Genomic DNA, 57353 nt, shown 5'->3' on the forward strand with positions numbered 1-57353 from the left:
GCTTCAACCCACGCAACAGCTTGTGAACTGCGGCGATGATGATGCACCTCGCCACCGGCGGACGATCGACCGTTACCTTCGGTGACCGTTGCGTATATTGAAGCAGAGCAAAGGGAGCAGAGGGGTAGGGTGAGTTGCCGGGCAGGGATTCACCTTGAGTAACGTAGGTTGGTCAGCCGTGGTCGGCGACCAGGACCCGGTTGCCGTCCGGGTCGCGGACGATCGCCATCCGCTCACCCCACGGCTGCGTCTGCGGCTCGGCGAGCACCTCCACGCCCGCCCCGACCAGCCGGGCCAGCGCCGCGGCGCAGTCCGCGACGTACACCCAGAGGGTTACCGGGCCGGCGGGCTGCTCACCGGCCTCCTGCCGCCCGATGCCCAGCTGGCCGTCGCCGAAGCGCAGCGAGACGTACGCGGCCTCCCCGGTCTCCGGGAAGCGGTACTCGACCCGGCCGCCCAGCAGCCCCTCGTAGAAGCGCAGTGCGGCGTCGAGGTCGGCGGCCGTGATGATCGGAAACAGCTCGCTGGCCAGTGCCGTCGGCTCAGCCATCGCCGCCCCGCAGGCCCTCCAGCACCTCTTCCAACTCGTCCGGCTTGACCAGCACGTCACGTGCCTTGGAGCCCTCCGACGGGCCGACCACGCCCCGGGTCTCCATCAGGTCCATCAGCCGGCCCGCCTTGGCGAAGCCGACCCGCAACTTGCGTTGCAGCATCGAGGTCGAGCCGAACTGCGAGGTGACCACCAGTTCGACCGCCTGCACCAGCAGGTCCAGGTCGTCGCCGATGTCCTCGTCGATCTTCTTCTTGCTGTCCTGCGCGGGGGTCAGCACGTCCGGGCGGAACTCCGGCTCCCGCTGGTCCTTGCAGAACTTGACCACATCGTTGATCTCGCGCTCGGTGACCCAGGCACCCTGGATCCGCACCGGCTTCGAGGCGCCCATCGGCAGGAACAGCCCGTCACCCCGGCCGAGCAGCTTCTCCGCGCCCGGCTGGTCGAGGATGACCCGGGAATCGGCCAGCGACGACGTGGCGAACGCCAGCCGGGACGGCACGTTGGCCTTGATCAGGCCGGTCACCACGTCGACCGAGGGCCGTTGGGTGGCGAGCACCAGGTGGATGCCAGCGGCCCGGGCGAGCTGGGTGATCCGCACGATCGAATCCTCGACGTCGCGGGGGGCGACCATCATCAGGTCGGCCAACTCGTCCACGATCACCAGCAGGTACGGGTACGGGCGCATCTCGCGCTCACTGCCCGGCGGCGCCTTGATCTCGCCGTTGCGGACCTTCCGGTTGAAGTCGTCGATGTGCCGGACCCCGTTCGCGGCGAGGTCGTCGTAGCGCATGTCCATCTCACGGACGACCCACTCCAGCGAGTCGGCCGCCTTCTTGGCGTTGGTCACGATCGGGGTGACCAGGTGCGGGATGCCCTCGTAGCCGGTCATCTCGACCCGCTTCGGGTCGATCAGCAGCAGCCGCACCTCGTCCGGCGTCGCCCGGGTCAGGATGGACATGAGCAGGCTGTTCAGGCAGCTCGACTTACCCGCGCCGGTGGCTCCCGCGATCAGGATGTGCGGCATCTTCGCCAGGTTGGCCACCACGTAGCCGCCCTCGATGTCCTTGCCGAGGGCGACCACCATCGGATGGTGGTCACTGGTGGCGGCGCGCGACCGCAGCACGTCACCCAGCGCCACGTTCTCCGGGTCGGTGTTCGGGATCTCCACACCCACCGCGCTCTTGCCCGGGATCGGGCTCAGGATGCGTACGTCGGGCGACTTCACCGCGTACGCGATGTTGCGGGAGAGCTGGGTGATCCGCTCGACCTTCACCCCGTGGCCCAGCTCGACCTCGTAGCGGGTCACCGTCGGCCCCCGGGTGAAGCCGGTGACCGCCGCGTCGACGTCGAACTGGTCGAAGACGCCGGTGAGCGCCGCGATCACCTCGTCGTTGGCCTGGCTGCGGGTCTTCGGGGCGGCCCCGCTGCCGAGCATGTTGGACGGGGGCAGCGTGTAGTCGCCGGCCAGACCGGTCAGCGCGAGCTGCTCGGCCCGGGTCGGCGCGGGCGAGTGCTCCGGCGGCTCGGCGGGCTTGCGACTGGCCGGCACCCGCGACGGCGCCTTGCGCGGCAGGACCATGGTCTCCTGCAGGTCCGCGCCGTCCAGGTCGTCGAACTCGTCCGAGTCGACCGGCGGGGGCACCCGCTTGGTGGGTCGCCGCCGGGTCGGCGTCGCGGACGCCTCCGCCGGCTCCGCCTCGTCCTGCCCGATCACCCCGCCGGCCAGCAGACCGAGCCGCTCGGGAATCTTGTTGATCGGGGTCGCGGTCACCACCAGCAGCCCGAACACCAGCAACAGGACCAGCAGCGGCACCGCCACCCAGGCGGTCACCGCGCGCTCCAGCACGCTGCCCACGCCCGCGCCGATCAGCCCACCGGCGAAATCCCGCTCACCCGGGCCGGCCGGCTGCTGGCCGATGTGCAGCAGCGCCGCGGTGGAGACCAGCATGGAACCCCAGCCGACCAGTCCGCGCCCCCGGTGCTCGGGATCGCCGGGCTGCCGCATCAGCCGCCACGCACCGATGCCCAGCAGGACCGGCACCACGATGGAGATCGCGCCGAGGAAGAGCCGCACGGTGTCGGCCAGTCGGGCACCGACCGGACCGGCCGCGGAGAACCAGATGGCACCCGCACCGAGCAGGGCGAGGCCGATGAGCAGCAGGCCCGCGCCGTCGCGGCGGTGTTCCGGGTCGAGGTCGCGGGCCGAGGCGGCCTGCCGGCCAGCCGCGCGGACCACCCAGCCGACCCCGTGGGCCAGGCCCATCCACAATGCCTGGACGGCCCGACCGACGTACGCGGCGAGGCCCGGCCCTCTCGTCGAGGTGCGCCGCCGCGCCGGCGTACGGGTGGTCTTCTTGGCCGGCTGACGGGCACGGCTGTTCGTGCCGCCACGCGGCGACGCGCCGCGCCGCCGACTCGCCTGAGGGGTACGGCCCGCCATAGCATCACCGTAACGGCGGGCCGGGTGATTGGCCGGTCATCCTGGTCGCTCCGCGTGTCGCAGCGCGGTCACCGCCGCCTGCCGTGATATTCGCCTCGCGAGGGAGTGTCCGATGGGGTCGCCGGAATTCGAGGACCGTGCCGACGACCCGTTGGCGGGTCATCCGTCGACGCTCCGGCCGTTGACGCGGGATCTCGTCGCCGCCGTGCTGACCCATCGCGGTCACACCGTGGCCGCCGATGCCGACGGGGCGCTCGTGGGCAGGTGGGCACAGGGGCACATCTGGTTCCTCCGCGCCGGAGACGCCGGGGAACTGCTCCAGGTACGCACGGTCGCCGCCCACGCCTTCCCCGTGGAGGACGTGCCGTGGCTGCACGACTTCTGCAACACCTGGAACCGCGACCGGTTCTGGCCGAAGGCGTTCGTGCACGTCGACGACGCCGGTCAGGCCCGGGTCTGCGGTGAGGCCATCACGGACCTGGAACGCGGCGTCACTCCGCACCAGCTGGACCGGCTGCTCGACCGGGGCATCTCGGCCGGCTGCCGGCTGGCCGCCGAGGTCGGCCGGCTGGCGGGGACGGAGCACCCGTGACGGGGCCGCTCCCCGGCGCCCGCCGCAGCCGCAGCCGGGTGCGAGGCACCGCCGGTCCGGCCGACGGCGTACGCGCCGAGCAGCGAAACGCCGACGCCCTCGCCGACGCCCGGGACATGCCCGACGGCGAGCTGCGCGTCGGCGAGTTGGAACGGGTTGCCGCCCTCGCCGAGGCGGACGGTGATCGACACAGGGCGCTGGACGCCTGGTGCGAGCTGGTCGAGACGCACCTGCGCGGCGGCGAGCGGTGGCGGCTGTTCGAGCCCGTGCAACGGTGCCTGCGCGCGGCGGAGACGGACGACGACACGCTGCGCCGCTACCGGCGGTACGCCGTCGAGGCGCTGCTCGGCACCCCTCGCATCGGCCTGGACCAGGCGCACGGCCTGCTGGACGGGCTCGTCGGCGCGGGGGGCGAGACGAACACGGCGCTGGTGGCGCAGCTGCGGTGCCGGATCGCCGACCACGTGGGCGACGAGCCCGCCGCCCGACGCTGGCTGGCCCGGTGGCGGGTCGCGGCACCCGACCCGGCCGCCGGGTGCCCCGACTGCCTGCCGGTACGGCAGGCGCGGCTACTGGCCGGCTGGGGCGACTGGACCGCGGCGCTCGACGTGCTCGATCCGCTGCTCGACGCGCCGGCCGGCTGCACCGCCCAGCCCGAGGCGGCCCTGACCGCGGCGCTGCTGCCCTGGTTGCGGGCCGGCCGGCCGGAGCAGGCGGGCCACGCGCACATGCGGGCGTACCGGCGACATCGGACGGAGCCCGACGGGTTCGGCCACCTCGCCAATCACCTGCGCTTCTGTGCACTCGGTGGGCACCTCGACCGCGGTTTGGAGATCGTCGTCGAGCAGCTGCCCCGACTGGACGCCCCACACGAGGACCTGTCCGTGATGGAGTTCGCCGCGGCGGGTGCGTTGGTCTGCGGCCTGGCGGGCGAGGCGGACGCCGGCCGGATGGTACGCCGGCCGGCGTACCGTGGGCGACCGGCCGCCGAGGTCACGGCGACTCAGCTCGGTGCCGAACTGCTCGCCGTCGCGACCACGCTGGCCGGCAGCTTCGACGCCCGCAACGGCACCGGGCACCAGTCCGGTCGGATGGCGGCCTGGCTGGCCGAGCGTCCACTCGCCCCGGCGGTGCCGCTGCCCGCCGACGAGGAGTTCGGGTCCGACGACGAGTTCGGGCCGGACGGGGAACCCGACGGCCCCGCTGGCCGGTCGACGTCGCTCGGTGGTACCTCCGGGATGGCCGTGGACGAGATCGGCGCGTTGACCGTGTCAATGATCACCGAGGCGCTGGACCGGCGCGGGGACGACTACACCGTCGACCCCGCCGGCACGGTGCTCGGACGCTGGGATGACGCGGTGATCCAGTTCCGGCGGGCTGGGGCGCACCAGGACATCCTGCACGCCCGGGTGGTGGCCGGGCGTCGGCTGGCGGCGACCCGGCGCACGGAGGCGTACGCCTTCTGCAACGCCTGGAACCGGGACCGGCTGCTGCCCAAGGCGTACGCGCACGATCCGGGCGACGGTGAGCTGGTGCTGGCCGGCGAGGTGACCACCGACCTGGCATACGGGGTCGCCCCGGATCAGGTCGCGGTGCTCGTCGACGCGGCGATCCGCACCGGCGTCGCGTACGCGGCGGCGGTCACCGCCCTGCCCTGATCCTGACCCGGTCGGGCGCGGAACAGCACCCGACCGGGATCGACGGATCAGCGCCGGCTGCTCAGGGCGCGGAAGTTCTGCGTGGTGAGCAGGGTCAGGTTGTTGCGCTGGAGGATCTCGTTGACCGGCTGGTAAAAGGTGGTGCCGCCGCGGACGCAGTCGCCGGAGCCACCGGAGGTCACGCCCTGCGCCTGGTTGCCCGAGATCCAGGAGCCGCCGGAGTCACCGGGCTCGGCGCAGACGTTGGTCCGTACCAGGCCGCCCACCAGCCCTTCCGGGTAACGGACGGTGGCGTTGCGGGCCTGCACCGTGCCGCACCGCACCCCCGTGGTGGAACCGGAGCGGCAGATCGACGAGCCCACCGGCACCTCCTGTGAACCGGCCACCCGGGCCACCCCGCCGCGGAAGTCGGTCACCTCCGGCAGCACCCTGGTGTTGTTGTTGACCTGCACGAAGGCCCAGTCGTCACCGGGGAAGGACGAGGCCCGGAAGACGCCCTGCGGTGCCCGGTCGGCACCGGTGGTGCGGGCACCGACCCGCCCGCAGTGACCAGCGGTGACGAAGCCGCCGACCACCGCGAAGCCGACCGAGCAACGGCCGCTACCGATGAAGTAGGGCTCACCGCCGCGTACGTCGGCGAAGAGCCGGGGCTGCTCCTCGGTGGCCATCCGCACCGCGGTTCGCGGCACGCCGGCGCGGGCCACGAAACGCCAACCGGCCGCCTCGGCGCCCGGCTCGGCGAGCACCACCACGCTGTTCGAGGCGACGTCGACGTACCAGCCGGAGACCTGCTGGGCCCGGGCGGCGGTACGGTCCATCCGGCTCTTGAGGGTGTCGAGCTGGCCGACCCCACGCTCGACCACCTTCGGCACCGCACCGGCGGCCCGGACCCGCCGCGCCTGGGCCGCGTCGGCGACCGCCACGTTGAGTTCGCTGCCGTCGGCGCTGAGCCAGCTGCCGCCGTAGGCCGCGCCAAGGTCCGTCCGGAGCTGGTCGACCACTCCGGAGGCCCAGCGTTCGGTCTTCAGTCGGGCGGCCACCTGCGAGTCGTTCAGCCGCAGGTCCCGACGCATCGCCTCGACCACGTCCGGGTCGGCGCCCTCGACCACCCCGCTGGCCGGTGCGCCGGCCGGCGCGCCACCGTCACCGGCGAACGACGGCAGGGCGACGGCCGCCGCCGCGCCCACGGCCGCCACCACGACACCGATGGCTGTCAATCGTCTGCGGTCCATCCGCCACGCTCCTCCCGGCCGGCGCGGTCACGCCTGCCGGCTCGGAGTACGGGCAAACCGCTCGAACGGTTGAACTCGCACGTTATAAATCGATCTACTGACGCCGATGGGCCACCACCCGCCGGGGTGTGGTGGCCCACCGGAGTCGGTCCGGTACGTCCGGTGTTCAGACCTCGACCACGGTAGGAACGATCATCGGACGACGACGGTAGGCGTCGTTGACCCAGCGACCCACGGTGCGCCGGACGATCTGCTGAAGCTGGTGCGGGTCGGTGATCCCGTCCGCGGCGGCCCGGTTGAGCGCCTCGGTCACCAGCGGGATCACCGCGTTGAACGCCGCCTGATCCTCCGAGAAGCCCTTGGCCGAGACGGTCGGGCCGGCGACCACCTTGCCGGTGACCGAGTCCACCACCACGGTGGCGGCGATGAAGCCACCGTCACCGAGGATGCGCCGCTCGGTCAGCAGTGACTCACTCACGTCACCGACGGCCAGGCCGTCGACGTAGACGTACCGGCTCTTGACGCGGCCCACCAGGCTGGCCCGCCCCTCCACCAGGTCGACCACGTCGCCGTCCTCGCAGAGCACCACCCGGTCCGCCGCCACGCCGGTCTCGATGCCCAGCCGGGCGTGGGCCCGCAGGTGCCGCCACTCGCCGTGCACCGGCATCAGGTTGCTGGGCCGGACCACGTTGAGCAGGTAGAGCAGTTCCCCGGCCGGGGCGTGCCCGGAGACGTGCACCTTCGCCACGTCCTTGTGCACGACCACCGCACCGGCCCGGGCCAGTCGGTTGATCACCCGGTAGACGGAGGTCTCGTTCCCCGGCACCAGCGACGAGGCGAGCACCACGGTGTCACCGGGCGCGATGGTGATGTGCCGGTGGTCGCCACTGGCCATCCGGCCCAGCGCGCTCATCGGCTCGCCCTGCGAACCGGTGGACATCAGCACGATCCGCTCGGGCGGCATCGAGGTCGCCTCGTCCAGCCCGACGACCAGGCCGGGTGGAATGTTCAGCAGGCCGAGATCCCGGGCGATGCCCATGTTGCGGACCATCGACCGGCCGATCAGGGCGACCTTGCGGCCGTGCTCGGCGGCCGAGTCGAAGACCTGCTGCACCCGGTGCACGTGGGAGGCGAACGAGGCCACGATGATCCGGCCCCGGGCCTTGGCGAAGATCGAGTCGAGGACCGGGCCGATCTCCCGCTCGGGCGTGACGAAGCCCGGGATCTCCGCGTTCGTGGAGTCCGACAACAGCAGGTCCACGCCCTCGGCGCCGAGCCGGGCGAAGCCGGCCAGGTCGGTGATGCGACCGTCCAGCGGCAGCTGGTCCATCTTGAAGTCGCCGGTGTGCAGCACCAGCCCGGCCGGGGTCCGGATGGCCACCGCGAGCGCGTCGGGAATCGAGTGGTTCACGGCGAAGAACTCGCACTCGAACGGACCCAGTCGCTCCCGACCGCCCTCCCGCACCGTGAGCGTGTACGGCTGGATGCGCCGCTCGGCCAGCTTCGCCTCCACCAGCGCGAGGGTGAACTGCGAGCCGACCAGCGGGATGTCGGGCTTGTGGGCGAGCAGGTAGGGCACCGCGCCGATGTGATCCTCGTGACCGTGTGTCAGCACGATCGCCTGGATGTCGCCGAGCCGATCGAGGATCGGTCCGAAGTCCGGCAGGATCAGGTCGACACCGGGCTGTTCCACGTCCGGGAAGAGCACGCCGCAGTCGACGACCAGCAGCTTGCCGTCGTACTCGAAGACGGTCATGTTCCGGCCGATGGCGCCGAGCCCGCCGAGCGGTATGATCCGCAGTCCGCCCTCCGGCAGCGGCGGTGGAAGTTGGGCCTCCTCGTTGTGCGCCTCGGTCACGCGTTCACCTCATTCTGCGACGCCGTCACCCGGCGTCCGTCGTGTCGTTTGATCATTCAGGGAGCGGCAGGCCCGCCGCCGCGCAGTCAGCGCGCAGCTGGGCGATCTCGCCGTCGGTGGCGTCCACCAACGGCGGTCGGACCGGCCCGCCAGGCAGGCCCTGCACCGTCAGGCCGGCCTTGACCAGGATCACGCCCTGGGTACGGAAAATCCCCGTGAACAGCGGTAGCAGGCGGCGGTGCAGCGCCAGTGCGGTGGCCGTGTCCCCCGTGTCGAACGCCTCGATCATCCGCTTGGTCTCGGCGCCCGTGAAGTGCGTGGAGGTGCCCACCACGCCGACGCAGCCGACGGCCAGGGCGGGCAGGGTGAGCGAGTCCTCGCCGCTGTAGTACGCCAGCTCGGCCCGGCTGGTCACCCAGCTCGTCGCCGTCAGGTCGCCCTTGGCGTCCTTGACCGCGACGATCCGACCGTGCTCGGCGAGCTGGACCAGGGTCTCGGTCTCGATCGCCACACCGGAGCGGTGCGGGATGTCGTAGAGCATCACCGGCAGCCCGGTGGCGTCGGCCACCGCGGTGAAGTGGTGCAGCAGACCGGTCTGCGGCGGCTTGTTGTAGTACGGCGTGACCACCAGCAGCCCGTGGGCGCCGGCCTTCTCCGCCGAGGTCGCCAGCTCGATGGTGTGTCGGGTGTCGTTGGTGCCGACCCCGGCCACCACCCGGGCCCGGTCGCCGACGGCCTCCACCACGGCCCGGATCAGGCGTTCCTTCTCGGCGTCCGTGGTGGTCGGTGACTCGCCGGTGGTGCCGTTGACCACCAACGCGTCGTTGCCCTGCTCGGTGACCAGATGATCCGCCAGCCGCGCCGCTCCGTCGAGGTCGAGCGCCCCGTCGGCGGTGAACGGGGTCACCATGGCCGTGAGCACCCGGCCGAACGGACGGGAGGCCGTTCGGACCGGAGCGTCGAGGTGGTCGTGCGTCATGGTGACAACCTATCGGACGGCCGACGGCCGGCCACCGGGGAAGGGCTCACCACCCCCGGGCGGGCGGTCCGCAACCGGTCAGGACGCCTCGGCGTGCGGGCTCTGCGCCACCTCCGTGCCGTCGGGCAGCGTCGTGATGGTGAAGTCCGCGAAGACGTTCGGCGCGACCCGCTGCAACTGCCGCAGGCACTCCACCGCCAGCTCACGGATCTCCACGTCGGCGTGCTCGGTGGCGCGCATGCCGACAAAGTGCCGCCAGGCCCGGTAGTTGCCGGTCACCACGATGCGGGTCTCGGTGGCGTTCGGGAGCACCGCCCGGGCCGCCTGGCGGGCCTGCTTGCGCCGCAGGGTCGGGTTCGTCACGTCGGCGAAGCGACGTTCCAGCCCCTCCAGCAGATCGTTGTAGGCCCGTACGCTCGCCTCGGCGGCCTCGACGAACCGCTTGTGCAGCTCCGGGTCCTCGGCGATGACCGTCGGCTCCACCATCGCGGCGTCCCGCTCCGGCACGTACCGCTGTGACAGCTGCGAGTACGAGAAGTGCCGGTGCCGGATCAGCTCATGGGTGAACGAGCGGGACACGCCGCTGAAGTAGAAGCTCACCGAGCCGTGCTCCAGCACCGAGAGGTGCCCGACCTCCAGAATGTGCGCCAGGTAGCCGGCGTTGGTGGCCGTCGCCGGATTCGGCTTCTTCCAGCTCTGGTAGCAGGCCCGCCCGGCGAACTCCGCGAGCGCCTGCCCCCCGTCGGCGTCGGTCGACCACGGCACGTCCTCCGGTGGATCGAAGTGTGTCCACGCGATCAGCTTGACCTGGGGCTGCACCATCTCCGGCATTCCTGGGACTGTAGCCGAGACCCACCGACGAGCAGAAAACGCCGGTCCGGGCCGCTACACGTAGAGGGCGGTGAAGGGTGGCCACGGCAGGTTGCGGACCACCGAGAAGGCGAGCCAGGCGGCGAGGAAGCCGCCGACCAGCTTCGGACCGATGCGCAGCTCGGGCAGCCGCCAACCGAACGCCTGCCGACCGGCCCAGGCGACGAAGAGGTACGCCAGGAAGGGCAGCGCGAAGACGAAGAGGAAGTGGTGGCGGGCGGCGGCCGGCAGGTCGGCGTGCAGCACGTACCAGAGGGCACGGGTGCCGCCGCACCCCGGGCAGTCCAGCCCGGTGGTCAGCTTGAGCAGGCAGGTCGGCAGGGCGTCGGGCGCGGAGCGGGTGGGATCGCTGAGCAGCGTGTACCCGATGCCGGCGGCGACACAGCCGACCGCGGCCAACGGCACCACCCAGCGCGGCGTGCGGGCGTGCGCCCGTTGCACGAACCGGGTGAGACGGTCGGACTCGGCCACCGGATAGCCGGCCGGGTAACCAGCCGGCCAGTCGCCCTGCGGCGCCGCACCCGCCGGCCAACCGGACGGGTGACCGTCCGGGCCACCATTGGGGTGCTCGCCGTGCAGGTCGGGCCGCGGCTGGGCGTCCGGTCGGTCAACGCTCGTCACGAGCCTCACCGTACACCCGCAACGCCCACCAACGCGGCGGCCAGCGGCGCCGCGAGGTCACCGGCGGCCGGCGGGGCCACCGCGTCCAGGCCGAGCCAGCCGGCCAGGCGGTACAGCTCGGCGGCGAGGGCGAGCGCCGTCTCTCCCGGGTCGGCACCCGGCTCCACCCAGGCGGCCGGCACCAGCAGCACTCCGGACTTGCGGTCCGCCTTCAGGTCGACCCGGGCGGTAAAGCGGTCCCCCTGGCGGAACGGCAGCACGTAGTAGCCGTGCACACGCTGCGGCGCGGGCACGTAGATCTCGATGCGGTAGCTGAAGTTGAACAGTCGTTCGGTGCGGGCGCGTTCCCAGACCAGCGGGTCGAAGGGGCTCACCAGGCCGTTGCCGCGTACCCAGCGGGGTAGCCGGGCCTCGGCGTGCAACCAGGCCGGCTGCCGCCACCCCTGCACCGTGACCGGTCGCAGCTCCCCCGCCTCGACCAGGTCGGCGATGGCCTGCCGCGCGCCGGCCACCGGCAGCCGGAAATAGTCGCGCAGCTCCGGCTCCGCGGCCACCCCGAGCGACCGGGCCGCGATCGCCACCAGGGTGCGGTACGCCTGTGCGTCGGACGGCGTCGGTGCGTCCAGCACCTCCGCCGGCAGCACCCGTTCCGGCAGGTCGTAGCGGCGGGCGAAGGAACCGGTGCGTTGTGCCGCGCACACCTCGCCGGCCCAGAAGAGATATTCCAGGGCCTGCTTGACCGCCGACCAGTTCCACCCCCAGTTCCCGGTCTGGCGGGGCGCGTCGTGCTCGATCTCGGCCACGGTCAGCGGCCCCCGGGCGGCCACCTCGTCGCGCACCCAGGCGACCAGGGCGGGCTGCTCGGCGGCGATGCGGCGCATCCCACCCCAGGCGTCGGTGTGCGCCCTCGCCATCCGCCAGCGCAGCGCCGGATGCAGGACGACCGGCACCAACGACGCCTCGTGGCCCCAGTACTCGAACAACTCGCGGGGGCGGCGGTAGGCGGCGGAGTCGAGCAGGGTGGTGGGATAGGGCCCGAGCCGGCTGTAGAGCGGCAGGTAGTGCGCCCGTTGCAGGACGTTCACCGAATCCATCTGGATCAACCCGATCCGGTCGAGCACCCGACGCAGGTGCCGGCGGGTGGGCGCCCCGGTGGGCGCCGGATCGGCGAAGCCCTGTGCGGCCAGCGCGACGCGGCGGGCCTGGGCGAGCGAGAGCGATTCCGGTGCGGCCATCGCAGGCAGGCTACGGCAGACGTACGACATCGGTGCGGACACTGGACCTGCCCGCCCCGGCGGCCTAGAACTACGTACATGCCCTGCATTCGCCGTGAGCAGCCCGACGACGCCGAGGCGGTGGCCCGGGTGCACGTGCGCGGCTGGCAGGCCGGCTACGCCGGAATCATGCCGGACGAGGTGCTCGACCGGCTCAACCCGGTCGCCTGGGCGCAGCGCCGGCGGGCCCTCGGCACCGCCGACCCGGACCACCCGTTCACCACCCTGCTGGCCGAGGAGCACGGCACGCTCGTCGGGTTCGCCACCTTCGGGCCGTACCGCAACGACCAGGATCGCGGCGACCTCGACCCGGCGTACGGCGAGGTGGTCAGCCTCTACGTCACGCCTGAGCACTGGGGTGACGGCACCGCTCGGACCCTGTTCGCGGCGGCCCGGTCGGGCCTGCGTGAGTCCGGCTGGGCGCAGTACCGGCTCTGGGTGCTGGCGGCCAACGACCGGGCCCGCCGGTTCTACGCGCGGGCCGGGTTGTCACCGGACGGTGAGCGGTCGACCTATCCGGTGCCGTTGTCCGGCGGCCGACCGGCGATCGAGCTTGTCGAACTGCGGTACAGCGGCCGGCTCGACGGTGGCTGAGGCCGACGGCGACCGGGGCACGACCCGGTGTACCGGCAGGAAGACCAGCAGCGCCAGACTGATCCAGACGTAGGTGTTGCCGAACAGGAAACCGTCGAGGCCGGTGAAGTCCTCCTCCCACGCCCAGACGATCCGGCTGGTCAGGAACGCGTACCCGACGGCCGCGCAGGCCAGCAGGACGCGGCGCCGGCCGCCCGGCGGGGCGGCCATGCCGCGGTCCACCAGCAGCAGCAGGCCCGGCAACAGCCAGACCAGGTGATGCACCCAGGTGACCGGACTGACCAGGCACATCACCGCGCCGGTCAGGGCCAGCCCGGTGGCCTCGTCGCCGACGGACGCCGCGACGCGGGACCGCCACGCCCAGAGCACCAGCGTCCCGGCGACCAGCAGCAGCCAGGCCAGCGTGCTGGGACTCTCCGGGTCGAGCCGGGCCACCACGCCGCGCAGCGACTGGTTGGAGACGAAGGCCAGCTCACCGACGCGCCCGGTGTTCCACAGAGCGCTGGTCCAGAACTCCCGGGAGGCGTCCGGAAACAGCGCGGCGGCCAGCACGGTCGCGGCGGTCGCGGTGCCCGACGCGGTCACCGCGGCGCGCCATCGTCGGGTCACCAGCAGGTAGACGATGAAGATGCCCGGCGTGAGTTTGATCGCGGTGGCCAGGCCGATGCCGATCCCGGCCCATCTGTTGCCGCCCGGCAGCAGCCGGAGCAGATCCACCGCCACCAGGAAGAGCAGCAGCGTGTTGACCTGGCCGAAGTTGATCGTCTCGCGCATCGGTTCGAAGGCGGCGACCAGGCACAGCGCCACCGCGAAGGCGAACCAGCGGGTCCAACCGACGCGCCGGGACACCGGATCCAGCAGCCACCAGACCAGCACCGCGCTGGTCAGCACGCCGGCGGCCACGCTCACCACGATCGCGGCGTGCCAGGACAGGTACGCCATCGGCAGCATCACCAGGGCGGCGAAGGGTGGGTACGTGAAGCCGTACTGGGTGCCCGGCTTGAGGTAGTCGTAGATCTCCCCGCCGTCGTGCACCCACCAGACCAGGGCACCCCGGTAGACCTGCAGGTCGAAGAATCCGTGCCGGACGGCCGCCACGGACAGGAACCCGGCCACCGCAACGGCGAGGACCACGACCGCGGCGACCTGTCCCACCGTCCGCCTGGCACCCTGCGCCACCGTCGCCTCCCTCGCCCTGCGTAGGCTGTCGTGCCATGAGTCTCGGGTACGTCCGCCCGGCGCGTCCGGAGGACGCCGCCGAGATCGCCCGCATCCAGCTCGCCACCTGGCGGGTCGCCTACCGGCGACTGCTGCCCCGGGACGTGCTGGACGACCTCGACGAGGCGTCGCTGGCCGAGCGCTGGGACGCCGCGGTGCGCCAGCCGCCCGGCGACACCCACCGGGTGCTTGTCGCCGTCGAACAGGCCGAGCAATCGTATCTGGTGGGTTTCGCCGCCTCCGGCCCGGCCGATGCCGAGGCGCTGGCCCCGAACGAACCGGCCGACGCGCTCGGCGCGGACGTGGTGGCGGTGACCGACCTGCTGGTCGAGCCGCGCTGGGGCCGGCGCGGACACGGCTCCCGGCTGCTCGCCGCCAGCGTCGACCTGTGGCGGGAGTCAGACTTCGACCGGGCGGTGGCGTGGGTGTTCGAGGGTGACCAGGCGTCCCGGAAGTTCCTCACCACCGCCGGCTGGGCCCCCGACGGCGCGGGACGCGCGCTGGACGTCGACGACATGCTGGTCCCCCAGCTACGCCTGCACGTCGCCGTCCCCACGGAACCGCCGCCGGCCGGCTGACCGATCCGTCCGGCCCGCCTCGGCCGCGCTCAGTCGAGCAGGGCGTCCAGGCCGAGGGTCAGGCCCGGACGGTTGCGCACCGCGCGTACCGCGAGCAGCACGCCCGGCATGAACGAGACCCGGTCGTACGAGTCGTGCCGGATGGTCAGGGTCTCGCCGGTGGCGCCGAAGAGCACCTCCTGGTGGGCGACCAGCCCGGTGGCCCGCACGGCGTGCACCCGTACCCCGTCGACCTCGGCACCCCGGGCACCGGCGATCTCGTCCTTGGTGGCATCCGGTGCCGGACCGAGGCCGGCCTCGGCGCGGGCCGCCGCGACCAGGCGCGCGGTGTGCATGGCGGTGCCGCTGGGCGCGTCGAGCTTGCGCGGATGGTGCTGCTCGATGATCTCGACCGACTCGAAGTAGCGGGCGGCACGCGCGGCGAACTGCATCATCAGCACCGCGCCGAGACCGAAGTTGGGGGCGATCACCACCCCCACGTCGGGCCGGCCGGCCAGCCAGCCGCGTACCTGTTCGATCCGCTGTTCGGTGAAGCCGCTGGTGCCGACCACCGCGTGGATCCCCTGGTCGATGCACCAGTGCAGGTTGTCCAGCACGACGTCGGGAGTGGTGAAGTCGACGAGCACCTCCGCGCCGGCCTCGGCGGCGTTCGCCAACCAGTCGTCCTGGTCGACCGTCGCGACCAGTTTCATGTCGGCGGCCGCCTCGACGGCCCGGCACACCTCGGCACCCATCCGACCACTGGCGCCCAGCACGCCGACCCTGATCGACTCGGTGGCGCTCTTCTCCTGCTCGTCAGTCACGCGGCACAACCTATCCCAATCGGGACGCGGACACCCCGAGGGTGGTGCCCACCCGCTCGACCGGAAGAGTCAGGCGCTGAAGTCCCGACCGGCGAACGGGCCGACGACGGCGAGGGACATCGGCCGGTCCAGCAGTTCGGCGGCGAGGGCGTTGACGTCGTCGAGGGTGACCGCGTCGACCCGGTCGAGCAGCTCGTTGACCGGCACCAGGTCCCCGTAGAGCAGCTCGCCCTTGGCCAGCCGGCTCATCCGGGAACCGGTGTCCTCCAGGCCGAGCACGAACGAACCCTTGCTCATCCCCTTGCCCCGGGCCAGTTCCGCCTCGGTGACGCCGTGCGCGGCGGTACGCGCCAACTCGGCCCGGGTCAGCTCCAGCACCTCGTCGACCCGACCCGGGGCGCAGCCGGCGTAGACGCCGAACAGGCCGCTGTCGGCGTACTGGCTGGCGTAGGAGTAGACGGAGTAGGCGAGGCCGCGGCGCTCCCGGATCTCCTGGAACAGCCGGCTGGACATGCCGCCGCCGAGCACGTTGTTCAGCACCCCGAGAGCGAAGCGGCGTTCGTCGAGCCGGTCGATGCCCGGGCAACCCAGCACGATGTGCGCCTGCTCGGTCTCCTTCGCCTCCACCACCGTGGCGGCGGCCCGGGTGCGTACGGCGGGGGTGGCCGGTCGCTGCGGCGCGGGCGCCGCCGGGTCGGTGTCCAGCGGGGTGCCCCGCAGCGCCTGGCGGACCAGCCGCACCACGGCGGTGTGGTCGAGGTTGCCGGCGGCGGCGATGACGATCTGCGGCGCGACGTAGCGCCGCCGGTAGAAGCTCTGGATCTGCCGGCGGGTCATCGGGGTGACGGTCTCCGCGGTGCCGGAGATCAGCCGGCCCAGCGGGTGGTCACCGTAGACGGCCTGGGCGAACAGGTCGTGCACCTCGTCGCCGGGTTCGTCGTCGTGCATGGCGATCTCCTCGAGGATCACGCCGCGTTCGGTCTCCACGTCGGCCGGCTCCAGCAGCGAGTCGGCGACCAGGTCGCACATGACGTCGATGGCCAGGGGCAGGTCCTCGTCCAGCACCCGGGCGTAGTAGCAGGTGTACTCCTTCGTGGTGAAGGCGTTGGTCTCGCCGCCCACCGCCTCGATGGCCGAGGAGATCTCCAGCGCGTTCCGCTTGCGGGTGCCCTTGAACAGCAGGTGTTCCAGGAAGTGGGCGGCACCGGCCTGCGGGCCGGTCTCGTCCCGCGAGCCGACAGCCACCCAGATGCCGAACGAGACGCTGCGCATGGCCGGGATCGCCTCGGTCAACACCCGCAGCCCGTTGGGCAGCACCGTGCGGCGCACCGTGCCGCCCAGCGGATCGTCGCTCAGGGTCCGGGTCACCGCCCGGGTCGACCCACCGGCGGCCCGAGCGGTAGGGGTGGCCTGCCGCCCGGCGCGCGGCGTCGACCCCGGTCGGGTGCCGAGGAAAGACGAATGCCGGGTCCGGCTCACGGCCACCTGCTTCCAGTACGACGAGGGGATGGATGAGTTGACGAACGAACCGGCCGGGCGACGGTGTCGCCCGGCCGGTCAGCGGTTCACGTGTCAGCTGTGCCGGGTACGGCGTCGCGGACGGTTGTCGCCGCCGCCCTCGCCACCGTCGCCACGCTCGGGGCCACGAGCGCCCCGGTCGCCACCGCGCTCGCGGTCACCCCGGTCACGCGGACCCCGGTCACCACCCCGGTCGCGGCCCGCGGGCCGCTCCTCACCGGTTGCGGCGGCCGGCGCCTCGGCACCCTCCGGGCGGACCTTGTCCAGGTAGATCTTGCCGCGCTGGTCGATGTCGGCGATCTCCACCTCGACCCGGTCGCCGACGTTGAGGAAGTCCTCGACCTTCTCGACCCGCTTGCCGTCGCCCACCTTGGAGATGTGCAGCAGGCCGTCGCGGCCCGGCAGCAGCGAGACGAACGCACCGAACGGAGCGGTCTTCACCACCGTGCCGAGGAACCGGTCACCCATCTTGGGCAGGGTCGGGTTGGCGATCGCGTTGATCCGCTCGACGGCGGCCTGCGCCGACGGACCGTTCGTCGCGCCGACGTAGATGGTGCCGTCGTCCTCGATGGAGATCTCGGCGCCGGTCTCGTCCTGGATGGCGTTGATGGTCTGACCCTTCGGGCCGATCACCATGCCGATCTTGTCAACCGGGATCTTGACCGTGGTCACCCGGGGCGCGTAGTCGGACATCTCGGCCGGTGCCTCGATCGCCCGCTGCATCACGTCGAGGATGGTCTGCCGCGCCTCGTGGGCCTGCTCGAGGGCGGCGGCCAGCACGTCGGACGGGATGCCGTCGAGCTTGGTGTCGAGCTGCAACGCGGTGACGAAGTCGCGGGTACCGGCGACCTTGAAGTCCATGTCGCCGAAGGCGTCCTCGGCACCGAGGATGTCGGTGAGCGTGACGTACTGGGTCTTGCCGTCGACCTCGTCGGAGATGAGGCCCATCGCGATGCCCGCGACCGGCGCCTTCAGCGGCACACCGGCGCTGAGCAGGCCCAGCGTCGAGGCGCAGACCGAACCCATCGAGGTGGAGCCGTTGGAGCCGAGCGCCTCGGAGACCTGCCGGATCGCGTACGGGAACTCCTCCCGCGAGGGCAGCACCGGGATCAGCGCCCGCTCCGCCAGAGCGCCGTGCCCGATCTCGCGGCGCTTCGGCGAGCCGACCCGACCGGTCTCACCGGTGGAGTACGGCGGGAAGTTGTAGTTGTGCATGTAGCGCTTGGACTTCTCCGGAGAGAGGGTGTCCAGCGCCTGCTCCATGCGCAGCATGTTGAGCGTGGTGACGCCGAGGATCTGGGTCTCGCCGCGCTCGAACAGCGCCGAGCCGTGCACCCGGGGCAGCACGCCCACCTCGGCGCTCAGCGGGCGGATGTCACGCGGACCCCGGCCGTCGATGCGGACCTGCTCGCGCAGCACCCGGCTGCGCACCTCGGACTTGGTCAGCGACCGGAACGCGGCGGAGAGTTCCTTCTCGCGGCCCTCGAAGCGGGCGCCGAGTTCCTCGTGCACCCGCAGCTTGATCGCGTCCAGGGCCCCCTCGCGGTCGGCCTTGCCGGCGATCTGCAGGGCCTCGGCGACGTCGGCGCGGGCCAGGTCGGCGACCGCGTCGTACGCGTCGTCCTGGTAATCCAGGAAGACCGGGTACTCGGCGACCGGCTTGGCGGCGACCTCGGCCAGCTCGCTCTGCGCCCGGCACAGCTCGCGGATGGCGGGCTTGGCGGCCTCCAGACCGCTGGCCACGACCTCCTCGGTCGGGGCGGGCGCCCCGCCGGCGACCAGCTTCACGGTGTGCTCGGTGGCCTCCGCCTCGACCATCATGATCGCGACGTCGCCGTCGGGCAGGGCCCGGCCGGCAACCACCATGTCGAAGGTGGCCCGGGCCAGCTCCTCGTGGGTCGGGAAGGCGACCCACTGGCCGTCCACGTGGGCCATCCGGGTGGCCCCGATCGGGCCGGAGAACGGCAGGCCGGACAGCTTGGTCGACATCGACGCGGCGTTGATCGCGACCACGTCGTACGGGTGCTGCGGGTCGAGCGCGAGGATCGTCTCGACGACCTGGACCTCGTTGCGCAGGCCCTTGACGAACGACGGGCGCAGCGGCCGGTCGATCAGGCGGCAGGTGAGGATGGCGTCCTCGCTGGGCCGGCCCTCACGACGGAAGAACGAGCCGGGGATGCGGCCCGCGGCGTACATCCGCTCCTCGACGTCGACGGTCAGCGGGAAGAAGTCGAACTGCTCCTTCGGCTGCTTACCGGCGGTGGTGGCGGACAGCACGACGGTCTCGCCGAGCTGGGCGGTGACGGACCCGGCGGCCTGTCGGGCCAGCCGTCCGGTGGAGAAGGTGATCTCACGGGTGCCGAACGACCCGTTGTCGATCACGGCGGTGCGGGTTTCGGTGCCGAGTTTGGTCTCGGTCATGCTGTTTCAATGCTCCTTCGCATCGGGGGCCACGACGCGGGAGCTGTGCGGACGGCCGGTCTTCGATCGAAGCGCCCGGGACCGCCGGCGGGATGCCGGGGTGCCCGGAGGCCACTACCGGAGACCGGTACGCCGACGCTCCCTTGTCTGGGTGGTCGTGGCCCGTTTCTCGGTTGGGACGCCGACGGGGGAGTGACCTGGTGGGCCACTCCCCCGTCACGTCACCGGCGCAGGCCGAGCCGCTCGATGAGCGACCGGTAGCGGTTGATGTCCTTCTTCTGAACGTAGTTGAGCAACCGACGGCGACGGCCGACCAGCAGCAGCAGCCCACGGCGGCTGTGGTGGTCGTGCTTGTGCACCTTCAGGTGCTCGGTGAGGTCGGCGATCCGCTTGGTGAGGACCGCGACCTGCACCTCGGGCGACCCGGTGTCACCCTCGGCGGTCGCGTACTCCTCGCGGATCTTGGCCTTTGCCTGCTGGTCGAGCGCCATGTTCTCCCTGTTCTGGTGGGTTGTCTCAATGCGGTCCGTCGGGCCGGGCTACGGCACCGGTGACGGACGGTCCTCGCACCCGCGGCGTCGAGCAGGCAGGCGAGGCCCCACGTCGGTCAGCCGACGTCCCAGCCAGCCTACCAGCACCCGCCCGACCCGGCCGGTCAAGGGCCACGGGCGGGTCGGTGACCGGTCAGTTCAGCGCCCGGCGGGTCCGCTCGACGTCCTGGGCGATCTGGGCGATCAACGGCTCGATCGAATCGAAGCGGGTCTGGCCGCGCAGATGCGCCACGAAGTCCAGCGCCAGCCGCTCGCCGTAGAGGTCGCCGTCGAAGTCCAGCGCGTACGCCTCGACCCGCCGCTCCCGGCCGGAGAACGTCGGGTTGGTGCCGATCGACACGGCGGCGGCGAGCGGCTGCCGCTGCCCTCGACGGATCATCCGGGCGGCGTAGACGCCGTCGGCCGGGACCGCCGCGTTTCGGTGGCAGAGCAGGTTCGCGGTCGGGAAGCCGAGTTCCCGCCCACGCTGGTCACCGCGGACGACCACCCCCTCCAACCGGTGCGGGCGACCCAGCGCCGCCGCCGCGGCGGCCACGTCACCCGCGTCGACGCAGGAGCGGATGTAGGTCGAGGAGAAGACCGTGCCCGACCCGGCCACCAGCGGCGGCGCCTCGACGGCGAACCCGAAGGTGCGGCCGAGCCGCTCCAGCAGCGCCACGTCACCGGCGGCCCGGTGGCCGAACCGGAAGTTGTCGCCCACCACCACGAGAGCGGCGTGCAGGTTCTCGACAAGCACGTCGTGCACGAACGCCTCGGCCGACAACCGGGACACCTCGGGCGTGAACGGCATCACACAGAGCACATCGGCCCCGAGGGTCTCGATCAGCTCCGCCTTGCGGTGCGGCTCGGTCAGCACCGCCGGATGGGAGCCGGGGCGCACGACCTCGGCCGGATGCGGGTCGAAGGTGAGCACCACCGACTTGACGCCGAGTTCACGGGCGCGGGCCACGGCGTGCCCGATCGTCGCCTGGTGCCCCTTGTGCACGCCGTCGAAGACGCCGATGGTGACGACCGACCGTCCCCAGCCACCGGGCGCCGCGTCGTACCCCCGCCACCGCTGCATGCTGCTCCTCCGCTGTCGTTCACCGCCGAACGCCGACGGTCGGCCGTCCGGTACCCGGCGTCAGGCCGGGGCGAGCACGATCTCCGCGCGGGCCCGGCCGGCCCGCTCGCTGACGATAGCGATCAGCCCACCGGCCGGATCGAAGACCGCGTACGGCCCGGTGCGGCCGACCGGATCGAGCGGACCGCCGTGCGACAGCACCTTCGCCTCCTCCTCGGTGGCGTCCCGGCGCGGGAAGAACCGCTCGGCGGCGGCCGCGAGCGGCAGGTCCACCACGTCCGGCGCACGGTGCTCCAGCTCGTCGAGAGTGGCCGCCTCCGCCACGGTGAACCCCCCCACGGCGGTGCGGCGCAGGGCGGTCAGGTGGCCACCGACGGCGAGGGCCAGACCCGCGTCGCGGGCGATCGCCCGGATGTACGTCCCGGTCGAGCAGGCCACGTCGATGTCGACGTCGACCACGTCGGGCGAGGTCCGGCGGATCGCCAGCACGTCGAGCCGGGACACGGTGACCCGCCGGGCCGGCAGGTCGACGCTCTCCCCCGCACGGACCCGCTTGTACGCGCGCTGGCCGTTGATCTTGATGGCGCTCACCGCGCTCGGCACCTGGTCGATCTCCCCGGTCAACCCGGCCAGGGCGGCCCGGACCGCCTCGTCGGTGAGCGTCCCGGCGGGAGTGGTGGCGATCACGTCGCCCTCCGCGTCATCGGTGACGGTGGCCTGGCCCAGCCGGATGGTCGCCGCGTAGCTCTTGTCCGCACCGATCACGTACGTCAGCAGTCGGGTGGCCCGGCCGATCCCGATCACCAGGACCCCGGTGGCCATCGGATCGAGCGTGCCGCCGTGACCGACCCGCCGGGTCCGCGCCAACCGACGCAACCGGGCGACCACGTCGTGCGAGGTCATACCGCCGGGCTTGTCCACCACGATCAGGCCGTCTGTGCTCACGACGTGCAAGCCTGCCAGACCCGCGCGCCCGCCCGAGCACCGGACAGGGCGCTGAAAACGGGATGTTCGCGCTGGGACCGCCCTGCCACGATGGGCTCATCGGCGACGGTGAGTGCCGCGCCGGCAGACACGGGGAGAACGAGATGAGCACGGACCGTGGTCCCGATCGCGCGCGTCGGCCCGACGATTCGGTCGGCCTGCATACGCCCGATCAGCCCAGCGCGCTGCCGGACTGGATGCTGAATCCACCACCGGCGAGGCGCACGCTGGGGGTCCGACTCGCCGAGGGCGTGGCCGCGCTGCCCGGTGCCGGGGCCCTGCGGCGCCGCTGGTGGGCCTGGCAGCGACGGCAGCCCCTGCGTCAGCGCTACCCCACCACCGTGAAGATCCTCGCCCTGCTCGTCTCCTTCGTGGCGAGCCTGGCCCTGGTACTCGTCATCTACGCGCTCTACGGCCAGGTCTTGTCAGGCGGGTAGGCGCTCCGCGCCGATGACCGCCCAGCCACCGCTGCGCAGCCGCAGCAGCAGCCCGACCAGGCGGATCACGGTGAACAGCATCAGCCCGGCCCAGATGCCACCGAGCCCGAGATCGAGGGCGTACGCCAGCCAGATCGCCGGCAGGAAGCCGCCGAGCGCGCCGACGACGGTGAGGTTGCGCAGATAGCGGATGTCGCCCGCGCCGATCAGCACACCGTCGAGGGCGAACACCACCCCGGCCAGTGGCAGCATCGCGGCGAACCAGGGCCACGCCACCAGCGCCTGCTCGTGGACCGCGCGATCGGAGGTGAACCAGGTGGGCACCACGGTGGCACCGGCCGCGGCGAGCACGGCGAACGCCGTACCGCAGATCGCGCCCAGCCGGCCGATCCGGCGGGCCAGCGCCCGGGCCGTCGCGTCGTCACCACCGCCGAGCGCCGCACCGACGAGCGCCTGCGCGGCGATCGCCAGCGCGTCGAGCACCAGCGCCGCGAAGAACCAGAGCTGCACGGCGATCTGGTGGGCGCCCACCGTGGCGGCACCGAACCGGGCGGCCACCGCCGTGGCGGACAGGAAACTGGCCTGGAAGGCCACCCCACGGATCAGCAGGTCCCGGCTGAGCACCAGCTGCTGGCCGATGACCCGGGGACGCGGGCGCAGTGCCACCCGCTCGGCCACCAGGGCGGCGGCGAAGAGGGCCCCGGAGAGGGTCTGCGCGATCACGTTCGCCACCGCCGAGCCGATCAGCCCCATGCCCACCGGATAGACCAGCACCGGGCAGAGCACCGCGGAGAGCAGGTTGGGGCCGACCACGAAGAGCAGCGGCCGACGGGTGTCCTGCACACCCCGCAGCCAACCGTTGCCGGCGGCGGCGAGCAGCAGCCCGGGAGCACCGAACGCGGCGATGCGCAGCCACTCGGCGGCGGCGAGCGCCACCTCACCACCGCCGGCCAGGGCACCCGCCAGGGCACCGCCGCCGATCTGCATGCCGACGACGACCACCAGCCCGACACCAAGGGCCGACCAGGACGCCTGGACCCCCTCGGCCACCGCCGCGGCGCGGTCGCCGGCACCGTACCGGCGGGCCGCACGGCCGGTCGTGCCGTACGCGACCACGGTCCCCAGCCAGGCGGTGAGGGTCATCACGGTGCCACCGACGGCCACCGCCGCGAGCGGCACCCGGCCCAGGTGGCCGACGACCGCCGTGTCGACGAGCACGTAGAGCGGCTCGGCGGCGAGTACCACGAGGGCGGGCAGGGCTAGCGCGGCGATTCGGCGCGGCGAGGCGACCCGATCGGCGGCAAGGGTGGACTGGCTCATCGGCGCCGATGGTGGCACGCGGAATGTAAGGGGATCAAACTGGGATGCTACTTACCGGGGTGAACGTTGTCCCGGGTCAGTGCGGTGGCGCCGCCCCTCAGTACGGCGGCGCGCAGGAATCGTTCGGACCGGTGGTGACGTCGCACGCTTCGGCGGCCGGACGTCACCACCGGCCGGACACCGTCACTGACGGGTGTCCATGGAGGTCTGCAGGGCGCGACGGGCCTGCTCGCGGGCCTCGTCAGTGGTCTCGGGCTGAGGCTTGGCGGCCATCGTGGGCTCCCTTCCGGGGCACGCGTCACCGAGCGCGGCGGCGCGTCACGGGCGGTGCGGGGACTGGTCGCCCGAGACCGGTTCCGGGATCGCCGGAACGGCGGAGGGCGGCCTGTTGGCCCGGGTCGGTCAACCCTGGAGCGCGAGCGGCACCGGGTATGGCTCCGCCCCTGACCTGCGCCGAAGGCGACGCCGGCCGTTTCCCAAGTTATCGTTCAGGTCCACATGGTGCGTACTGTTCCCGCGATCTGGACAGGTTGCCGCGCCATCAACGGGCCAGGAAGTGCCAGCCGATCCACCACCAGAACCCGAACAGACCGATCCGGCCCACCGGCACCGGCCCCACCTCGTACCGCATCACGTACCCGCAGAGTTCGCCGAGCGTCGGGATCTTCGAGCCCTCCCGTCGGGCCAGCCACTCGACCAGCCCGAACAGTGCCAGCCCGACCAGGAACCCGCCGATCGCCAGTGCCCGCATCATCGCCGCACCAGCCCCCAGAACGCCGACAGCCAGACCAACCAGGCCGCGGACCGGACCAGGCGGTCCTCCAGCAGCGGGTCGGCCAGCAGCGAGAAGGTGGGAAAGTCGTCACCGGCCGCCGCGATGAAGGTGACCCCCTCGAAGATCCCGAACACCACCACCGGCAGCGTCCACCAGACCGCACCGGGCCGCAACCGCTCCGGCGCCGGACGAGCCTGCACCCGCTTGGTCAGGCCGAGCCAGATCAGCACCCCGCCAGCACCGAACACATAGACGTTGGCCTCGGTCGAGAACGACGGGAAGCGGCCACCCACCAGGGAGAGGGCGACAAGCACCGGTACGCAGACGACCGGCCGCTCCCAGGTGCGAGGGGTGTCGACGGTGAGGTCGTGGGGCTGCTCCATCATCCGATTCTCCCCGCCCTGTCCAGGTGCCGAAGTCTCGACGCCCCGGAGCTGACCCTGAAATCACCCCTGCTGGTCGGCGTCGCTCTCCGGGTCGTACGCCCGCAACTGGGCCCGGATCCGCTCGACGACCTCGTCCACCGTGCCACGGCCGGTGAAACCGGCGGCCAACCGGTGCCCGCCGCCGCCCAGCGCGACCGCCACCCGACTCACGTCGGTCGCGCCCTTGCTGCGCAGGGAGACCGCCCACACGGCCGGCGCGGTCTGCTTGACCACACAACTGACGTCGGCCTCGGCGGTGCAACGCACCGGATCGATGAGCGCCTCCAGCACGTACGGCCGCTGCTCGTGGCGGGCCAGGTCGTCCAGGGTCGCGTAGGTCCAGACCAGGCCCTGCCCGCCGGCCTCCTCCGGCTCCAGCCGGGCCCGCCCGAGCACCTCACCGAACAGCCGCACCGCGCCGAACGGCCGGCTGTCGAACACCCGTCGCGAGATGTCACCCGGCCGGATCCCGGTGGCCAGCAGCCGGGCCGCCATCTCGTGCACCGCCGGGGTGGTCGCGTCGAACCGGAACGACCCGGTGTCGGTGCTCAACGCCACGTACAGGCACTCGGCGATGCCGGCGTCCAGCGGCACGCCGAGCCGCTCCAGCAGCTGCTCGGCGAGCACGGAGGTCGCCGCCGCCGCCGGGTCCACCAGGTTCACGTCGCCGAAGCCGCGGTTCGAGGCGTGATGGTCGAGCACCAGGGCGGTGCCCTTCCCGGTCAACCGGCCGGCCAGCTCACCGAGCCGCGACTCGCTCGCCGCGTCGAAGCAGATGACCAGGTCCGGCTCGGGTTCCGCCTCCCCCTCCGATACCAGCAGGTCCAGACCGGGCAGGCCGCGCAACGGCTCGGGCACCTCCGGCGGACCGGGGAAGGTGGCCTGCACCCGGTGGATTCCGAGCCGCCGCAGCCCGAGCGCGAAGCCGAGCATGCTGCCCAGCGCGTCCCCGTCCGGGTTGACGTGACAGATCAGCAGCACCCGGCCGTCGGCGGGCAGTTGGCGGACCGCCGCCACCGCGGCGGCCCAGTCGGCCTCGGTCGGCCCGGATGCCGGCGCGGACGGACTCGACCCGGCCGAGTCGACCGGGCCGGCGGTCGCGGCCCGAGCCGACGTGCCGCCGCCAGCCGAACCCACCCGGCCGGGGCCGGGCTGTCGCCGCACGGCGGGATCCGGCTCGGTCACGGCACCACCGGAGGGAGCGGTCACCGACGGTCCCCGCCCCGGGCCTCGTCGGCGGTTCCGTCTGGTTCGTCCTCGTCCTCGTCCTCGGTGCCGCTGTCGTCCTCGTCGAGGCGGTACGGCTGCGCCTCACCGGCGTACTCGGCCCGTGCCGCCAGGCGCTGCACCTCGGCGTCGGCGTTGCGGGCCGCGGCGAGCAGATCGTCGATGTGCTTGACCTGATCCTGGACGTCGTCCAGGACGAAGGTCAGCGTCGGCGAGTGCCGCAACCCGAGTGCCTTGCCGACCGTGCTGCGCAGCATGCCCTTGGCGCTGTCCAGCGCGGCGGCGGTGCCCGCCTGGGCCGCCGCGTCGCCGAGCACGGTGTAGAAGACCGTCGCGTCCCGCAGGTCGGCGGTGATCCGGGCGTCGGTAATGGTGATCATCCCGAGTCGGGGGTCCTTGATCTGACTCCGCACCACCGACGCGACCAGCTCGCGCACCCGCTCCGCGTGCCGGCGTACCTTGGCCGCATCCGTCATCTCCGCCACCTCCACGGCGTCCCGCCACCGGCCGGGTTTCGGTGACGCCGGCGTCACCGGAGCCCGCACCGACCCCAACACTCGAACCCTACCCGCGCCCCTTGCCCTGTCGTGCGGGGCGGAGGGCAACCGGGCTCAGTCGTCGTCGCCGTGCAACCGACGACGCACCGACAGCAGTTCGACCTCCGGACGGCCCGCCACCAGACGCTCGCACGAGTCGAGCACCTCGCGGGCGTGTGCCGCCTCGGCGGCCACCACCGCCACCCCTATCTCCGCTCGTCCGTGCAGGTCGAGCGCCCCCACCTCGGCGGCCGACACGTCGAACCGGCGCAGCGCCGCGACGATCGGCCGCACGTACGACCTCTTGGCCTTCAGCGACCGGGAGTCCCCCGGCAGCAGCAGGTCGAAAACTACGGTTGCGGTGTACATCGCTGCGGACACTACCCGCACCCCACCCCACATGATCAAGGGGTTTACGCCAAACGGCGTAAACCCCTTGACCAGTGCGTCACCGCAGGATCAGGCGCGAACCTTCTCCCGCATTTCGAAGGTCTCGATCACGTCGCCGACCTGGACGTTGTTGTAACCACCCAGGGTCAGACCGCACTCGAAGCCCTCCCGGACCTCCGTCGCGTCGTCCTTGAACCGCTTGAGCGAGCTGATCGTGAGGTTGTCCGCCACGACCGTGCCGTCGCGCAGCAGGCGCGCCTTCGCGTTCCGTCGGATGACACCCGACCGGACGATGCAACCGGAGATGTTGCCGATCTTGGACGAGCGGAACACGTCGCGGATCTCCGCGCTGCCGAGCTCGACCTCCTCGTACTCCGGCTTGAGCAGACCCTTGAGCGCCGCCTCGATCTCCTCGATGGCCTGGTAGATGACGGTGTAGTACCGGATCTCCACGCCCTCGCGGTCGGCCATCTCGCGGACCTTGTTCGAGGCCCGCACGTTGAAGCCGATGATCGTGACCGGCTCGGACGAGGCGCTCGCGAGCATGATGTTGCTCTCGGTGATCGAGCCGACGCCCCGGTCGAGGACCTTGAGCTGGACCTCCTCGGGAATGTCGAGGTTGAACAGCGCGTCCTCCAGGGCCTCCACCGAACCGGAGACGTCACCCTTGAGGATGAGGTTGAGCGACGTCTTCTCGCCCTCCTTGAGCTGCTCCATGAGCGTCTCGAGGGTGGCCCGGCCACGGGAGTTGGCGAACGCCGCCGCCCGCCGGCGGGCCTGCCGCTGCTCGGCGATCTGCCGCACCGTGCGGTCGTCCGCCGCGGCGAGGAAGGTGTCGCCCGCGCCCGGCACCGCGGTCAGACCGAGGACCATGACCGGACGCGCCGGCCCCGCCTCGGTGACCTGGTTGCCGTTCTCGTCGAGCATCGCCCGGACCCGGCCGTGCGCCCCACCGGCGACGATCGAGTCGCCCGCCCGCAGGGTGCCCTTCTGCACCAGCACCGTCGCGACCGCACCACGGCCCTTGTCCAGGTGCGCCTCGATGGCCACACCCTGCGCCGGCCCGTCGGTCGGAGCGGTCAGCTCCAACGACGCGTCGGCGGTGAGCAGCACCGCTTCGAGCAGTTCCTCGATGCCGATGCCGGGCTTCGCGGCCACGTTGACGAACATGGTCTCGCCGCCGTACTCCTCGGCGACCAGGCCGTACTCGGTCAGCTGCTGGCGGACCTTGTCCGGGTTCGCCTCCGGCTTGTCGACCTTGTTGACCGCGACCACGATCGGCACCTCGGCCGCCTTGGCGTGGTTCAACGCCTCGATGGTCTGTGGCATGACACCGTCGTCGGCCGCGACCACCAGGATCACGATGTCCGTGACCTGGGCACCACGGGCACGCATGGCGGTGAACGCCTCGTGGCCCGGGGTGTCGATGAACGTCACCGCGCGGTCCTCGCCCTCGTGCGGGACGTGGACCTGGTAGGCACCGATGTGCTGGGTGATGCCTCCGGCCTCGCCGGCGACGACGTTCGCCTTGCGGATCGCGTCGAGCAGCTTGGTCTTACCGTGGTCGACGTGACCCATGACGGTCACCACCGGTGCCCGGCTGACCAGGCGGTCCTCCGCGACCTCGGCGTCGAGGTCGATGTTGAACTGCGCGAGCAGCTCGCGGTCCTCATCCTCCGGGCTGACGATCTGCACGTTGAAGCCGAGGTGTTCCCCCAGCAGCAGCAGCGTGTCGTCGGAGCACGACTGGGTCGCGGTGACCATCTCGCCCAGGTTGAACATCTCCTGGACCAGCGAACCCGGGTTGGCGTTGATCTTGTCAGCGAAGTCCGACAGCGAGGCGCCACGGGAGAGGCGTACCGTCTGCCCCTGGCCCCGGGGGGCACCCGAGCTCATGGTCGGAGCCGACAGGTTGTCGAACTCCTGTCTGCGCTGCTTCTTGGACTTGCGACCACGGGTCGGCTTGCCGCCCGGACGCCCGAAGGCACCGGCGGCACCACCGCCACGGCCACGACCACCGCCGCCGGGGCGACCGCCGCCACCGGCCGGCGCACCCGGGCGGAATCCACCGCCAGCGCCGCCGCCACCGGGACCGCCACGGTAGCCACCGCCACCGCCGCCACCGCCACCGGGACCGCCACGGTAACCACCGCCACCGCCGCCGCCACCGGGGCCGCCACGGTAGCCACCGCCACCGCCGCCACCGGGACGACCGGCGCCGCCACCGGCACGACCGGCACCCGGGCCACCGGGGCGACCCGGCCGCTGGCTCGGCATCGAGGCCGGGCTGGGCCGCGGCGGCATCGAGGCCGGGCTGGGCCGCGGCGGCATCGACGCCGGGCTGGGCCGGGAACCACCGGCACCGGCGGCCGGCGGCCGCTGCTGCTGGCTGCCCTGGATACCGAAGGGGTTGTTACCGGCGCCGCGCGCCGGCGGGCGACCCTGCCGGCCACCCGGACCCGGGTTGGTGGGACCGGGACGACCCGCGGCCGGGGAACCCGGGCGGGGCGGCATCGCGCCGGGACCGGGTCGGGGACCCGGACGGGCGCCACCGTCGGCCGGGGGCTCCCGGCGGACGTTGTCCCGCTGCTGCTGGCGGGCGGCCTGGGCGGCCTTGACCGCGGCCTCCTGCTCAGCCTTCAGGGCGGCGGCACGCGCCTCCGCGGCGGCCACCTCGATGTCGTGAGCGCTCGCCGGCTTGGCGACCGGGGCCGCCGGCGGCGGCGGACCGGGCACCGGACCCTTCGGCTTCGGCCCGGGCACCGCCGGACGCCGTGGCGGCGTCGGCTTGGCGGTGACCCGAGGCTCGCCGAGGGTCGGCGACGGGGTCGGTGCCGCCGTCGGAGCCGGTGCGGCCGGCGGCGCGGCCGCCGGGGCTCCGGAGCCGCCCGAGGCGACGAAGGCGTTGCGCAGCCGTCGGGCGACAGGCGCCTCGACGGTGCTCGACGCGGACTTGACGAACTCGCCCATCTCCTTGAGCTTGGCGAGTACGGTCTTGCTTTCGACCCCGAGCTCTTTTGCAAGCTCGTGTACGCGGGCCTTACCTGCCACTGCACTCCTCACTCCGAGGTCGTGCGGGCAGCACCCGCAGCGACCTCACTCGTGCACTTGAAGCCTGATCATTTCTGGGACTTCATCGTGTGCTCATGTCGGTCGTCCTACCTTGCTAGCGGCCCTCGTCCGGTCGGGTGACCGGACGTGGTGGTTGACGCGTCAGGTACTCCGCGAGGGCCCCGTCATCCGGAACCCCGGCGACACGCAGCGCGCGCCCGAAGGCACGACGCCGCACTGCCTGCGCGAAGCAGGCCGGATCCGGGTGCATGTTCGCTCCCCGACCCGGCAGCGTGCGGGCCGGATCGGGTCGGAGGCTGACATCAGCCTCGTCGCCAATCGCGACAATCCGCAGCAGTTCACTGGCCGGTGCGCGCCGTCGACAACCCACACAGGTGCGCTCCGGCAGCGCGCGTCGTGCCACTGGTGGAAGTCTACCCCTAGCTACCCGACACCGCTCCGCCCGGTTCCCGGACGTGATCAGCTTCAGCTTGCCCGGCGGGGGCGGCCGGCTCGGCGTCGGAACGGATGTCGATCCGCCAACCGGTCAACCGGGCAGCAAGTCGGGCATTCTGCCCCTCCCGCCCGATCGCGAGCGACAGCTGGAAATCCGGAACCGTCACCCGCGCGGCCCGATTGGCCAGGTCGACCACCTCGACGCGCAGCGCCTTGGCCGGGGAGAGCGCGTTACCGACGAAGGTCGCCGGGTCGTCCGACCAGTCGATGATGTCGATCTTCTCGCCGTGCAGTTCGCTCATCACCGCCCGGACCCGCTGGCCCATCGGGCCGATGCAGGCGCCCTTGGCGTTGACCCCGGCCGCGGTGGAACGCACCGCGATCTTCGTACGGTGACCCGCCTCACGGGCGATCGCGCCGATCTCGACCGTGCCGTCGGCGATCTCCGGCACCTCCAGGGCGAACAGCTTCTTCACCAGATTCGGGTGCGTCCGGGACAGCGTGATCTGCGGGCCACGCATTCCCTTGGCCACGTGCACCACCACGCAGCGGATCCGCTCGCCGTGGGTGTACCGCTCGCCGGGCACCTGCTCCGACTGTGGCAGCACACCCTCGAGCTTGCCCAGGTCGACGGTGACGATGCCCTTCTCGGCCCGCGCCTCGTGCGCCTGCACCACCCCGGTGACCAGGTCGCCGTCGCGGCCGACGTACTCACCGAAGTGCACCTCGTCGGTGGCCTCCCGCAGCCGCTGGAGGATCACCTGCTTGGCGGTCATGGCAGCGATCCGACCGAAGTCGTGCGGGGTGTCGTCCCACTCCCGCTCCACGGTGCCCTCGGCGCCCAACTCCTGGGCGTAGACAAGTGCCGCGCCGGTCTTCCGGTCGATCTCCACCCGGGCGTGCGACTGCGCCCCCTCGGTGTGCCGGTACGCGGTCAGCAGCGCGGTCTCGATCGCCGCGAGGATCGTGTCGAACGGGATCTCCCGCTCGCGCTCCAGTGCGCGCAGCGCCGCGAGGTCGATGTTCACCTCTCCTCGTCCTCCACATCGTCATCGTCGTCGACGTCTTCTGATTCGGCCAACTCGTCCAGGCGGGTGAACTCGACCTGTACCCGGCCCGGGCCGAGGTCGGCGTAGGCCCACTGGGTACGGTCCGCGTCGGTCTCCAGCACCACGCGTTCGGCGTCGGCGTCGACCACCCGGCCGGTGACCTGCCGGTCGCCCCCGGACGGCGGGTTACCGCGTACGGTCACCCGAACCAGCCGCCCGACGTTGCGGCGCCAGTGCCGGGGCAGCGTCAACGGACGGTCCACCCCCGGCGAGCTGACCTCGAGCTGATATTCCCCCGCGACGATGTCGCCGCCGCTCTCCTCCGCCGCGTCCAGCGCGGTGGAGACGGCGCGCGACACGTCGGCCACCGCGTCCAGGTTGATCCCGCCGTCGGCGTCGACGATCACCCGCACCACGTGCCGGCGGCCGGCTCGGGAGACGGTGAGATCCTCCAGGTCGTAGCCGGCGGCCTGCACCACGGGCGCGATCACCGAGCGCAGCCGCTCGCGGCGGGCGGCGAGGTCGCCACGGGAGGTCTGACCCGCGCGTGCAGCCTGGCCACCGCGGGGTCGACCCGTCGTCCTGGTGGCACGGCCACGCTGCGTCATCCGAAGAACCCTTCCGCTGCTCGCCGACGCCATGCCGGCACGCCACCGGTGCGGACGCGCCGGTGGCTGCGCAGAGCGTAACGCGCCGCCGGGACGAGGGCCCGGGCGGCGCACCGACGCCACCGCCGGACACACCGCGCGGCGATGGTGTTGACTTGTCCGGTGGCGATGGGCAGAACGACGCGGCAGGACGACGCCTCCGAGCTTTCCCGACGCGGCCTGCTGCGGGCCGGTGCGCTGCTGGCGCTCGGTGGGGCCGCCGCTCCGCTGACCGGTTGCGGCCTGCTCGACCGCGACGAACCACCGCCGCTGCCCGACCCGCTCGCGCCGCTGCTGGACGAGTCCCGACAGCTCGCGGCCGGTCTGCGCGCCGCCGCCACCGCCCACCCCGACCTGGCCGCCCGGCTGCTCCCGCTCGCCGAGTCGCACGAGGCGCACGCCACGGAAATCGCCCGGCTGACCGGTGCGGCGACCGCCACCGCCCCGCCCACCGCCACGGCCGCCCCGTCGGGCACGCCGCCGACGGATCGCTCGGCGACGCTTGCCGCACTGCGCAGGTCCGAGCGCGCCGGCCGGGAGGCGGCGATCCGGGCCTGCGCCACGGCGCCCGCCGAGCGCGTAGCGCTGCTCGGGTCGGTCGCCGCCGCTCGCGCCACCCACCTGGAGGCGCTGCGATGAGCGAATCCGCCGAGGCGCTCGCCGCCGCCCTCACCGCCGAGTACGCCGCGATCTGGGCCTACGGCCCCGTCGGGGTCCGACTCAGCGGGGCCGAGCGCAAAGCCGCGGCCGAGGCCGAGGCCGCCCACCGGGCTCGCCGGGACGCGCTCGTGGTGCAGTTGAGTACTGGTGGCGGCAGCGTTCCGCCGGATCGGGCCGGGTACGCGTTGCCCTTCCCGGTGACCGACCGGGCCAGCGCACTGCGGCTCGCCGTGCAGGTGGAGGAACGTACCGCGGCCTTCTGGCGGGCGGCGCTGCCGGTCAGCACCGGCGCCGATCGGGATCGGGCCCTGGCCGCCCTGGTGGAGTACGCGGTCCGGGCGACCCGCTGGCGGCGCAGCGCCGGAATCGCCCCGCTGACCGTGCCGTTCCCGGGCCGGCCGAGCTGAACCGGCCCGGCGGACCCACCCGGGCGTAGTCGAATTCACGTCCGCGCCGGTTGCGGTCCGCATACCAGGTATGCATACTCCGGTCCATGTCCATCCGCCACGGCCTGCTCGCGCTGCTCGAACGCGGGCAGATGTACGGCTACCAGCTCCGGGCCGCCTTCGAGGAGTCGACCGGCGCCACCTGGCCGCTGAACATCGGGCAGGTCTACACGACCCTGTCCCGGCTGGAGCGGGACGGGTTGGTCAGGTCGCTGCCGGAGAGCGAAGCCGGCCAACGGCCGTACGAGATCACCGACGCCGGGCGGGCGGACCTGGCCCTGTGGTTCGCCACCCCGATCAGCCGCAGCGACCGCCCGCGCGACGAGTTGGCGATCAAGCTGGCACTGGCGTTGACCACCCCCGGGGTGGACGTCCGCGCGGTGGTCCAGACCCAGCGGACCGCCACCATGCGCACGTTGCAGGAGTTGACCAGGCTGAAGTACGCCAGCGACCGGCCGGAGGACCTGCCGTGGCGGCTGGTGCTGGACGCCATGGTGTTCCAGGCCGAGGCCGAGGTGCGCTGGCTCGACCACTGTGAGAGCAGTCTGGTACGGCACCGCCCCCCGGCCGCCGGCCCAGCGCCCCTCTCCGAGGCGGTGGGCCAAAGTGGTGAGGAGGCACGACGGTGACCACCGGCGGCGGACGGATGCCGGCCGCACCCGACCCACGAGCCGCGTCCGACGCCGCCGCGACCGCCGACCCGGCCGTCCCCGCTCCGGCCGGCGACACCGTACTCGACCTGCGTGACGTGCATCGCACGCACGGCAGCGGCCCGGCGGCGGTACACGCCCTGCGCGGGGTGAGCCTGGCCGTGCGCCCCGGCGAACTGGTCGCCGTGATGGGCCCCTCCGGCTCCGGCAAGTCCACCCTGCTCACCCTGGCCGGCGGGCTGGACAGCCCGACCGCGGGTGAGGTGCACGTCGAGGGGCAGCCGCTGCACGCCCTCGACCGGCGCGGGCTGGCCCGGCTGCGCCGCCGGCGCATCGGATACATCTTCCAGAACCTGAACCTGATCGGCAGCCTGACCGCCGTGGAGAACGTCGCCCTCCCCCTCGAACTGGACGGCACCGGGGTACGAGCGGCCCGCCGGCTGGCCCTCGACGCACTGACCGAGGTGGGGCTGTCGGAGCTGGGTGACCGGTTCCCGGACCAGCTCTCCGGTGGCCAGCAGCAACGCGTCGCCATCGCCCGGGCGTTGGTCGGGCAGCGGCGACTGGTGCTGGCCGACGAGCCGACCGGGGCGTTGGACTCGCAGACCGGGGAGGCGGTGCTGCGGCTGCTGCGCCGCCGGGTCGACGCCGGGGCCGCCGGAGTGCTGGTCACCCACGAGGCGCGCCATGCCGCCTGGGCCGACCGGGTGGTCTTCCTGCGCGACGGCGTGACGGTCGACTCGACCGCCCCGCTGGCCGGCGTGGAGGCCCTGCTCAGCGGCAGCGGTCGGTGAGCGGTCGACCGTCCGGACCGACCGGCGGCGGGCGGCTGGCCGAGGCGCTCGGCTCGTGGCGGGCCGCGCTGCGGATCGCCCGACGGGAGGCGAGGCGGGCGCGCGGGCGCACCACCCTGGTACTGGCGATGATCGTCCTGCCGGTGCTGGCGTTGAGCTTCGTCGCGGTCAGCGTCGACATGGCTCGGCTGACCCCGAGCGAGGAACTGGAACGTCGGCTCGGCAACGCCGACGCGGAACTCCGGGTGGTGGGACGCGGCCCGGTCGAGCAGAACTCCGACGGCAGCGGCTGGACCTCCGGAGACGCGGACAAGCCCCCCACCGCACCGGTCACCGCAGCATTTTTCGCCGCGCTGCTGCCCGAGGGCAGCCGGGTGCTGCCGGTGCGTCGCTGGGTGCCGTTCAGTGCCTGGCGGGGCGACCGGATCCGGGACGACGTCGCCGCCACCGTGATCGACCTGACCGACCCTCTCGGGCGCGGCCTGGCCCGGGTCCACCGAGGCCGGGTACCGGCCGCCGCCGACGAGATCGCGGTGAACCTGGCAGCCCGACGCAGCCTCGGCGTCGACGTCGGGGACCGGGTCGTGGCCGCGGACGGCAGCCGCACCTGGACGGTCGTCGGCGTGGCCGAACTCCCCGAGCAACTGACCCCGATGGTCCTCCTGCACCCCGCCGGGGCGCCGGTGGAGACCGACCCCGACGAGGTCTTCCTGGCCGACCTGTCCGGCCCGCTCACCGACGACGTCTTCCGGCACCTCAACCGCAACGGTGTCGTGGTGGCCGCCCGGGTACCCGCGCCGCCCGGGAAGCTGCCCCAGCACGTCGACTCGCCCACGGGCCGGATGAGCCTGGAGGAGGTCAGTACCGGCGTGCTGATCGGCGGGCTCGGTCTGCTCGAGGTGGTGCTCCTGGTCGGGCCCGCGTTCGCCGTCGGGGTGCGCCGTCGGCGACGGGAACTGGCTCTGGTGGCGGTGGCCGGTGGCGACGCGGTGCAGCTGCGCCGGGTGGTGCTCGCCGACGGCGTGGTGCTGGGCGGAGTCGGCGCCGTGACCGGGATCGCGCTCGGCGTGGCCGCCGCCTTCGCCGGCCGACCCCTGGTCGAGCAGTTCATCTTCTCGCAGCGGTTCGGCGGCTACCGTGTCTGGCCCGCCGCCCTGGTCGTGATCGCCCTGGTCGCGGTGCTGGCCGGGGTGCTGGCCGCGCTGGCACCGGCGTGGACGGCCGCCCGGCAGGACGTGGTGGCCGGGCTCGCCGGCCGGCGCACCGCGCCCGTGCACCGACGTCGGTGGCTGGCCATCGGCATCGCGCTGGCCGCCGGCGGGACCGTCGTGGCCGCGATCGGCGCTGTGGTCACCTCGCAGCCGGTCATCCTCGCCGGGCTGGTGCTGGGCGAACTGGGGCTGGTGTTCGCCACCCCGACGCTCGTCGGACTGCTGGCCCGGCTCGGTCGGTTCCTCCCGCTGGCACCCCGGATCGCGGTACGCGACGCGAGCCGCAACCGTGCGTCGGCCGCGCCGGCCATCTCCGCCGTGATGGCCGCGGTCGCCGGCAGTGTCGCCCTCGGTCTCTTCCTGGCCAGCGACGATGCGCGCAACGAGCAGCAGAACCGGGCGTTGCTGCCGGAGCACACCGTGCTGGTCACCACCGGCGGCGATCCCGCGACGGACCGCCCGCCCACCCGCGACGAGATCAGCGGCCCGGCGCGGCGGCTGCTCGGTGCCGACACGATCGCTCCGCTGGTGGCGGCCGGCTGCTCGCCGGACTTCTACGCCTGCACCATCACCGCGACCATGCCTCCCGAGCGGGTCTGCCCCTGGCAGCCGTACGAGCCGCTCAGCGCGGCCGACCAGCTGCTGGCCCGCGCCGACCCACGCTGCCAGCACGACGACGAACCGCACGGCCCGTACCTGCGGGTCGCCGTGGACGACGGCACCACGCTGCGGCTGCTGACCGGGGTCGCACCGGCCGACGTCGCGGCCGCCACCGCCACGCTGCGCGCGGGCGGCGCGGTGATCACCGACGCCCGCTTCCTCCACGACGACCGTCTGGATCTCCGGGTCGAACACGGGGACGAGACCCGGCCCGCGGACACCGCCACCGTGCCCGGACACGCGCTGCACACCGGGCTCGGTGAGCACTGGCTGCTGCTCTCGCCCGCCGCCGCCGACCGGCTCGGGCTGGCGACCTGGCAGGTCGGCTGGGCGTTGGACGCCCGGCGGCCACCGGACCAGCAGCGACAGGACGACCTCGCCGCCGCACTTCGCCCGCTCGGTGCCGCCGGGGTCGCGGTGGAGCGGAACCGGGACTACGACGACACGCGCCCGCTGCTGCTGTTGCTGGCGGCGGTCTCCGCGGTGGTCACCGTCGGCGCCGCCGGCATCGCCACCGGTCTGGCCGCCGCCGAGGGACGGGCCGACCTGTCCACCCTCGCCGCGGTGGGTGCGGGGCCGGGCGTACGCCGCCTGCTCTCGCTCTGCCAGGCCGGCGTGATCGCGGTGCTCGGCTCGGCGCTGGGCATCGTCGCCGGACTCGCCTCAGCCCTGATCGTGCTGGCCTTCACCAACCAGCGGTACGCCGACAGATGGCCGATCGAACCGCCCTATCCACTGGTGATGCCCTGGTTGACCCTGGGCGTGCTGGTGGTGGTGCCACTGGTGGCGATGCTCGGCGCGGCGCTGCTCACCCGGTCCCGGCTACCGGTGGAACGCCGTCTGGACTGACCCGTACCTGACACCGCAGACTGTGCGGATGTCCGTGCTGGGAAGCCTCACCCGCCGGGTCGGTCGGTACCGCTGGTTCGGTGCCACCGTCCGGCTGCTGGTGCCCGTCGACCGGGCCGTCGGGCGACTGACCCGGGGCCGGGTGGTCGCCCTCGGGCTCGTACCGTCGTTGGTGATCACCACGACCGGTCGCCGGTCTGGTCGGCCACGCAGCAACCCGCTGCTCTACGTGCCCGACGGCGACGCCTACGTGGTGGTCGGATCGAACTGGGGCCAGACCCACCAGCCGGCGTGGTCGCTGAACCTGCTCGCCGAACCGAGGGCCGAGGTGGACGTCAAGGGTCGCCGGATCCCGGTACGCGCCGAGGTGGCCACCGGCGCCGAACGCGACCGGCTGTGGCGGCTGCTGGTCGACCAGTGGCCGGCGTACGAGACGTACGTGGCGCGGGCCGGTGGCCGCCAGATCCGGATCTTCCGGCTGGTGCCCGACGACCGCCTCACCTGATCCCGGTCGCGGCTCGACCGGGGGCACCGACACAGGCGTTAGGGTGTGCGGTGACCGACAGGTCGCTGTGGGTGGCGCGAACGCGGGGTGGTCGGCGTGGACGGTGTCCAGGAACACCGGGACGATCCCCGGTGGGACGTGGCCGAGCGGGTCGCCGCGGCCGTCCGGCGGCGTTTCCCGGCCGATGTGCTCGCGGTCGCGGTCCACGGTCCGCTGGCGCACGGCGACGACGACGGCGGTGGCGACGGTGAGGTGGGGCTGCTGGTGGCCACCTACCGGCCCGGCACCGGGCCGCCGCCGGCGACCCGCCGGGTGGACGGCGTGCTCGTCGACCTGACCGTCGTCGCCGCCGAGGAGCGGCTGCGCCAGGCCCGACAGCTGACCAGCCGGTGGCCACTGACCGCCGACCGGTACGTGACCACCCGGGCCCTGCACGACCCGACCGGATGGCTGGCCACGCTGCGCGACGAGCACCTCGGCCGGCTGGCCCGGGCCCGCCCGGCCGAGTTCACCTCGGCCGCCCGCCGTGCCTGGTACCGGGGCAGCGCCGCGCATGCCCGGGCGGCCCGGCTGGCCGAGTGGTACGAGACCGACCAGGCCCTGCTGATGCTCGGCGAGGCCCGGCTCGGTGCCGCCACGGTCAGCGGGCTGCTCAGCCGCACCTACTTCCGGGATGCGGGCGACGCGATACGGCGAACCGGGCTGGCCGGGGCGGACATGACCGAGGTGGGTGCCGTGCTGGCCCGCCAGTCGGCGGAGCTCACCGCCCGCGGCCGTCCGGTCGACGGCACCATCGACGACCTGCTCGACGGCTGACTCAGCCGAGCCCGCCCTGGACCCCGATCAGCGCACCGATCAGGTACGTTGCCACCGCGGCGGCGGCGCCGAGCAGCAGTTGGCGCAGCCCGCCGGACCACCACCGGCGGTTGGTGAACCGGGAGACGATCGCACCGGCGACGAAGAGCCCGAGCCCGCCGACCGCCAGGGCGAGCGCCAGGCTGGTCGCGCCGAACAGGTACGGCAGCAGTGGCACCAGGGCGCCGACGGAGAAGCAGAGGAACGACGAGAGCGCCGCCGCCCACGGGTTCGGTTGTTCGTCCGGGTTGACGCCCAACTCCTCCTGCACGTGCATCCGCAGCGCCTGCTCCGGGTGGCGGCGTACCGCCTCGGCGACCTGGATCGCGAGGTGCTCGGGCAGCCCCCGGGCGACCCACATGTCGGCAAGCTCGCGGGCCTCGGCCTCCGGGTGACGCTCCAGCTCCCGGCGTTCCTTGGCCACCTCCGCGGCGATCTGCTCGTTGGCGGACCGCACGCTCGTGTATTCACCGAGCGCCATCGAGATGGCACCGGCGACCAGGCCGGCGGTGCCGGTGAGCACGATGGTGCGGGGCGAGACCCCGCCGCCGCCGACGCCGGCGATCAGGGCGATGTTGGTGACCAGGCCGTCCATCGCCCCGAACACGGCCGGGCGCAGCCAGCCGCCGGACACGTCGGCGTGGTGGTGCTCGCGCAGTGCGGCCGGGGTCTCGGTCACGGCAGCGTCAGGATCTCGTGGCCGTCCTCGGTCACCAGCACGGTGTGCTCGAACTGGGCGGTCCACTTCCGGTCCTTGGTGACCACCGTCCAGCCGTCGTCCCACAGGTCGTACTGGTAGGTGCCGAGAGTGATCATCGGCTCGATGGTGAAGGTCATTCCGGGCTCCATCACGTCGGTGGGGCGCGGGCTGTCGTAGTGCGGCACGTAGAGCCCGCTGTGGAAGGACTCGCCGATGCCGTGGCCGGTGAAGTCACGGACCACGCCGTAGCCGAAGCGCTTCGCGTACGACTCGATGACCCGGCCGATCACGTTGATCTGTCGCCCTGGGGCGACGGATCGGATCCCCCGCATCATCGCCTCGTGGGTCCGCTCGACGAGCAACCGGTTCTCCTCGGCCACCTCACCGACGCAGAACGTCGCGTCGGTGTCGCCGTGCACGCCCCCGATGTACGCGGTGACGTCGACGTTGATGATGTCGCCGTCGACGAGCACGGTCGAGTCGGGGATGCCGTGACAGATCACCTCGTTCAGGCTGGTGCAGCAGGACTTCGGGAAGCCCCGGTAGCCCAGGGTCGACGGGTAGGCGCCGTGGTCGACGAGGAAGTCGTGCACCACCCGGTCGATCTCGTCGGTGGTCACGCCGGGCTTGCAGTGCTCCCCCGCCAGCTGCACCGCCTGGGCGGCGATCCGCCCGGCCAGACGCATCTTCTCGATGGTCTCCGGGGTCTGCACGTGCGATCCCTGCCAGGGCTGAGGGGCCTTCTTGCCGACGTATTCCGGGCGGGCGATGTGGGCGGGCACCGGCCGCCACGGGGAGAGCGTGCCGGGGGTCAGCGGCGCACGGACGGTCATGACGCAAGCCTATCGCCGCCCGCGTAGTGACCCCCGCCACCGGTCCTCGCGAGCGGTTGTTGCCCTACCACAAGCACTGTGTCAAGGTGTCTGCGTGGATCAAGGGGGCGCACCTCCCGTCTTCTCCGCCAACGCGGAGACCGATGGTGATCACCTGAGCGTGGTGGTCACCGGCGAGGTCGACATGGCGACCGCCGACACCATGCTCGAGACCGTGCTGCGCGAGCCGGCCGGCCGGGTGACTCTCGACCTGCGGGCGGTCACCTTCTTCGACTCGGCGGCGATTCACGCGGTGGTCCGGCTGGCCGGCCACTATCCGGACGCGTTGACGGTCCTGCCGTCCCGGCAGGTCAGCCGGGTGCTGGAGATCGCCGGTCTGGCAAGTCAACCCTGGTTGCATCCGGCCTGACCGCGACCACCGCTGGCCGCGCGGTCAGCCGGTCAGCACGCGGCGCAGGGTGAGCCGGGTCCCGTCGGGGGTGTGCTCGACCGAGAGATCCCCGAGTGCCCGGATCAGCGACAGTCCGCGACCCCGGAAACCCGAGCCGGTCGACTCCCGCCACTGCCCGCTGTCCGACACCGTCGCCACCACCGTGCGGTCCTCGATCCGCACCTCGATCTCGACCACCGGCTCCACCGGGTCGACCGGGTGCTCGATGGCGTTCGCCGCCGCCTCGGAAACCGCCACGGTCAGGTCGAACAGGTCCGTCTCGCCCACCCGGTGCGCGACGAGAAAGTCCTCCAGCCGCTTGCGTAGCACGCTCAGCCGGGTCGGGTCGGCGGGCAGCCGCAGCGCGAACCGGTTGAGTTCGACCGCCTCCAGGGCCAGTACCGCGACGTCGTCCCGGCGGGGCCGGCCGGCGACCCGCGCCACCACCGCGTCGATCAGGTCGGCCACGTGTTCGCCGGAGCGGGCCGCGTCGGCGCGCAACAGGGCCAACGAGTCGTCGATGCCCATCTGCCGGTCCTCGATCAGGCCGTCGGTGTAGAGCAGCAGCCGGTCACCGGCCCGCAGCTCGCCGGAGACGGTCTCGTACTCGGTGCCCGCGATGGCACCGACCGGCGGCCCGAGCGCCCGCCCGTGCAGGAACGCGACGTCGTCGCCCCGGATCACCAGGGGCGACGGGTGCCCCGCGCTGGCATAGCGCAGTCGACCCGTCCGGGGGCTGAACCACAGGCAGAAGACCGTCGCGAACGAACGTGACTCGGTGGAGCCCACCAGCCGGTTCAGCCGGGTCAACGACTCGCCGGGATCGAAACCCTCGAGCACGTACGCGCGCAGCGCGTTGCGCAGCTGGCCCATGGCCGCCGCCGCCGGCACCCCCTTGCCGACCACGTCACCGATGATCAGCATGAGTTCGTCGTCGTCCCGGGCCACCACGTCGTACCAGTCGCCACCCACCTCGACGTCCGCGCTGCCCGGCAGGTAGCGGCTGGCCACCACAGCCCCGGGCAACTGGGGCAGGGTACGGGGCAGGAAGCTGTGCTGAAGGGTGGTGGCGATGCGGTGCTCGGCCTCGTAGAGCTGAGCGTTCTCCATGCGTACCCCCACCAGGCGGGCGAGCTGGGTCAACGCGGCCTCGTCGGCGTCGGTGCTCTCCGCGGTCGGATGCCACACCCGCAGCTCACCGAGCGGTTGGTCGGCCACCCCGGTCAGCGGCAGGACGAAGGACGGCTCGGCGCTGCTGGGCCCGCCGGCGTCGGCCTCGAAGCGCGTGCCACCGGCGGAAACCACCACCCGGACGGCCTCGGCGAGACTCAACGCGTGACGGGCGGCGATCTGGAGCACGTCGGCGGTGGAACGGGCGGTGTTGACCGCGACCGCCGCGTCCGCGAGCGCACGCAGCCGGCGGATGATCTGGTTACGTAGCTGGCCGAGGGCCATGTTCGCCCGGACCCGGGCGATCAGCTCCTGCCCGGAGAACGGTTTGGTGAGGTAGTCGTCGGCACCCACCGACAACCCGGCCACCTCCTCGGCCGAACCGGCGCGGGCGGAGAGCAGCACGATCGGCACGTACCGGGTACGCGGATCCGCGCGCAGGGCGGCGACCAGCCCGAAGCCGTCCAGTCGCGGCATCATCACGTCGGTCAGCACCAGGTCGAAGGCGCTCTCGGTGGCACGCCGCAGCGCCTCCACCCCGTCGGCGGCGGTACTCACCTCCCAGGTGGGCACGAGCAACCGGGTGACGTGTTCGCGCAGATCGGGATTGTCGTCGACGACCAGCACCCGACCGGCGGGCACGGCGGCGAGGGGCCGGGGTGCCCGCTGCGTCGAGGCGTCGGCGTCCGGCACGGTGGAGGCGTCGGTCGGCACCGGGCGGGACCCGGCCGCGACGGCATCGGCGGTCCAGTGCACGGTCTCGGCGACGAAGAGCGGGGCCTGCCGTGGCTCGCGAACGGCCTGCTCGGCGTGCTCGGCATCGGCCACCCGGTCGGTCTGCAGATGCCCGGCACCGAACGGGACGGTCACCAGGAAGGTACTGCCGACGTCGACCTGGCTCGTGACGCTGACCCGGCCGCCGTGCATCTCGACAAGTTCGCGCACCAGGGCCAGGCCGATCCCGGTGCCCTCGTGGCTGCGGGAGCGCACTCCCGGCACCCGGTGGAACCGCTCGAACACGTGCGGCAGTTCCCGCGCATCGATACCCACCCCGGTGTCGGAGACCTCCAACTGCGCCGCACCGTCGACCGCACGGACCCGGATGCTGATCTCACCCTCGAAGGTGAACTTCAGGGCGTTGGAGACCAGATTGAGGACGATCTTCTCCCACATGTCCGGATCGACGAAGACCGGCTCCGCCAGCGGCGGGCAGTCCACGACCAGCCGCAGGCCGGCCCGTTCGGTGGCAGACCGGAACGTGCTGGCCACCCGGGAGGTGTAGTCGGCCAGGTCGGTCGGCTCGTAGTGCGCCACCAGCCGCCCGGACTCCAGCCGCGAGAAGTCGAGCACCGTGTTGACCAGCTTCAGCAGCCGCAACGCGTTGCGGTGCATCACGGTCAGCCGCTGGTTGTGCTCCTCGCTGAGCCCCGGGTCCGCGAGCAGGTCCTCCAACGGGCCCAGCACCAGGGTCAACGGGGTGCGGAACTCGTGACTCACGTTGGCGAAGAAGTTGGTCTTGGCCAGGTCCAGGGCGGCCAGCTCGGCGGCGCGGGCCCGTTCCTGCTCGTACGCCCGCTGCTTGCCGACCGCCCGGGAGATCTGCGCGGCGACCAGCTCGAGGAACGTGCGGTAGTCCTCGGTGAGCGGCAGGCGCCGGGTCACTCCCAGCACCAGCACCCCGGCCGGGTCGTTGGTCGCGCTGATCGGCAGCACCACCGCCTCGTCGGCGGCCCCGGGCGGAACCCGGCCGAGCAGCTCGGCGGTGGCCACCGCCGCTTCGACGCCGACCGCGCCCAGCTCGACCAGCCGGGCGGGCGGATCAACGGCGACGCTGACGGCTCCGCTCACCCCGGCCAGGCGCAGCTGTCCGTCGTCGTCGTCCCGCAGGTAGAGCAGCCCGAACGGGACGTCGGCCCGATGCCGGTCCAGCACCGCCGCCGCGACCTGGCCGAGTTCCGCGCTGCGGACCGGATCGGCCAGCTCCGAGCCGAGTTCGGCCAGCGCCCGCAGCCGGCGTTCGCCGAGCACCCGCCCGGTGGTCTCGCTGCAGATGCAGAGCACCCCGCTGATCGTGCCGTCGACGTCGCGGATCGGATCGTACGAGACGTCGAAGTAGACGTCCTCCACGAAGCCGTGTCGATCCAGCAGAAAGTGATGGTCGCGGGCCTGGTACGACTCGCCGCTGCGCAGCACGCCGGTCAGCAGCGGCCCCAGCACGTCCCAGGTCTCCGCCCAGTGCTCCCGGGCGGGCTCGCCGAGCACGGCGGGATGCTTGTCGCCGATGGTCGGCCGGTAGGCGTCGTTGTAGAAGGCACGCAGGTCCTCGCCCCAGAACATGGCGATCTGCGCCTTCGAGGCGAGCATCGTGCTGACGGCGTTGCCCAGCGAGGTCGGCCAGCGCTCCGGTGGACCGAGCGGACTTGCCGACCAGTCGCGGTCCCGCAGCAGGGAGCCCATCTCGCCGCCGCCCGCGAATGCCGCCGCGAGCAGCGGCGACGTCCCACTTTCCGCTGCGGACGGCTGACCACCGTCCACGCCCCCCTGGGCCGAGCTCATGCAGCCTCCCCGGCCGTGTCCCACACCGCGCCCGATCACCAATGCCCTGATCCGCCTTCTACCCAGACGGATCAGCAACGTAACGCATCCGACGGTTCGGACGCTGTTCAGCTCCAGGTGAGCATCGGTGACGGTCCGACCGACGTCGGGCCACTACTCCTTGCGCCCGAACAATCACAGTGGGGTGACGTACGCGCCGGTGATGCCGCCGTCGACGACGAACTGCGCGGCGGTCATGAACGAGGCGTCGTCGCTGGCCAGAAAGGCCACCGCGGCGGCGATCTCGGTCGGTTCACCGAACCGGCCCATCGGCACGTGCACCAGCCGGCGGGCGGCGCGCTCCGGATCGGCGGCGAACAGCTCGCGCAGCAACGGCGTGGCCACCGGTCCCGGGCAGAGGGCGTTGACCCGGATGCCCTCCCGGGCGAACTGCACGCCCAGTTCCCGGGTGAGCGCCAACACCCCGCCCTTGCTCGCGGTGTACGCGATCTGTGACGTCGCCGCGCCCATCAACGCCACGAAGGAGGCGGTGTTGATGATCGAGCCCCGGCCCTGCCGGCGCATGTGCGGGATGACGTGCTTGCAGCAGAGGTAGACGCTCGTCGTGTTGACCCGGAGCACCCGTTCCCAGGCATCCAGCCCGGTCTCCAGGATGGAGTCGTCGTCCGGCGGGGAGATGCCGGCGTTGTTGAACGCGACGTCCACCCGCCCGTACCGCCCGACCACCCCGTCGAAGAGGTCGCGTACCGCCGCCTCGTCGGCCACGTCGGCCGCCACGAAGCTCCCGCCCACCTCGTCGGCGGCCCGCTGGCCGGCCTCGGTGTCGACGTCGACGCAGACCACCCGGGCACCCTCGGCGGCGAACCGCCGCACGGTGGCCAGCCCGATACCGCTGGCCGCCCCGGTCACCACGGCCACCCGGTCCCGCAACCGTCCCTGCATGCTCACTCCTCGGTGCTGACGAAGACGTTCTTGACGTCGGTGAACGCGTGCAGGGCGTCCGGTCCCAGTTCCCGACCCAGGCCGGAGCGCTTCATCCCGCCGAACGGCGTCCAGTACCGCACCGAGGAGTGTGAGTTGACGCTCAGGTTGCCGGCCTCGACGGCCCGGGCCATCCGCAGCGCCCGGCCCACGTCCCTTGTCCAGATCGAGCCGGAGAGACCGTACTCGGTGTCGTTGGCCAGCCGGACGGCGTCGGCCTCGTCGTCGAACGGCAGCACCGAGACGACCGGGCCGAAGATCTCCTCCCGCCAGTGGCGGTCCCCGGGCGAGTCGGCGAGCAGCACGGTCGGGGCGTACCAGTAGCCGGAGCCGTCGGGCCGGGAGCCGGTGAACGCCACCCGCGAACCGTCGACGTACCCGGCGACCCGGTCCCGCTGCCCGGCCGAGATCAGTGGTCCCATCTCGGTGCTCTCGTCGGCCGGGTCACCCACCCGGAAGGCGCGTACCGCCGGTTCGAGCAGTTCGAGAAAGCGGTCGTACACCCCGCGCTGCACCAGCAGCCGGGACCGGGCGCAGCAGTCCTGGCCGGCGTTGTCGAAGACCGCGTACGGCGCACTGGCGGCGGCCCGCTCCAGGTCGGCGTCGGCGAAGACGAGGTTCGCCGACTTGCCGCCCAACTCCAGGGTCAGCCGCTTCACCTGGCTCGCGCAGCCGGCCATGATCCGGGTGCCCACCTCGGTGGAGCCGGTGAAGCAGATCTTGCGGACGGCCGGGTGGCTGACGAACCGTTCGCCGACCACCTCGCCCCGCCCGGGCAGCACGGTGAACACGCCCTCCGGCAGACCCGCCTGGTCGGCCAGCTCGGCCAGCCGCAACGCGGTCAACGGCGTCAGCTCGGCGGGCTTGAGCACCACCGTGTTGCCGGCGGCGAGCGCGGGAGCGAAGCCCCAGGCGGCGATGGGCATGGGGAAGTTCCACGGCACGATCACCCCGACCACGCCGAGCGGTTCGTGGAAGGTGACGTCCAGCCCGCCCGGCACCGGGATCTGCCGCCCGGTGAGCCGTTCCGGCGCCCCGGCGTAGTAGTCCAGCACGTCCCGGACGTTGCCCGCCTCCCAGCGGGCGTTACCGATGGTGTGGCCAGCGTTGGCCACCTCCAGCCGCGCCAACTCCTCCAGGTGTTCGTCCACCACCGCCGCGAACCGCCGCAACAATCGGCCCCGCTCCGCCGGGCTCACCCACCGCCACCGCTGGTACGCCCGCTGCGCCCGCTCGACCGCCGCGTCCACGTCCCCGGCCGAGCTGTCCGCGACCTCCCGCAACACCACCCCACGAGCCGGATCCCGTACCTCACCCATCCACCCTCACCCCACCCTCTCCTTGTCGACGGGGTGGGGGTCAGAGGCGTTCGAAGCCACGGGTGAGTTCCCAGTCGGTGACGGCGGCGTCGAAGGCGGCCAGCTCGACGCGGGCCATGTTGGCGTAGTGGGCGACCACCTCCTCGCCGAAGGCGGCGCGGGCGACCGTCGAGCCCTCCCAGAGGGTGAGGGCGTCGCGGAGGGTGCCGGGGACGCGTTCGGCGTTCGGGTCGTCGTACGCGTTGCCGGTGCACTCCTCGGCCAGGTCCAACTCGTTCTCGATGCCGTGCAGCGCGCCCGCCACCAGGGCCGCGATCGCCAGGTACGGGTTCACGTCGGCACCCGGCACCCGGTTCTCCACCCGCATCCCCTGACCGTGGCCCACCACCCGCAGCGCGCAGGTGCGGTTGTCGGTGCCCCAGCGCAACGCGGTCGGAGCGAACGAGCCCGGCTGGTAACGCTTGTAGGAGTTGATGTTCGGCGCGAAGAGCAGGCTCATCTCCCGCATCGTGGCGAGCAGTCCGGCGAGCACCCGCTGCCCGGTGGGGCTCAGGTGCGCCGGCCCGTCACCGAGCATGGCGGAGCCACCGGAGGCGTCGCGCAGCGAGAAGTGGATGTGGCAGGAGTTGCCCTCCCGCTCGTTCGGCTTGGCCATGAACGTGATCGACATGCCCTCCTGGGCGGCGATCTCCTTCGCCCCGTTCTTGTAGATGACGTGGTGGTCGGCGCAGGCCACCGCCTCGTCGTAGCGGAAGGCGATCTCGTGCTGGCCGAGGTTGCACTCCCCCTTGGCGCTCTCCGGAACCAGTCCCGCGCCGGCCATCTCGGTGCGGATGCGGCGCAGCAGCGGTTCCACCCGGGCGGTGCCGAGCAACGAGTAGTCCACGTTGTACTGGTTCGCCGGGGTCAGCTCCCGGTAGCCGCTGCGCCACGCCTGCTCGTACGAGTCCCGGAAGAGCACGAACTCCAGCTCGGTACCGGCGTACGCGGTCAACCCGTGCCCGGCCAGCCGGTCCAACTGTCGACGCAGGATCTGCCGCGGCGAGGCGATCACCGGACCGGTGCCGTCCAGCCACTCTAGATCGGCCAGGAGCAGGGCCGTCCCCGGCTGCCACGGCACCCGACGCAGGGTGCCGAAGTCCGGTTTCATCGCGAAGTCGCCGTAGCCGCGTTCCCAGCTCGACATCGCGTACCCGTCGACGGTGTTCATGTCGACGTCGACGGCGAGCAGGTAGTTGCATCCCTCGCTGCCGTTCGCGACGACCTGGTCGAGGAAGTACGGGGCGTGGAACCGTTTGCCCTGCAACCGACCCTGCATGTCGACAAGGGCCAGCACCACCGTGTCGATCTCGCCCTCGGCGACGGCGACCCGCAGTTGCTCCAACGTGAGCGGCGGCTTTCTCATCCGCGAGCCTCCATCACCAAGGTCTACCGGCCCAGCCGATCACCGTCAACAGGACGCTCCGCCCGTACCCCCATCCACTCCCCCGGCAAACCGTCCGGGACCGATGACCGGTCGCCATCCGCGCACCGCGACAACGTCGACGCCGGCGATGGTGAAGTAGGGATCGTCGGCCATGAGCCGATCGACCTCCGCCCGGTCGCCGGTGAAGACCAGCAACGCACCGGAGTCGCCGTCCCAGGGGCCGGCGAGGAGCAGTGCGCCCTGCTCGTGCAGCGCCCGCAACCGGTTCCGGTGGGCCGGCCGGGCCGCCAGCCGGGCAGGTTCATCGGTGAAGGAGAGTTCCACACAGATCATGGCGAGGAGCCTAGGAACCAGGCGGTCGTACGGCTGTATCCCGCGATACGCTCCGCGAGATGGACCAGGTCGAACTGGCGGCGGTACCGCTGTTCTCGACGCTCGATGAGGCACGCCTGGCGTGGCTCGCCACCAGGTGTCCGCCCCGCGACCTTTCCCGGGGCGCTACCGCCGCCCGCGTCGGCGAGCCGGCCCGACACCTCGTTGTTGTGATCCGCGGAACGCTCTCGGCCGGCTATGACACCAGCCACGGCTCGCGAGTCCGATTCGTGACGGTGACCGGCCCATGCGTGATCGACAAGGCCGCCGTACTCGGCGGCGAATCGCACACGGCAACCTGGACCGCGTCGACCGCCTGCCGGATCCGCCTCCTACCGGCGGGCCTCCTGCGAGATCTCATCGACCAGGTTCCGGCGCTCCGCGACCACGTCCTACGCCACCTGTCCGACCAGGTGAACCGCGAACGCCGGGCCCAGGTCCGCCGCGCCGCGCCGCAGCCCGTCACGCGGGTCGCCGCCTGGGTCGCCGAATCCATGCGTACGCGGGGCAGCCGGATCATTCTGCCCGGGGCGCAGCAGGGACTGGGCGAGGAGATCGGGCTGTCCCGGGTAACCGTCAACCGCGCGCTACAGGTTCTCGTCGGCGCGGGCGCCATCCGGGTCGAGCCCGGCGCCATCATCGTGTTGGACCCGAGTCGCCTCACCGACAGGGACGGCAGGTAGGAGCGCCAGGGGCGCAATTGCGTTGCCGGTCGGGCGGGGTGTGCCTCATCCTTAGGCCTGTGACCAGGCCCGATCGCGACGGGCCGACCACCGGGCCCTCGGAACGGCCCGGCCGCCGCGGCGGCGCGGGAAAGCGTCACCTCTCTCTCGGGTACGGCGTCACGCCATACCCCGACTCCGCCCCGCGCCGCTTCGGTCAGCACCGGTGCCGCGACCGGTCAGGCCATCACCAGGCCGGCCACCCACAGCGCACCGATCACCATGCCGGAGAGGAACTCGACAAGCATCGACAGACCCGCCGCGGCGACCGCCTGTTTCGTCGCCGGCCAGGCGAGTCGGGTGTCGCCGAGCCGCAGCCGCTCCATCGCGAAGATGCCGCCCACGAAGCCGATGACCAGCCCGACCACCGGGATCACGAAGAAGCCGACCAGGCCGAGCACCGCACCGGCGAGCAGTGACGTGGTGGGCACCCCGGCCCGCTTGAGATTGCGGCCGGGCCAGGCGTACTTGACGACGGTGCCGGCAACGGCGACAAGCGTCGCCGCGGCGAGCACCAGCCACCGGCCGGCTCCGGCGTCGCCGAACAGGGTCCACACCAGTACCCCGCCCCAGCACAGCGGCAGCGCCGGTAGTCCGGGCACCACCACCCCGGCCAGCCCGGCGAGGATGGCCAGCGCGGTGATCACCGACACCGCGGCACCCGTGTCGGTCAGGCTCACGTCGACTCCCATTGGCTCGGCACGTCAGTTGCGAAGGGCATTGTCCACCGCGGGCGTCGACCCGGTGCCCTTCCTCACTCCGGATCGCGGAGCCGGGCGACGATCGCCTCCGCCGGTCCCGGTGGGCCGAACAGCCGGCCCTGCGCGGTGTCGCACCGCAACGCCCGCAACCGTTCCGCCTGTACCTCGGTCTCCACCGCCTCCGCCGTGACCCACAGTTCCAACGCGTGGGCCAGCCGCACCAGCGCGTCGACGATGCGTTCGTCGCGGTGGTCGGCGTCGTCCGGCTCGGTGCCCCGGATCCCCTCGACGAACGGGCCCGCCAACTTCAGGCAGGTGATCGGCAACCGGCGCAGGTAGGCCAGATTCGAGTACCCGGTGCCGAAGTCGTCCACGGCCAGCCGTACGCCGAGCGCGGCGAGCCGGTGCAGCGTCCGCAGCGGCTCCCCCGCCGACCCCATCACCGCGCTCTCGGTCAGCTCCAGTTGCAGCAGTTCCGCCGGCAGTCCGCTGCTGGCCAGCGCGTCGGCCACGGTGTCCACGATCGCCGGGCGGTCGGCCTGGCGGGCGGCCAGGTTGACGCTCACCACCAGCCCGGCGTCCGGGAACTCGGTGTGCCACCGCTGGGCGTCGCGGCACGCCTGCCGCAGCACCCACTCACCGAGCCGGACGATCAGGCCGGTCTCCTCGGCGAGCCCGATGAACCGGTCGGGACCGATCAGCCCGAGCTCCGGATGCTGCCACCGGACGAGCGCCTCGACGGCCAGCATGCGGCCGTCGAGCAGCGACACGATCGGCTGGTAGTGCAGCACGAACTCGCCCCGGTCGAGGGCCAGCGGCAGCCCGGCGGCCAGCGCCGACCGGGCGGAGTCCCGAGCGCTGCGCTCAGGGTCGTACACCGCCCACCGGTCCCGGCCCTCCGCCTTGGCCCAGTAGAGCGTGGCGTCGGCGGCCTTCATCAGCTCCACGACGCTGGTGCCGGCGACCGCCGAGTCGACGATGCCGATGCTCGCCGAGACCGCGAGCTGCTGGTCGCCGACGTGCACCGGCGCGGCGACGGCGGCCAGCGCCGACTCGGCCACGGTGATCACGTCCTGGACGGCGGTGACCCCGTCGACCAGGATGACGAACTCGTCACCGCCCATCCGGGCGACCAGGTAACCCTGCTCGGCCACGCAGTCGGCCAGCCGTCGGGCGATCATCACCAGCAGCCGGTCGCCGAGGGCGTGCCCGAGGCTGTCGTTTATCGCCTTGAAGCCGTCCAGGTCGAGGAAGCAGACACCGACCCGACCGGGTGCGTCGGGCTGCTCGACCAGGCCGGCCAGCGTGTCGAAGAACAGCGTCCGGTTCGGCAGGCCGGTGAGCGGGTCGTGCAGCGCCTGGAAGCGCAATCGCTGCTGGAGTTCGTACCGTTCGGTGATGTCCTCGACCACGGCCACGGTGAACCGGGGCCGGCCGTCGTCGTGGCGGATCAGTGAGACGGCCAGGTCGGTCCAGACGGCGCTGCCGTCCTTGCGGTAGTAGCGCTTCTCGACCCGGACCGCGTCGTGCTTGCCCTCGATCAGTTCCTGGTACAGCTCCCACATGCCGGCCGCGTCGTCGGCGTGGAACAGCGACGCCACGTTGAGCTGCCGCAACTCCTCGACGGGGTAGCCGAGCATGTCGGCGAAGGCGTGGTTGACGTCGATGATCGTCCCGTCGGCTGCGGCGATGCCGATGCCGATGGCCGCACCGTCGAAGACCGCCCGGAAGCGGGCCTCGCTGTCACGCAACGCCTGCTCGGCGTCGTCTCGCGCCTGCCACATGGCGCGGGCGATCCCCTCCTGCTGGACGAAGGTCCGCTCCCGCAGCGCGCCGGCGAAGCCGGCCGCGAGCGCGCCCCGCATCACCGCGAGCCGCTCGTCGAGGTCAGGCGGCCCGGCCACGGCGAGGACCTCGGTCCGGAACCGCTCACCGAGCGTACGGATCGACCACTCGATCACCCCCGGCTCGGTGAGGTGCGCGGCGACGAGTGAGCGTCCGACCTCCTCCGCCGCCGCTGCCGGTTCCTCGGCGGAGAGCAGCACCTCCGCCAGTCGGAGGGTGTGTCCGAGCAGCAGCCGCTCGGTCTCGGCCGCGCTCAGCGGCACGAAACCGAGCCGGCGTACGGCCCGCGTCCAGGCGGCGGCGTACCGCTGGGCGCCGGCCGGGTCGACGGTTTCCCCGCCGGAGGCACCCACGGCGGCCATCGGATCAGCCGGCGGGCCGGTCGTTCCGGGCGACACCACCGAAGGCACCGAAGCGCTGCCCGTCGGCGGTGGCCTCGGACGGCGAGTCGGGTCGCCACAGCTCCATGTGCACCACCCCGGGCTCCACAATGGTCCAGTCGCCGAAGAATGCGGTGATCTCGGCCCGCGAGCGGAGGGTGATCTCGGTGGCGGTACGCGCCGACAGCCGCTGCGCGTCGAGCATCTCCTGCGGCTGGTCCTCGAAGGTGGAGTGGGAGATCACCAGGTAGCTGCCGGAGGCCGTCGCCGCGCGCAGGGTGGCCAGGATGTCACCGGGCCGGTCGGTGTCCGGGACGAAGTGCACCACCCCGGCGAGCAGGATGCCCAGCGGCCGGTCGAAGTCGAGCAGGTCGAGTTTGCGCGCCTCGGTCAGGATCCGTTCCGGATCCCGCAGGTCGGCGTGGATGACGCCGGTCGACTCGTTGCCGGCGAGCAGTTCCCGACTGTGCGCCACCGCGACCGGGTCGATGTCGACGTAGACCACCCGGGCCTTCGGGTTCGCGGCCTGGGCCACCTCGTGCACGTTGCCGACGGTGGGGATGCCGGAGCCGATGTCCAGGAACTGTTCGATACCGGCGTCGAGCAGGGCGTGCACTGCCCGGCGAAGGAACTCCCGCCCGGCCCGCATCGTCGCCGGCAGGTTCGGCGTCATGGCCGCGATCTGGTCGGCCAGTTGCCGGTCGATGTCGAAGTTGTGGGCGCCGCCGAGGAAGTAGTCGTACACCCGCGCCGCGCTGGGCCGGGAGAGGTCGATCTCGGCGGGAAGTCCGTCCGGCTGTTGCACTGGTTGCACCTCACGTCGTCGCCGTGGATCGTGATGCTGACCACTCTAGGCCGGTCCGTCGCGCGGGGGGGAGATCCACAACGCTCTTTTCCTGATCCACCGTTCGGTGCCGACGGGTCAGGCGGCCTCCAGCAGCAGCGCGATGCCCTGCCCCACCCCGATGCACATGGTGGCCAACGCCCGCCGCCCGCCGCGTCGACGCAGTTCCAGGGCGGCGGTGAGGGCCAGCCGGGCACCACTGGCGCCGAGCGGGTGTCCCAGGGCGATGGCGCCGCCATTGGGGTTGACATGCTCCGCGTCCTCCGGCAGGCCGAGTTCGCGCAGCACCGCGACTGACTGGGCGGCGAAGGCCTCGTTCAGCTCGATCACGTCGATGTCGGCGAGCGCCAGCCCCTGCCGGTCCAGCAGCCGCCGGGTCGCCGGAACCGGCCCGATGCCCATCACCCGGGGCGGCACACCGGCCGCCGCCGTGCCGGTGACCCGGGCCAGCGGCGTCAGACCGTACGCGGCGACGGCCGCCTCCGAGGCGACCAGCAGGGCCACCGCGCCGTCGTTGACGCCCGAGGAGTTGCCGGCGGTCACCGTGCCGCCGTCGCGGAACGGGGTGGGCAGCGCCGCCAGTTTCTCCAGCGAGGTCTGTCGGGGGTGCTCGTCGACCTCGACCAGCCGGGTCTCCCGCCGGCCCGCCGGCACGGTCACCGGCACGATTTCCTCACCCAGCCGGCCGTCGGCCTGGGCCTTCGCGGCCCGCAACTGCGAGCGGTACGCGAACTCGTCCTGTGCCGCCCGGTCCACGCCGTACTCGGCGGCCACGTTCTCCGCCGTCTCGGGCATCGAGTCGATACCCCAGCCCCGCTCCATCAGCGGGTTCACCAGCCGCCAACCGATGGTGGTGTCGTACACCTCGGCGGATCGGGAGAACGCGGTGGTGGCCTTCGGCATGACGAACGGCGCCCGGCTCATGCTCTCCACCCCGCCCGCGACGACCAGGTCCGCCTCACCGGCGACGATCGACCGGGCGGCGGTGGCCAGCGCGTCCAGCCCGGAGCCGCAGAGCCGGTTGACCGTGCTGCCGGGCACCTGCTCGGGCAGCCCGCCGAGCAGCGCCGCCATCCGGGCCACGTTGCGGTTGTCCTCGCCGGCCTGGTTCGCGCAGCCCAGCACCACGTCGTCGGTACGCGCCCAGTCCACCGACGGATGCCGCGCGACCAGCTCGCGGATCACGTGGGCGGCCAGATCGTCGGGGCGTACGCCGGCCAGCGCGCCCGCGTACCGGCCGATCGGGGTGCGGACACCGGCCACCAGGTATGCCACGGTCATCGCGAGTCCTTCGGGGGTGGGGGAAGGTCGTCAGGGGTGCGTCCACCGGGTCCACGGCGACTCACCGACGGCCAGGATATCCCCGCTGGGTGCCGATAGGTTGTGGGCATGGCACGGGCCCAGTTCAGCGCGGAGACCAGCGGCGGCGCGTTCGTCCGCCAACCCAACCGGTTCACCGGGCGGGTAATGCCGCACTCGACCGCACCGCCGGGCGGCGGACCGGACGAGCAGGACCGCTGGCCACTGGAGCCGGGCCGCTACCGGCTGATCTGGTGCCGGGCCTGCCCCTGGGCCCACCGGGCGCTCATCGTGCGGAACCTGCTCGGGCTGACCGACGCCATCTCGCTGGGCACCGTCGACCCGATCCGCGACGACCGAGGTTGGCGGTTCGCCCTCGACCCGGACGGCTTCGACCCGGTGCTGGGCATCGGTTTCCTCTCCGAGGCGTACCTGGCCACCGATCCGGACTACACCGGCCGGGTGACCGTGCCGGCGCTTGTCGACACCCGGACCGGCCGGGTGGTCACCAACGACTATCCGCAGCTGACCCTGGACCTGTCCACCGAGTGGCGGCGGCTGCACGCCCCCGGCGCGCCGGACCTCTACCCGGTCGAGCTGCGCCCGGAGATGGACGCGCTGATGGCCGAGATCCACCGGGACGTCAACAACGGCGTCTACCGATGCGGTTTCGCCACCTCCCAGCAGGCGTACGACGAGGCGTTCGAGGCGCTGTTCGTCCGGCTGGACGCGCTGTCGGAGCGGCTGGCCGGCCGGCGTTACCTGATGGGTGACTCGATCACCGAGGCGGACGTGCGCCTGTTCACCACCCTGGTCCGCTTCGACGTCGCGTACCACGGGCACTTCAAGTGCAACAGGCAGAAGCTCACCGAGATGCCGGTGCTGTGGGCGTACGCCCGGGACCTGTTCCAGACCCCCGGTTTCGGGGAGACCGTCGACTTCGACCACATCAAGCGGCACTACTACGCCACTCATCACGAGATCAATCCGACCGGCATCGTCCCCCTCGGGCCGGACCTGCACGGCTGGACAACGCCGCACGGGCGTGGCTGAGCCGCCGGCAACGGTCCGACGGTCGGTGCGACGCGGCGCCGCGCTGGTCGCTGCGCTCTGCGCCCTGGCTGGCGCGGCTGCGGTGACACTCGCCGTGGTCGCCGGCCCAGGACCGGGCCTGACCGGGTACGTGAGTGAGGCCGGTGTCGTCGACAGCGACTATGCCTGGACGTACCGGATCGGAGTGTTCACCCTGGCCGGGGCGCTGCTGCTGCTCGCCGTCGCGGTACGGGTCGGTGCGCGGCACTGCGGCGACACGGCACTTCGGGTCGCCGTGACGCTGCTCGTGGTGGCGAGTCTGTGCACGGTCCTGTCCGGAGCGGTGACGTGCAGCGCGGGCTGCCCACTGCCGCCGTTCGAACGGGCCACCGTGGCGGATCTGGTGCACGGTGCGGCCAGTGTCGCCGCGACGGCGGCGGTGGTCTTCGCGATGCTGGCGGTCGCCTTCTCGCCGGTGGCGCGACGCCGGCTGCGGCGCACCGGCGTCGTCGCGGCAGCGGTGTCGTTGCCACTCGCGGGCGCGGTCGGTTTGGCGATGCTGCTGGTTGGCCGGAGTCCGCTCGTCGGGGTGCTGGAGCGGCTGCTGCTGACGGTTGTCGTCGGCTGGGCCCTCGCCACCGCCGGAGCGTTGGCGGTACGCGACCCCACGGCGGTGGCGGCGCAGGACCAGCGGGCACCGACCGTGCGCGAGCCCACAGCTCGCCGTCGGCGCTGAGGTCGCGCCCCCGGGAGAGGATGGCGCAATGAGTTCGTTGTTCACGCCGCTGACGCTGCGGACGGTCACCCTGCCCAACCGGATCGCGCTGGCACCGATGTGCCAGTACAGCGCTGGCCCCGACGGCCTGCCCACCGACTGGCACCTGGTGCATCTCGGCACCCGGGCGATCGGTGGCGCGGGCCTGGTGATGACCGAGGCGACCGCCGTGCTGCCGGAGGGCCGGATCAGTCCGCAGGACACCGGGTTGTGGTCCGGGCGCCACGTCGACGCCTGGCGGCCGGTGACCAGGCTCGTGGCCGCGCACGGCGCGGTGCCCGTGGTGCAGCTCGCGCATGCCGGGTTCAAGGCGTCGACGTACCGGCCGTGGGAGCCGCGCCAGGGTGGGGTGCCGGACGCCGAGGGCGGCTGGACGCCGGTCGGGCCCACCGGTGAACCGTTCGTGCCGGAGTACCGGGTGCCGTCGGCCTTGGACGACGCCGGGATCGCCGATGTCGTCGCGGCATTCGCCGAGTCCGCCACGCGGGCGGTGGCGGCCGGCTTCGCCGGCGTGGAGATCCACGCTGCACACGGCTACCTGCTGCACGAGTTCCTCTCTCCGCTGACCAACAATCGGGCCGACGGCTGGGGCGGTGACCGGGCCGGACGGATGCGGCTGACGCTGGAGGTGGCTCGGGCGGTGCGCGCCGCTGTCGGTGAGGACGTGCCGGTACTGGCCCGGATTTCGGCCACCGACTGGGTGCCGGGCGGCTGGACGGTCGAGGACAGCGTGGCCCTCGCCGCCGAACTCGCCGCCGCCGGGGTGGACCTGATCGACTGCTCCTCCGGCGGGGCGTCGCCATCCGCCAAGGTCCCGGTCGGGCGCGGCTACCAGGTGCCGCTGGCCGCTCAGGTCCGCCGCGAGGCGCAGGTGCCGACCGGCGCGGTCGGCCTGATCGTCGAACCGGAGCAGGCCGAGGCGATCATCGCCGACGGCGAGGCCGACCTGGTGCTGCTCGGCCGGGAACTGCTGCGCAATCCGTACTGGCCGCACCAGGCGGCCGCCAAGCTGGGCGCCGCGCCCAACTGGCCGGCCCCGTACCTGCGGGCGGCCTGACCGGCGGGTCCGGCTGCCCGGTGACGACCGAGGGCAGCCGGACCCGCGCGGATCTCAGACCCGCTCTCAGCCGGCCAGGTGACCCCAGCGTCGGTCCAGGTCACGCCACGGACCCTGGGCGGCCACCGTGCCGGCGATGAGCACCACCACGTGGTCGGCCC

At 72.5% G+C, this 57353-nt stretch carries 53 protein-coding genes and 1 pseudogene (1 of these 54 cut by a window edge); 17 read left to right on the forward strand and 37 right to left on the reverse strand.

Annotated elements, in window-relative coordinates; all coding sequences use genetic code 11:
- Positions 1–172: 172 nt before the first annotated feature.
- Positions 173–550: a VOC family protein gene (locus tag O3597_RS17975; protein WP_164445642.1), complete on the reverse strand. Its 378-nt coding sequence runs from the start codon at positions 548–550 to the stop codon at positions 173–175.
- Positions 543–2993 carry a DNA translocase FtsK gene (locus tag O3597_RS17980; RefSeq protein ID WP_281601834.1) on the reverse strand — a complete coding sequence of 817 codons (2451 nt, stop codon included), beginning with the start codon at positions 2991–2993 and terminating at the stop codon, positions 543–545. The genes O3597_RS17975 and O3597_RS17980 overlap by 8 nt, the downstream gene beginning before the upstream one ends.
- 112 nt (positions 2994–3105) lie before the next feature.
- Between O3597_RS17980 and O3597_RS17985 the strand changes: the two genes are divergently transcribed.
- Both O3597_RS17985 and O3597_RS17990 read left to right on the forward strand, forming a co-directional pair.
- Complete coding sequence (locus tag O3597_RS17985; RefSeq protein WP_164445644.1) at positions 3106–3585, forward strand: YbjN domain-containing protein; 480 nt, start codon at positions 3106–3108, stop codon at positions 3583–3585.
- A gap of 116 nt (positions 3586–3701) precedes the next feature.
- A complete protein-coding gene (locus tag O3597_RS17990) occupies positions 3702–5243 on the forward strand; it encodes a YbjN domain-containing protein (RefSeq protein ID WP_281604575.1) in 1542 nt (513 codons plus the stop codon).
- A 47-nt stretch (positions 5244–5290) separates the two neighbouring features.
- On the opposite strand, the gene O3597_RS17995 is transcribed toward O3597_RS17990, so the two are convergent.
- The 6 genes from O3597_RS17995 to O3597_RS18020 form a co-directional block, all read right to left on the reverse strand.
- A complete protein-coding gene (locus tag O3597_RS17995; RefSeq protein ID WP_164445645.1) occupies positions 5291–6475 on the reverse strand; it encodes a S1 family peptidase in 1185 nt (394 codons plus the stop codon).
- A gap of 166 nt (positions 6476–6641) precedes the next feature.
- Positions 6642–8333 carry a ribonuclease J gene (locus O3597_RS18000; RefSeq protein WP_281601835.1) on the reverse strand — a complete coding sequence of 564 codons (1692 nt, stop codon included), beginning with the start codon at positions 8331–8333 and terminating at the stop codon, positions 6642–6644.
- Positions 8334–8385: 52 nt separating this feature from the next.
- Complete coding sequence (dapA, locus tag O3597_RS18005; RefSeq protein ID WP_281601836.1) at positions 8386–9312, reverse strand: 4-hydroxy-tetrahydrodipicolinate synthase; 927 nt, start codon at positions 9310–9312, stop codon at positions 8386–8388.
- Between the two features lie 78 nt (positions 9313–9390).
- Positions 9391–10134 carry an FAD-dependent thymidylate synthase gene (thyX, locus tag O3597_RS18010; protein WP_164445984.1) on the reverse strand — a complete coding sequence of 248 codons (744 nt, stop codon included), beginning with the start codon at positions 10132–10134 and terminating at the stop codon, positions 9391–9393.
- A 63-nt stretch (positions 10135–10197) separates the two neighbouring features.
- Entirely contained in the window at positions 10198–10803 is a 606-nt protein-coding gene (locus O3597_RS18015; protein ID WP_281601837.1) for a DUF2752 domain-containing protein, read from the reverse strand.
- Positions 10804–10808: 5 nt separating this feature from the next.
- Positions 10809–12038, reverse strand: coding sequence for a crosslink repair DNA glycosylase YcaQ family protein (locus tag O3597_RS18020; RefSeq protein ID WP_281601838.1), 1230 nt, complete (start codon positions 12036–12038; stop codon positions 10809–10811).
- A 78-nt stretch (positions 12039–12116) separates the two neighbouring features.
- Between O3597_RS18020 and O3597_RS18025 the strand changes: the two genes are divergently transcribed.
- The gene (locus tag O3597_RS18025; protein ID WP_281601839.1) at positions 12117–12671 is read left to right on the forward strand and encodes a GNAT family N-acetyltransferase; all 555 of its coding nucleotides are present in this window, start codon (positions 12117–12119) and stop codon (positions 12669–12671) included.
- Here the strand turns inward: O3597_RS18025 and O3597_RS18030 are convergent.
- Complete coding sequence (locus O3597_RS18030; protein ID WP_164445650.1) at positions 12567–13850, reverse strand: glycosyltransferase family 87 protein; 1284 nt, start codon at positions 13848–13850, stop codon at positions 12567–12569. The genes O3597_RS18025 and O3597_RS18030 overlap by 105 nt on opposite strands.
- 35 nt (positions 13851–13885) lie before the next feature.
- On the opposite strand from O3597_RS18030, the gene O3597_RS18035 reads away from it, so the two are divergent.
- Positions 13886–14467 carry a GNAT family N-acetyltransferase gene (locus tag O3597_RS18035; protein WP_281601840.1) on the forward strand — a complete coding sequence of 194 codons (582 nt, stop codon included), beginning with the start codon at positions 13886–13888 and terminating at the stop codon, positions 14465–14467.
- 29 nt (positions 14468–14496) lie between these two features.
- Here the strand turns inward: O3597_RS18035 and dapB are convergent, their stop codons facing one another.
- From dapB to truB, 6 genes are all read right to left on the reverse strand, one after another.
- On the reverse strand, positions 14497–15270 hold the full coding sequence (dapB, locus tag O3597_RS18040; RefSeq protein ID WP_164445652.1) for a 4-hydroxy-tetrahydrodipicolinate reductase: 774 nt from the start codon (positions 15268–15270) through the stop codon (positions 14497–14499).
- Between the two features lie 69 nt (positions 15271–15339).
- Positions 15340–16638: a pitrilysin family protein gene (locus tag O3597_RS18045; RefSeq protein WP_281604576.1), complete on the reverse strand. Its 1299-nt coding sequence runs from the start codon at positions 16636–16638 to the stop codon at positions 15340–15342.
- Between the two features lie 204 nt (positions 16639–16842).
- On the reverse strand, positions 16843–19209 hold the full coding sequence (locus O3597_RS18050) for a polyribonucleotide nucleotidyltransferase (protein WP_281601841.1): 2367 nt from the start codon (positions 19207–19209) through the stop codon (positions 16843–16845).
- Between the two features lie 221 nt (positions 19210–19430).
- On the reverse strand, positions 19431–19700 hold the full coding sequence (gene rpsO / locus O3597_RS18055) for a 30S ribosomal protein S15 (RefSeq protein ID WP_013732184.1): 270 nt from the start codon (positions 19698–19700) through the stop codon (positions 19431–19433).
- 193 nt (positions 19701–19893) lie between these two features.
- On the reverse strand, positions 19894–20823 hold the full coding sequence (locus O3597_RS18060) for a bifunctional riboflavin kinase/FAD synthetase (RefSeq protein WP_281601842.1): 930 nt from the start codon (positions 20821–20823) through the stop codon (positions 19894–19896).
- Positions 20824–20883: 60 nt separating this feature from the next.
- Positions 20884–21768, reverse strand: a complete 885-nt coding sequence (truB, locus tag O3597_RS18065) for a tRNA pseudouridine(55) synthase TruB (RefSeq protein ID WP_164445656.1) — start codon at positions 21766–21768, stop codon at positions 20884–20886.
- Positions 21769–21911: 143 nt separating this feature from the next.
- Here truB and O3597_RS18070 point away from each other — a divergent pair, with 143 nt between their 5' ends.
- Entirely contained in the window at positions 21912–22244 is a 333-nt protein-coding gene (locus tag O3597_RS18070) for a hypothetical protein (protein ID WP_281601843.1), read from the forward strand.
- On the opposite strand, the gene O3597_RS18075 is transcribed toward O3597_RS18070, so the two are convergent.
- The 10 genes and pseudogenes from O3597_RS18075 to rimP form a co-directional block, all read right to left on the reverse strand.
- Complete coding sequence (locus tag O3597_RS18075; protein WP_281601844.1) at positions 22233–23564, reverse strand: MATE family efflux transporter; 1332 nt, start codon at positions 23562–23564, stop codon at positions 22233–22235. The genes O3597_RS18070 and O3597_RS18075 overlap by 12 nt on opposite strands.
- Positions 23565–24105: 541 nt before the next feature.
- Positions 24106–24315, reverse strand: a complete 210-nt coding sequence (locus O3597_RS18080) for a DUF6186 family protein (protein ID WP_199172386.1) — start codon at positions 24313–24315, stop codon at positions 24106–24108.
- Positions 24315–24722 (reverse strand): hypothetical protein, encoded by a 408-nt coding sequence (locus tag O3597_RS18085; RefSeq protein WP_164445986.1) that lies wholly within the window; start codon positions 24720–24722, stop codon positions 24315–24317. The genes O3597_RS18080 and O3597_RS18085 overlap by 1 nt, the downstream gene beginning before the upstream one ends.
- 63 nt (positions 24723–24785) lie before the next feature.
- Positions 24786–25781: a bifunctional oligoribonuclease/PAP phosphatase NrnA gene (locus O3597_RS18090; RefSeq protein WP_216592596.1), complete on the reverse strand. Its 996-nt coding sequence runs from the start codon at positions 25779–25781 to the stop codon at positions 24786–24788.
- A 188-nt stretch (positions 25782–25969) separates the two neighbouring features.
- Positions 25970–26467 carry a 30S ribosome-binding factor RbfA gene (gene rbfA / locus O3597_RS18095; RefSeq protein WP_164445658.1) on the reverse strand — a complete coding sequence of 166 codons (498 nt, stop codon included), beginning with the start codon at positions 26465–26467 and terminating at the stop codon, positions 25970–25972.
- 135 nt (positions 26468–26602) lie between these two features.
- Positions 26603–26896, reverse strand: coding sequence for a DUF503 domain-containing protein (locus O3597_RS18100; protein ID WP_164445659.1), 294 nt, complete (start codon positions 26894–26896; stop codon positions 26603–26605).
- 90 nt (positions 26897–26986) lie between these two features.
- Complete coding sequence (gene infB / locus O3597_RS18105) at positions 26987–29968, reverse strand: translation initiation factor IF-2 (protein WP_281601845.1); 2982 nt, start codon at positions 29966–29968, stop codon at positions 26987–26989.
- Between the two features lie 93 nt (positions 29969–30061).
- Positions 30062–30392, reverse strand: a pseudogene (locus O3597_RS18110) (YlxR family protein).
- A 16-nt stretch (positions 30393–30408) separates the two neighbouring features.
- Entirely contained in the window at positions 30409–31452 is a 1044-nt protein-coding gene (gene nusA / locus O3597_RS18115) for a transcription termination factor NusA (protein ID WP_164445661.1), read from the reverse strand.
- A complete protein-coding gene (gene rimP, locus O3597_RS18120; RefSeq protein WP_281601846.1) occupies positions 31449–32081 on the reverse strand; it encodes a ribosome maturation factor RimP in 633 nt (210 codons plus the stop codon). Before rimP ends, nusA begins: the two co-directional genes overlap by 4 nt.
- Before the next feature lie 219 nt (positions 32082–32300).
- Here rimP and O3597_RS18125 point away from each other — a divergent pair, with 219 nt between their 5' ends.
- The 7 genes from O3597_RS18125 to O3597_RS18155 all read left to right on the forward strand — a co-directional run bounded on the left by O3597_RS18125 (position 32301) and on the right by O3597_RS18155 (position 38711).
- Positions 32301–32759: a hypothetical protein gene (locus O3597_RS18125; protein WP_281604578.1), complete on the forward strand. Its 459-nt coding sequence runs from the start codon at positions 32301–32303 to the stop codon at positions 32757–32759.
- Complete coding sequence (locus O3597_RS18130; protein ID WP_164445663.1) at positions 32756–33187, forward strand: ferritin-like domain-containing protein; 432 nt, start codon at positions 32756–32758, stop codon at positions 33185–33187. Before O3597_RS18125 ends, O3597_RS18130 begins: the two co-directional genes overlap by 4 nt.
- Before the next feature lie 86 nt (positions 33188–33273).
- Positions 33274–33855, forward strand: coding sequence for a PadR family transcriptional regulator (locus O3597_RS18135; RefSeq protein WP_281601847.1), 582 nt, complete (start codon positions 33274–33276; stop codon positions 33853–33855).
- Positions 33852–34670, forward strand: coding sequence for an ABC transporter ATP-binding protein (locus tag O3597_RS18140; RefSeq protein ID WP_281601848.1), 819 nt, complete (start codon positions 33852–33854; stop codon positions 34668–34670). The genes O3597_RS18135 and O3597_RS18140 overlap by 4 nt, the downstream gene beginning before the upstream one ends.
- The gene (locus O3597_RS18145) at positions 34667–37390 is read left to right on the forward strand and encodes an FtsX-like permease family protein (protein WP_281601849.1); all 2724 of its coding nucleotides are present in this window, start codon (positions 34667–34669) and stop codon (positions 37388–37390) included. The genes O3597_RS18140 and O3597_RS18145 overlap by 4 nt, the downstream gene beginning before the upstream one ends.
- 28 nt (positions 37391–37418) lie before the next feature.
- A complete protein-coding gene (locus O3597_RS18150) occupies positions 37419–37895 on the forward strand; it encodes a nitroreductase/quinone reductase family protein (protein ID WP_164445666.1) in 477 nt (158 codons plus the stop codon).
- A 96-nt stretch (positions 37896–37991) separates the two neighbouring features.
- Positions 37992–38711, forward strand: coding sequence for a nucleotidyltransferase domain-containing protein (locus tag O3597_RS18155; RefSeq protein ID WP_164445667.1), 720 nt, complete (start codon positions 37992–37994; stop codon positions 38709–38711).
- 1 nt (position 38712) lies between these two features.
- On the opposite strand, the gene O3597_RS18160 is transcribed toward O3597_RS18155, so the two are convergent.
- Together O3597_RS18160 and map are read right to left on the reverse strand one after the other, a co-directional pair.
- Positions 38713–39429 (reverse strand): VIT1/CCC1 transporter family protein, encoded by a 717-nt coding sequence (locus tag O3597_RS18160; protein WP_164445668.1) that lies wholly within the window; start codon positions 39427–39429, stop codon positions 38713–38715.
- On the reverse strand, positions 39426–40283 hold the full coding sequence (gene map / locus O3597_RS18165; protein ID WP_164445669.1) for a type I methionyl aminopeptidase: 858 nt from the start codon (positions 40281–40283) through the stop codon (positions 39426–39428). Before map ends, O3597_RS18160 begins: the two co-directional genes overlap by 4 nt.
- A gap of 94 nt (positions 40284–40377) precedes the next feature.
- On the opposite strand from map, the gene O3597_RS18170 reads away from it, so the two are divergent.
- Positions 40378–40692, forward strand: coding sequence for an STAS domain-containing protein (locus O3597_RS18170; protein ID WP_281601850.1), 315 nt, complete (start codon positions 40378–40380; stop codon positions 40690–40692).
- Between the two features lie 24 nt (positions 40693–40716).
- Here the strand turns inward: O3597_RS18170 and O3597_RS18175 are convergent, their stop codons facing one another.
- From O3597_RS18175 to O3597_RS18195, 5 genes are all read right to left on the reverse strand, one after another.
- Positions 40717–44439, reverse strand: a complete 3723-nt coding sequence (locus O3597_RS18175; protein WP_281601851.1) for a SpoIIE family protein phosphatase — start codon at positions 44437–44439, stop codon at positions 40717–40719.
- A 174-nt stretch (positions 44440–44613) separates the two neighbouring features.
- Positions 44614–45381: a 3-oxoacyl-ACP reductase gene (locus tag O3597_RS18180; protein ID WP_164445672.1), complete on the reverse strand. Its 768-nt coding sequence runs from the start codon at positions 45379–45381 to the stop codon at positions 44614–44616.
- 2 nt (positions 45382–45383) lie between these two features.
- Positions 45384–46739, reverse strand: coding sequence for an aldehyde dehydrogenase family protein (locus O3597_RS18185; protein ID WP_281601852.1), 1356 nt, complete (start codon positions 46737–46739; stop codon positions 45384–45386).
- A gap of 40 nt (positions 46740–46779) precedes the next feature.
- Positions 46780–48144 carry a glutamine synthetase family protein gene (locus O3597_RS18190; RefSeq protein WP_281601853.1) on the reverse strand — a complete coding sequence of 455 codons (1365 nt, stop codon included), beginning with the start codon at positions 48142–48144 and terminating at the stop codon, positions 46780–46782.
- A 45-nt stretch (positions 48145–48189) separates the two neighbouring features.
- The gene (locus O3597_RS18195) at positions 48190–48498 is read right to left on the reverse strand and encodes a YciI family protein (protein ID WP_164445675.1); all 309 of its coding nucleotides are present in this window, start codon (positions 48496–48498) and stop codon (positions 48190–48192) included.
- Between the two features lie 59 nt (positions 48499–48557).
- On the opposite strand from O3597_RS18195, the gene O3597_RS18200 reads away from it, so the two are divergent.
- Positions 48558–49220: a Crp/Fnr family transcriptional regulator gene (locus O3597_RS18200; protein ID WP_281601854.1), complete on the forward strand. Its 663-nt coding sequence runs from the start codon at positions 48558–48560 to the stop codon at positions 49218–49220.
- 218 nt (positions 49221–49438) lie between these two features.
- Here the strand turns inward: O3597_RS18200 and O3597_RS18205 are convergent, their stop codons facing one another.
- The 4 genes from O3597_RS18205 to pcaF all read right to left on the reverse strand — a co-directional run bounded on the left by O3597_RS18205 (position 49439) and on the right by pcaF (position 54310).
- The gene (locus tag O3597_RS18205; protein ID WP_164445677.1) at positions 49439–49939 is read right to left on the reverse strand and encodes a DUF456 domain-containing protein; all 501 of its coding nucleotides are present in this window, start codon (positions 49937–49939) and stop codon (positions 49439–49441) included.
- A gap of 74 nt (positions 49940–50013) precedes the next feature.
- Entirely contained in the window at positions 50014–52167 is a 2154-nt protein-coding gene (locus tag O3597_RS18210; protein WP_281601855.1) for an EAL domain-containing protein, read from the reverse strand.
- Positions 52168–52171: 4 nt separating this feature from the next.
- Positions 52172–52990 carry an SAM-dependent methyltransferase gene (locus tag O3597_RS18215; protein WP_281601856.1) on the reverse strand — a complete coding sequence of 273 codons (819 nt, stop codon included), beginning with the start codon at positions 52988–52990 and terminating at the stop codon, positions 52172–52174.
- Positions 52991–53107: 117 nt separating this feature from the next.
- The gene (pcaF, locus tag O3597_RS18220; RefSeq protein ID WP_164445680.1) at positions 53108–54310 is read right to left on the reverse strand and encodes a 3-oxoadipyl-CoA thiolase; all 1203 of its coding nucleotides are present in this window, start codon (positions 54308–54310) and stop codon (positions 53108–53110) included.
- Between the two features lie 186 nt (positions 54311–54496).
- Between pcaF and O3597_RS18225 the strand changes: the two genes are divergently transcribed.
- The 3 genes from O3597_RS18225 to O3597_RS18235 are packed head-to-tail and all read left to right on the forward strand — an operon-like array spanning position 54497 to position 57192.
- The gene (locus O3597_RS18225) at positions 54497–55381 is read left to right on the forward strand and encodes a glutathione S-transferase C-terminal domain-containing protein (RefSeq protein WP_281604579.1); all 885 of its coding nucleotides are present in this window, start codon (positions 54497–54499) and stop codon (positions 55379–55381) included.
- Positions 55382–55406: 25 nt separating this feature from the next.
- On the forward strand, positions 55407–56096 hold the full coding sequence (locus tag O3597_RS18230; protein ID WP_281601857.1) for a DUF998 domain-containing protein: 690 nt from the start codon (positions 55407–55409) through the stop codon (positions 56094–56096).
- Between the two features lie 28 nt (positions 56097–56124).
- Entirely contained in the window at positions 56125–57192 is a 1068-nt protein-coding gene (locus O3597_RS18235; RefSeq protein ID WP_281601858.1) for an NADH:flavin oxidoreductase/NADH oxidase, read from the forward strand.
- A gap of 66 nt (positions 57193–57258) precedes the next feature.
- Here the strand turns inward: O3597_RS18235 and O3597_RS18240 are convergent, their stop codons facing one another.
- Positions 57259–57353, reverse strand: the end of a protein-coding gene (locus O3597_RS18240) for an ABC transporter ATP-binding protein (protein ID WP_281601859.1). It continues 3664 nt past the right edge of the window; 95 of the gene's 3759 nt are visible here — the last part of the coding sequence; the start codon falls outside the window, past its right edge — the gene reads right to left on this strand; its stop codon occupies positions 57259–57261.

Origin of the sequence: Verrucosispora sp. WMMA2044 (assembly GCF_027497155.1) — a bacterium.
Lineage (GTDB): Bacteria > Actinomycetota > Actinomycetes > Mycobacteriales > Micromonosporaceae > Micromonospora > Micromonospora palythoicola.

Bases quoted from the DNA above. Each gene is read 5' to 3' on its own strand.
- O3597_RS18020 (WP_281601838.1), bottom strand. From the start codon at position 12,038: ATGGCCGCACCGGAATCGCTCTCGCTCGCCCAGGCCCGCCGCGTCGCG.
- O3597_RS18235 (WP_281601858.1), top strand. From the start codon at position 56,125: ATGAGTTCGTTGTTCACGCCGCTGACGCTGCGGACGGTCACCCTGCCC.
- O3597_RS18185 (WP_281601852.1), bottom strand. From the start codon at position 46,739: ATGGGTGAGGTACGGGATCCGGCTCGTGGGGTGGTGTTGCGGGAGGTC.
- O3597_RS18190 (WP_281601853.1), bottom strand. From the start codon at position 48,144: ATGAGAAAGCCGCCGCTCACGTTGGAGCAACTGCGGGTCGCCGTCGCC.
- rpsO (WP_013732184.1), bottom strand. From the start codon at position 19,700: ATGGCGCTCGACCAGCAGGCAAAGGCCAAGATCCGCGAGGAGTACGCG.
- rimP (WP_281601846.1), bottom strand. From the start codon at position 32,081: ATGACGCAGCGTGGCCGTGCCACCAGGACGACGGGTCGACCCCGCGGT.
- O3597_RS18175 (WP_281601851.1), bottom strand. From the start codon at position 44,439: ATGAGCTCGGCCCAGGGGGGCGTGGACGGTGGTCAGCCGTCCGCAGCG.
- pcaF (WP_164445680.1), bottom strand. From the start codon at position 54,310: ATGACCGTGGCATACCTGGTGGCCGGTGTCCGCACCCCGATCGGCCGG.
- O3597_RS18075 (WP_281601844.1), bottom strand. From the start codon at position 23,564: ATGAGCCAGTCCACCCTTGCCGCCGATCGGGTCGCCTCGCCGCGCCGA.
- O3597_RS17975 (WP_164445642.1), bottom strand. From the start codon at position 550: ATGGCTGAGCCGACGGCACTGGCCAGCGAGCTGTTTCCGATCATCACG.
- O3597_RS18080 (WP_199172386.1), bottom strand. From the start codon at position 24,315: ATGCGGGCACTGGCGATCGGCGGGTTCCTGGTCGGGCTGGCACTGTTC.
- O3597_RS17985 (WP_164445644.1), top strand. From the start codon at position 3,106: ATGGGGTCGCCGGAATTCGAGGACCGTGCCGACGACCCGTTGGCGGGT.
- O3597_RS18050 (WP_281601841.1), bottom strand. From the start codon at position 19,209: ATGACCGAGACCAAACTCGGCACCGAAACCCGCACCGCCGTGATCGAC.
- O3597_RS18085 (WP_164445986.1), bottom strand. From the start codon at position 24,722: ATGGAGCAGCCCCACGACCTCACCGTCGACACCCCTCGCACCTGGGAG.
- O3597_RS18025 (WP_281601839.1), top strand. From the start codon at position 12,117: ATGCCCTGCATTCGCCGTGAGCAGCCCGACGACGCCGAGGCGGTGGCC.
- thyX (WP_164445984.1), bottom strand. From the start codon at position 10,134: ATGGTGCAGCCCCAGGTCAAGCTGATCGCGTGGACACACTTCGATCCA.
- O3597_RS18060 (WP_281601842.1), bottom strand. From the start codon at position 20,823: ATGCAGCGGTGGCGGGGGTACGACGCGGCGCCCGGTGGCTGGGGACGG.
- O3597_RS18180 (WP_164445672.1), bottom strand. From the start codon at position 45,381: ATGCAGGGACGGTTGCGGGACCGGGTGGCCGTGGTGACCGGGGCGGCC.
- O3597_RS18200 (WP_281601854.1), top strand. From the start codon at position 48,558: ATGGACCAGGTCGAACTGGCGGCGGTACCGCTGTTCTCGACGCTCGAT.
- O3597_RS18070 (WP_281601843.1), top strand. From the start codon at position 21,912: ATGAGCACGGACCGTGGTCCCGATCGCGCGCGTCGGCCCGACGATTCG.
- O3597_RS18150 (WP_164445666.1), top strand. From the start codon at position 37,419: ATGTCCGTGCTGGGAAGCCTCACCCGCCGGGTCGGTCGGTACCGCTGG.
- rbfA (WP_164445658.1), bottom strand. From the start codon at position 26,467: ATGACGGATGCGGCCAAGGTACGCCGGCACGCGGAGCGGGTGCGCGAG.
- O3597_RS18195 (WP_164445675.1), bottom strand. From the start codon at position 48,498: ATGATCTGTGTGGAACTCTCCTTCACCGATGAACCTGCCCGGCTGGCG.
- O3597_RS18035 (WP_281601840.1), top strand. From the start codon at position 13,886: ATGAGTCTCGGGTACGTCCGCCCGGCGCGTCCGGAGGACGCCGCCGAG.
- O3597_RS18135 (WP_281601847.1), top strand. From the start codon at position 33,274: ATGTCCATCCGCCACGGCCTGCTCGCGCTGCTCGAACGCGGGCAGATG.
- map (WP_164445669.1), bottom strand. From the start codon at position 40,283: ATGACCGTCCGTGCGCCGCTGACCCCCGGCACGCTCTCCCCGTGGCGG.
- O3597_RS17980 (WP_281601834.1), bottom strand. From the start codon at position 2,993: ATGGCGGGCCGTACCCCTCAGGCGAGTCGGCGGCGCGGCGCGTCGCCG.
- O3597_RS17990 (WP_281604575.1), top strand. From the start codon at position 3,702: ATGCCCGACGGCGAGCTGCGCGTCGGCGAGTTGGAACGGGTTGCCGCC.
- dapA (WP_281601836.1), bottom strand. From the start codon at position 9,312: ATGACGCACGACCACCTCGACGCTCCGGTCCGAACGGCCTCCCGTCCG.
- O3597_RS18100 (WP_164445659.1), bottom strand. From the start codon at position 26,896: ATGTACACCGCAACCGTAGTTTTCGACCTGCTGCTGCCGGGGGACTCC.
- O3597_RS17995 (WP_164445645.1), bottom strand. From the start codon at position 6,475: ATGGACCGCAGACGATTGACAGCCATCGGTGTCGTGGTGGCGGCCGTG.
- O3597_RS18130 (WP_164445663.1), top strand. From the start codon at position 32,756: ATGAGCGAATCCGCCGAGGCGCTCGCCGCCGCCCTCACCGCCGAGTAC.
- O3597_RS18210 (WP_281601855.1), bottom strand. From the start codon at position 52,167: ATGGCCGCCGTGGGTGCCTCCGGCGGGGAAACCGTCGACCCGGCCGGC.
- O3597_RS18225 (WP_281604579.1), top strand. From the start codon at position 54,497: ATGCCGCACTCGACCGCACCGCCGGGCGGCGGACCGGACGAGCAGGAC.